Consider the following 54,271-nt stretch of genomic DNA (forward strand, 5'->3'; position numbering starts at 1 on the left):
CGCCCCCGCCGGGGGCGGGGGGGATGGGGGTGGGGGGGGGGCCGCCCCGGCCCACCCCCCACGACCGCCTTCGTCCAATGTGCCGCTGACTGACCGAATGCTGTCCATCTGGCCGGGGCTTTATGGAGTGCTCAGTACACCTTCCCTACCCGGCCCTGGGTAAGATATGGCGATCAGGTTGTGGATCACGGTCTGCCGCCCAGTCGAATTCGTTTCTGTCCCGAACGCTCGGACTGAGCGCCAACCATCATGACGCGGCGACCCGCCTCGCCTGTCACAATCCAACAGGCGAGGCCAAATTTCTAATACTGCGTGCAAACGTCTCGTGATCCGTCGAGCGGTGAAGCACCCTGGCGCACGGGTCAGCCTTCCCGCTAGACCAACCCGACGGGAAGTTGGGTGATCCCTTCAGTCAACGTCCCCTCCATCTCCGCCTGATCACCCCCGACCTCGTCTGATCAATCCATCGGGGTGATGCACGGTGCATCACCCCGATGCGGTCGGCTCCAGGGCTTGAGACCACAAATCCGAGGGCTTGAGCGAGTTCCAGTCGACTCGCCCAGCCGTCGCACATCCAGCGCCGTCAACCGCTAGTCCAGGATCGCAGGATGGCAATCGAACATGACTGAGGCCGTTGATTTTTCTAGCGATTTGACCGGGTACCGGCCGGCTTATGCATCCACTCACCGGTTGAAAGTCCGGCTCGGGAGTGCCAGCCGACGCGTCTCGACGCCACCGCAAAACTCCGGGTAGGTCATGGGACGAAACGTTTACGGGTGCACGTGACTTGGGTCAAGACGGCGGTCTGTGTCCGCCACCGCGCTCGTCGGCCGCAGACCGATCGGTTCCGCGTCTGACCGGCCGGTCGTAGCCAGGTGCATGGGCCCACGATATCGACCTCCAGCAGATCCGGACGGACCAACTCGCCGGCGCAACCCCCGACCTGCTGCACTAGCTACTGACGGTTCATCCACATCCTGATGAGGCCGACGCACGGTGCGGCGCCGACTACGGAACAACGCTCCGACGAGCGCGGCAACAGCGGGAACGGCTACCTGCACCACGGCTTCGACACCCTCGAGTAGCGATCCTCAAGCTGCGATCCGGTTCGTACTTCCCGGAGCATCTGGTTGCTGCGGCGCCGCAAGAGCGCCGAAAGGCACAGGCCACCGTGATTGTCACTTGCTACCTGCTCGGCGTCTCCACCCGGCGGACGGAGCGGCTCGTCGACACGCTGGGCACCACCTCGCTGTCGAAGTCGCAGGTATCGGTCATGGCCGAGGACCTCGACACCCAGGTCGAGGCGTTCCGCAGCCAGCCACTCGATGGCGGGCTTAACACGTTTGTCGCCGCCGACGCACTGGTGCTCACGGTGCGGGAGAACGAGCGGGTGGTCAACGTGCATACCCTGGTCGTGGATGTGACCTAGCCCGAGGACGGGGCCGGGCGGCTGGCGTTCTGCCGGTCCCTGGTCGCCCGCGGCTTGTCCCGGGGTGCGATTGGTGACCTCCGACGCGCACGCCGTCCCGGTGGTTGCGATCGGCGCTACCCTGCCGAGCGCTTTGTGACCGAGGTGCCGCCGCCGAGAAGCTGCCGAAGGTCGCCGATCACCTCGACGCCGGCCGGACCTGTTGGCACGTTCACCGGATTCCCCGAGCAGATCTGGACGAACAATCCGCAGGAGGACCTCCATAAGGAACTCCGCCGGACAACCGATGTGGTTGAAATCTTCCCCGACCGCACCGCCCGGATTCGGCTCGTCGGAGCGGTCCTCGCCGAATAACACGACGAGTGGATCGAAGAGCGCCGCTATCTCAGCCTGAACGCGCTGGCCCGCTCCCGCAGCGACATCCCACCGACAGCACCAGCGAGTTCACGAGGAGGTGACACCGGCCTTGACTGCCTTGCTCACCAACGAGTAGGCACACAACAACCTTCGTACACCACGCCCCGGGACTTGACCCGGTTAGACGAACGATGGACCAAGGACGCAACTAGACACGGCAATACAAACCGGCCACCGGCCCGGCGACGGTTGCGCCCGGCGCCAAGCTCTGACGCGCAGATGCAAGAGTGGGCCCATGCACTTGGACTGCAAAATCACGCTCGGCCACAGCGATCGCCATTCGCTGAGGGACCATGACGCCCTAAACCATCGCCTACGCAGCGCATGTACCTGCACCCAGGACCCTTCGCGAATTGGCTGCCCCAGAACTGGCCATCGGCCTCTGCCTAAGTCGATCATCAGTGTTCAGGTATGCGCATCAGCCTTTCGACGCTCAAACAGCTTCGAATTAAGGGCTTGTTTGCACCGCTCACGGTGCCCAGGAGTCGCCACGACGTGATCACGGCAACCGAGACGCGCGTCGCGGTCAGCGATGCGCTGACGGGCTTCCTGGGCCGCTTTTTGGGCCATCTCAGATGGTGAGGGACGGGACCAATCGATCTGAGTCAACCGCCACCGGAGGTATCCAACAGGCCTCTCGATATGTTGCGGCCAAATCCAGCCCCGCTGTTGGGTATCGCGCGTGAGCTCAGCGGCGATGTCACGCCCGGACCAGCGATTCCCATCAACGCCGGCACTCGCAAGGACTTCGCAGATTGCCCCAATGTGCCCAGCCGATTCGAATGCTGGTGCATGAACGAGCAGCTCTGCGGCTGTGCGCTGCAGGCCGATCGGTCGAGGTTGCTGTGCCAGGGACTTAGCAATCTTAGATTGCTGGCCCGCGCGCGCTTGCGCGCGTTTTGGTGATAACTCTCTAACAAGAGATAACAACTTAAATCCCCTGGAAGGGGATAGGGGGCCACGAGCGAGCAATTGGGGATAACTCGAGCGAGCCGCATTCTTTGAGCGTCGGACCTTCTTGGAGAGCTTTTTCCCCGCGCGTCCAGCGGCTATGACCAGGGATTTCGGTGATGTCAGCGCCCAAACTGACGCCGCACGACGTTGAATCCGCCCGTGATGAGATTCAGCAGCATACGATTCGTCAGCTCTCAGGTACCTCCCTCGTACCATCTCGCGGGCGACAGAAAGTGTCTGAAGTGCCCTTCTCGCGCGTTTTACAACTGACACGCTGACTCCGCTGCGGTGGGCGATCGTGTCCCGCGCGGCGCATACGCGCCGGCCCGTCGACCGCTCTGCGAACGAGGCCATGGTTACGGCCACGGCGAAGACAAACTCTGTGCTCACCTTGAATCGCCGGCAAACGTCACGTCCGGTGGTGGAGTTCAACACATTGCGGACCTGGAGCTGCCAGGCAGTTCGTCCGGTCCATGCTGGTGTTGAGGCTTGTCGGCCGGGATCGACGGGTAACGACCAGGACCGGCCACGCTGCTCGCTCTCTGCGTTGAGTCGCTCGATTTCATTGACCCGCTCGACAGCGGCCGAGACGAGAGCGTCCCATTCTGGGTCGTTGGTCGTAGAAACCTCGCCAACAGGGGTGATCTGAACAGCGTCGACGGAAAATGCGGCCGCTTGAGCCGCAGAATTGGGGTGCATGACGCGCCTTTCACGCGCCCTTAACCAGGTTGTTGCCGTGAGTCGCTGGCATCACCAGCAGGACATGGCTTACCCTGACAAGAGCGCACGGTATCGACACGACTGCTCGCGGGACTGCCAATCACAGGAGCGGTCGTGTTGGAACGGCCAAATATGGGCGGTGGGTCTCATCCGGAAACGGTGGGACCCACCGACGTTTTCGCTAGTGGAATCGACACCCCCTCACGGCATGCGTGAACGCCGGAAGGGCCGGCGACATTAGGTCTGCGTACACGGAATTGTCACGTTGGCGCTGAGATGAGACGTTGCGGACACCGATATCACGTCGTGTCGCGTGCGCACGACGAATCGCGCGTCCTATACTCATAGAAGGCAGACCTCCTCCCTTGCGTGGCGGTTTGTACGACGAGCGGAACCCCCGGAGCTGGCGAGCGAAGGGGGGTTTCGCCTTTTTTGGGCTCTGATCAGCCCGTCATTGGCAACTCTTCCTGTCTGGCTTGCGCCGGAATCGCTGGCTCGTTCTCGAGTGCCAGCTGAACAAGCGCGATCATTCGATCGGTGATTGTCTTCACACGACCATCGTCAACCGGTGCGAGAATCCGGTCGGCGATCTCCGCGGGGAACTCAACCCCGATATGGCGAACGGCGACGTCGCGGGCTGGGCGCCCGCCCCGACTTTTCCGAGTTGTCATGCCTTAAATCCTGCTCTTTGGGTTTAACTAAACCGCGCAGCGACACGCCGAGTTAAATAAAACTCGAAAATGACGCGTCGGAACCTCCTCCAGGCGTGAATCTGGCTCCGAATCGTATGCGATCGCCACCCTGCCTACTGAAGAAATATCTGATCAAATCTTGCGGTGCGGCCGTAGGCAATCACACCACCCAAGAAACGTCACGTGATGAATCAAAATCTGTGTGGTACAGCGATTTACGTACAATTACACTGCTTCGCGACAACAAGAGATCGAGAGCCGCTCACAACACCTTCCCACCACGGATGTCACCGACCCTCCCCATAGACGAATCTCTGACGTCGCAATATCCGCAAATTCGACCTCTTTGCAGGACTTCTGGCCCATCCGTTATCGGCGTGTCAGCGAAATAGAGAGAAAGCAATTTGAGCGAGACGTGGAATCGTTGGGACGAATCACAGCCCGACTGCCAAGGGTTCCTCGCACGAGTTGAATTCTGTGGCGCCATCGAAAAGAGTCACCTCGCCTCGACGACCTTCAATCAGGCGGGTGACACCGACATCCCAATTTGCCTTCTGCCGACGCGCTACACAGACCCACTTGGGACGAAGTAGTGGAAATGCGCACGATGAACGCCGCAACTCACCGAGAATCTTTGCCGGCCTCTCAACCATGTGAGCCGCGGCCATCTCATGGTCATCATGATCGACGCGGGTTCGGCTCTCGACCATCTTGACGTTCAGGTCTACGCGATCCTGACTTATACCGGGACGGCTACTATTTAGACGAGCGAACCATCCGCGATGTCTCGTGCCCAATACTGTTGAGCCCCCAACGCCAGAGACGCGGATTGCACTTCACGCAGCAAGCATTGCCGTCAAGGTGGTTGGGCTCGTCGGGTCCTCGTCGGCCTGGGCCGGGGCAACGAGTATCTGCGAAATGATCACTGGCGACCCGCGCACAAATGCACGACGCAAGTTCGATACCTCACGATTCAGTCGTCCGCCGAATTATCCAGTCAAGAGACGGGGAACTCGCGTGGACAAGAATGTATTCACCCCCCCGACCGACGGCAAATTGTGAGACATGCAATCTGGCGGCACAGGAAGTTGTCGGGATTGTCGGTGACCGGCCGACTATCGCTTCGGGCGGGAGCCCGCTAGCTGACGGAACGATACGCAACAGTAGCTGGGGCGGTGCGGTTGGAGGCGATACGAAGACGTGATCGCGTCGTCAAAGGCGGTTGGGCAGTCCCGGATTCGTTACTCGCGCCACTACTCGCGCAACTTCGTCAACATCCAGATCTCGACGGGTTGCATCTTTGGTCAGTTCAGCATTTAGGCCTGCTGGAGGCCGAAGATAGTGACGCCGACCCCTTCTCTGCGACGAATTGCGCGCCGCAGCGAATGTTGGTGCACCGGTCTTGGTCCCAATGGGGAATAGATGATGATGCACGGTGCATCACCCGGAGGTCAGGTGATGCACCGTGCATCACCGAAGCACCGACAACGAACGGACTGGCGCGCATCGGTCGAGCAGGCGACGAGCCAGCGCGACCGCGACTTCACCGCGGTGATGCACCGTGCATCACCGGTGGGGTGCCCAGCCCACCTCGCCCGGTGCCGAGACCTTTCGCCGTCGCATCCACTTGCGGCTTGGAACCGGTTGTGTCACGCCCTCGGTAATGCACCGTGCATCACCGAGGGCTCGACAACAAACCCGCGCGCGTATCGGTCAAGCAGACGATGAGCTGGCCTGACCGCAACTCCACTGCGGTGATGCACCGTGCATCACGGGTACGTGTGGACTTCGCGTCGATCAGGTGGATCGACCTGACCCGGGCCGGGGTGGTGTACGCCTTAGGTGATGCACGGTGCATCACCTGAGTTGGGTCCATCCTCAGGGCGTCGTAGTGTTGCGACTCCGATGCGATGGATTGGTGAGTTGCCGTGATTTCGCGAGGGGGTGACGACCGTTTCGACGGAGCAGGGACCATGAGGTCACTGAACACGCGTCGTCGGTTGGATACGCCTCAGCGTGTGGTCACGCCTTCCTTATGCTCCAAGCCTGGACATTCCATTGACCGACGGGGTGCTCGACTTCGGCTCGATCAGCGCTGCGAGGCCGGATGCTCGGTAGCTGGCTTAGTTTCAGTCAACGTCGCTCGTGCCTCGCCGTAATGGGCGGCGAAGAATGCTAACCGTTTTCGCCGGAACCGGATGCGGCCCGTGTCATCGTTATGGTGCTCCGAGCGAGCCGGCCGGGTACGGACGTTGGCTGCATGGTGTGGAATTCGTGGGAAATGCCCGAGTTCTGTTGGAGCGGCCGTCAGTGATCCACTACCTGTGTGGCCCGCCTCCGTCGGAAATGAGGCCGGTTGGGGGCGGTGCCCGACCGGCCTGCGCCATCCGGGGCACTCGATGCTGGGTGCAGAACTGCTTCGGTGTGAGGTGAGCCGGATCCGGGTAAGCATCCGCGGTTTTGGAGAATGGTGTCGGGCAGGAAACGCAGCCCGCCTTCCTCGCCAGATTGCAGGATTGACCGGGTGTCGAGCGAACGCCCAAAGATCTTACGGAGGGCACGTAGCGTCGGCATGTATTCCACAAACGTATCGAGTTTCTCGGCGGTGTACCGGAACGGCTCGATGCAGAGCTCTACGCCTACTGCACGGGGACCTTCGCAACTTCCTCGGAACTGCCTTCGGGTGATGCACCGTGCATCACCCGAACGTCACGTGATGCACCGTGCATCACCCGAAGGTGCGGGTGGATGCGCAACGTCGTGAGAAAGCCAGTCTGGTTGAGATGTTCAATACGGGTCCGACACTTCCCGCTTCGTTATGAACGTGCAGATGGTGGACCACGTGTGCGACCAAGTAAGAGACTGTCGGGGACTGAGGCAATTGCCGGGCCTTCGTGAGCAAATTGCATGTCGGGGCGACGACCCTAGCCCTTGCAGACGGAAATCGGGCAGGTCACGAGTCGCGCGAATGAAGATTTACGTGTCCGTCTGGTCGGCGATTATATATGATCGACCAAGTGCGCGCTGAGGTAGTCGCGTTGAGAACGATCCAAAACACTTCTACTGCAATGAAATTCGACGACGAAGAACCCATGCTCCACACCCGCCGATCACCGTGAGGCTGTAGCTTTGGACGTTGCCAGAGTTCATGCATCGGATGCGGATGGGCTCGTTGGCGTCACCGTGTCGCATCGTGGCCGAATCGAGCCGCTTCGAAGTCGAACCACGCGGAACCCCGCCGGAGCTGGCGGACGGCGGGGCCGCGACACCGGCAGTCGAGGATCGGTCAAGCAGCGCGAACCGTACTGGCTGAACAGGATTCAACTCACGGTGTTGCGACACCAGCGGCCTGCACATCGGGTCAGCCGGTGCAATCCAGATCGTATGATGCCGAAACCGCCGATCCCAAGAGTGTGTCGTACGCCACACACGATTTCTTGGGCGCTCACAGACGGCTCGTCGCGCATCCGGAACCCAGCCGAGCATGGTGAACCAATTGACAGCTGACCGCCTGTAGGCCGAGTGGCTTCTGCAGTTCAAAGCCACGTCCACGAACGTTTTTGCAGACCAATCACTTTCGTGCTCTCGCAACTCGATCGCTCTCAGCTACACGCAGAAGGAACGCGCGGTGGTCGCAGCAACGGCATCCTCACGTTCTTCGGCCCAGGCTGACCCTCGGTCGCGCGACGAAGATCAGAATGACCAACCGGGTGAATGCAAAGAATGACGATCTGCAAAGCGCTCTCGGCGTTACGGCCACACACAGCCGACGCCCTTCGCAGGAGGCATACAAGAAGCGGATGGCCTGATCCGCTGACCGAGACTCGGATCTGTCTGTGAGAGCGCAGGAGATCCAGGCCCTGCTACCGGCACGATCGCCGGTGGAGCATCGCCGATCAACCCCACGATGTGGTCGACGATTGAGGCCGCGACAGCCGAGGCGTTAATCGACCGATGTCCACGAGAGCGGCTGGGCCGCTGCATTTTCGGCGACAGATTGGAGCTCGGCCAACACCGCGGCGGTTTCGGTCCGCGAGACCTTTCGGAACGGTGACGGCTATCCGGCGTGCATGGTGACCCGCACGTGAACGTTGTTGACGGTTTGGTCGCCAGATGACGCACGCGGTGAACCGAGGCTCTGACCTCGACCACGCCTTCACCGCCGACGTCCTGGCCGAGTTCACCCGCACCGGATGGCTCGGCGGGCGCACGGGGAGCTGGCACGGCCAGATCGCCACCGCACTTGCCGCCCCCCGCCGGAGGTGGCCCGGTGGTCGATTGGCGGGAGATCGTCGCCTCCCGGCGTGATGAGGCCCTGGAAACCCTGTCTCGCTCCCCGCATGACCCTCCACGCCGCTGCCGGGATGGTGCCGCTCGTCATCCGGGCCAAAATGGCCGCCGGCGTCGCACACGCGGTGCCGTGGGGAACCAGCCTCGACGGCCTCCTCGCCTCGGAGATCCGCGAGAACATGAAGGCTGTTTCCAGGGATGCGGGCACCGACTATCCGCCCTACCGTATCGATACCGTTCCGGAGGATCTGGACTGCCGCTGGCCCGCTGCCCCGACGGCGCCGACCGGTGGCATTGGGCAGCGACATTTGCCTACCCGGAGGACGAGGTGCCAGGCCCGCACGTGCAGTACTGGTCCGCCCGCCCCGACCAACAGGCCCTGAGTCAGATGGCGGTCGAGTTGCCGTCGCAGGTGTCCGAACGGCAGGGACGCTACCGCTCCCGGGTGATGCCGCTCCCGCTCACGGTGTGCCGCACCTTGGTGTGGCGTGCGGTCGGCGACCCGGCTGCAGTCGCCGCACTGCTCGAACCCATCATCTCGATCGGGAAGAAGTGCGGCAGCGGGCACGGCCACGTCTTGTCCTGGGAGCTCATCGAACACCCAGCCGCCGATTCGTGGGCGTTCGCGCACCTGCATCCGGACGGCAGCCTCGGCCGCACTATCCCTGCTGTCTGCCTGCACGACGGGGAAAAGGTCCGTGTGGGTGGGAAAGGGTAGATGGGGTTGCGCCGCCGTACATGCACCCATCCCGTCGCACACCGGTGCTACTACCAGCGACCTGACCTGAATTCAGAAGTGAATCTGGTCCGACCGCCACCTCGCCCGTCACCGATGCGAAATGGCACTGGACTGCCCTCGGGTAACCGCCGACCAACTGCGAAGGGCTGGCTGTCCGCAGTCTGCTTGCACTCTTGCTCGCATGGTTGCGAGCAAGAATGCAAGCACGTAGGTTGATGGCCACGAGCAGTAGTTGCTCGCCGTGGTAACCGAGACCGATGACTCAGTGGCCTGGTCGGTACACCTCAACGCGGAAAGGACAACTCTCGATGCCCAATCCCCGTGGTTCTCAGAGGCCCGAGGGCGCGTACATGCCACCCGTGCTGTCGCCTGCCACCCAAGACTCCCCTCCGGGCGGGAAGGCGACGACACCTCCTGTTGCCGCCACGCTGGAGCCCCTATCGCGAGAGGACAAGGAGGCCCTGAATACTCGCGTGCCGGCGAGCACTGCTCGGCGCCTGAAGTGGTTCACCAAGCACTACGAGTACACGGTCACCAATGTCGTTGATGTCGCGCTGCAGGAACTCTTCGCGCGCCACGGCGTTCCCAACATCGACTCCAACGGCGAGATCGTCGAATAGATGAACCGGGGAGGGCGATCGATGACGGGTGAGGACCAGTACGCGCTGTTCGAATTCGATGACGCCACTTCAGAAGTGGACGAAGATGTTGTTCCCTCCGAATCCATCTCCGACGAACAGTCGGACGGCGCCGAAGAAATCTCAACCGCGCAACCTGCCGAGGATGATCGTGACGCAACCAACCCGCCGCCGTGGGAGAGCCTGCCGGTGGGTGTCGAGGCGGATGAGCATGCTCTGATCGTGACCGCCGCGGGGACGTATACGCCGTCTGGGCGGGAGTTGACCGGTCCGGTCGATTCGGTGGAGAAGCTCGACAAACTGGTTCGCTGGGCTTCCTTGAAGCCGTTGGGTGCGCCACCGCAGGTGTGGATCGTCGGACAGGGCGCGTGCGAGGCACTGGGGTGGGTGATCGACCCGGGCAACGAAGAGGACTTCGACGACATGGAGGCACTGCGCACCCGCGCCGCGTCCGAGCTGACTGCGGTCCTGCAGGCCACCCTCACCCCGATGCTCAGCGCTGGGTGGGAGTTGCGCGGCGATCCGGGACACGTGGTGCACCTGTCCCGCAGCATCGGCAAGTTCACCTCCATGGTCGATGTGGTCATCGAGCCGTACGTGTGGACGTACTGGAACAAGGACTTCGGCTGGAACAACCGGGTCGGTGAGATGGGCATTCTCGGCTCACCCACCGCCGGAACGTATCTCCCCGACGACGACCTGCCCGCCGCCCGCGAGTTGGGTCGACGGTTGGCGTGGTCCGCGAAACACCTCGGCGTACTGCCCGGGCCGACACCGGCCCGAACCGGCGCCGCGATCCTCGACAAGATCAAGCGCGAACGCACCCGATCGGGGAAGGGCATTGTGGTGGCGACCGCCGGCCCGGTACCACCGCTCGATGGTGCTCCCCGCAAGGAGCTCGAACCCGCGGTCGGCTGGGTCCGCGTGCCCGACGCGGAGGATCTCGACGGTGTACGCCGGTTGGTGTCCATCGACCAACGGGCCGCCTACCTGGCGTCGGCCGGGATGCTCGAATTCGGGTACGGGCAACCCACACATCTGACCGGTGCGGCGGCCGCGGCGGCGGTGGGGGACAAGGGTGCCCCGTTCGGGCTGTGGCGGATCACCCTGCCCGCGGGGCAAACGTTGTCGCTGCCCGAGAAGCTGCCACCCCCGCACCCGCACATGCGGGCGGATCAGCCGGTGCAGACGTGGGTGACCTCGGTCAGCCTCGATGGGTTGTGCTCACCGGTCGCGGATGGGGGGATCGGCGCGGATCTCGACGACTTGGACATGACCGAGGCCTGGGTCTATCCGCAGCAGGGCCGCGTACTGGACAAGTGGGCGAAGATCCTCCGCGAGGCCCGCAAGAGCGCTGTTGACACCGAGGACGCCGCAATGAAGAGTTTCATCGGCTCCTGCTACAAGGGCTACATCGGGCGGATGGTCAACCCGGACATGTGGACTGCCAAGCAGATGCAACACCACCACCAACCGCTGTGGCGTGCGGCGATCATCGCGCACTGCCGGTGGCGCGGCCGGCGGGTGGCGATGCGGATCGCCCGCGAGCACGGCCACTGGCCGGTCCGCACCGTCACCGACTCCTGGGTGTACCTGCTCGCTGGCGGTGAGGACATCGCCGACCCGAGCGACGCTTTGGGGAAGATGTCGGTGGAGAAGGACACACTGCTCACCGACACGCTTCTGTTTGACCTGGCGTCGGCGCAGGACGTGCACGATGTGAAACTGGCGATCAAAGCGGCATTCGCCGAGGACGACGAGGACTGATGGCCCTGCATCTTCCCAAGCCCCGCACCACGAAGCCGCCGCAGCAGGCGGTCGGTCTCGATGGCCTCAAGGTTTCCGTCGCCAGCGCCGCGACCAGCGGTGTGGAGAAGTCGAAGCAGGTCAAAAGCGGGGGACTCGCGGGTTTAACCAGCAAGGTCTCGGTGAAACAGTTGCGTAAGGAACTCGGCAACGAGGGCCTGCGGCAGGCCGCGATCGATGCCGGCCGCACACCGCCGTCCGCTCGCACGTTGCGCCGGTGGGCGCAACAAGGCCGCATCCCCCACCCGGATGTTCTCGAGCGTGCGCAACGCCGTGCCGCGATCGAACGCCTCGGCGGCATCGACGCTGTGGCCGCCAAGATCGGCCGATCCCGCTCCGCGGTCTCCCGATACCGGTCCGGTGAAACGAACGAGCTGCGCGCCGACGCCAGCAAGAAACTCCGCAACGTCAAAGCCGAGGACATCATGAAACGTGCCGGCGTGTTGCGGCCGGACGGAACACCCAAAAAGGCGGTCATCCGCGTCAAGGGCGGCGTCATGGTCCGCAACGGCGCCGACGAGGGCTACGACTACCGCATCCGCACCCTGGACTTCGCGAACTCCGACACCCCGTTCACAAGTGAAGAGTCCCGCGAACTCGCCGCCGCACTGGCCAACGACGATCACGCCCGCGTCGTCGCGTTGCTCGAGCGGCACGCCACCCTCGACTACCCCGAAAACAAGGGCTTCGACACGTACAGCGACCAGTTCGGATTCCACTTCGACCACATCGACTCCGTCCACATCGACTGGATCTGATCTGAAGGGGACGTGCCGTTTCCGCAGGTCATACCGCGGGGAAGACACAGGAGTTGCGCGGAGGGTCGGGCGGCAGGCGACGTGCGACTGAGGGTTATCCACATACCCCGTTGAATCTGGCTGCCGAATTCGGTCACCGTATGCACCTCACCTCAGTGGTGTGTGTTCTTCGGAGGCTGCGTGTGGCATCCCGGGGCCGCATCGAGGGGTGAGCTTCAAAGCTCGTCCCTACAGATGAGGTGCCAATGCCCGCAAGACGTTCGAGAGCCCGCAGCGTGGTCGCTCTCGTTGCGTGCGCGACCGTCGCCGGCGGTTGCGCCGCATTGACCGCCCCCGCTATCGCGCACGCTGACCCCACCAGCTGTGCGGCGACGTTCAATTTGCTCATCCCCGGTACCTGGGAGACATCAGAGAACGCCGACCCCGGCCGGCCTGTTGGGATGCTGGCGCCGGTCGCTGAGGCCATCGAACGGGAGAACGGTAAGCAGGCCGAGATTTATGTTCTGCCCTATATGTCGCGAGCGTTCGACAACGGACACACATACGCCGACAGCAAGGTTGACGCCCTCAGCAAGTCCAAGGCCGTACTCACCGACGTCGCGAGCAGGTGCAAAAATACGAAGTTCACGATTACCGGCTACTCCCAGGGCGCCGATGCAGCAGGAGACCTTGCATCTGGGATCGGCAACGACCACGGGCCGGTGCCCGCTGATCGTGTCCTGGCAGTCGGCCTGCTCGCCGACCCCGGCGCCGGCACCAAGGGGTCGGCGATTGTGGGCCCGCGCACCTCCGGCGAAGGGATCGCTGATCCACGCCCCCAGGGAATGGGCAAGCTCGCTGGCCGGGTTGCTTCCATCTGCGATCCCGGGGACCTGTACTGCTCGATCCAGAAGGGCGACAACCCTCTACTAGGCTCGCTCGGATCGATTCTGTCCAAGACCCCCAGCAGGAATGGCGACAGCAACGTCGACGGAAACGCTCGGCTGGCCACCGCGCTGACCTCGGATTTCTCCGGTGCCGACCTGCCCGCGCTGGGCCGGGGTGTCGCCGCCCTCGGGCAGCAGCTCTCCGAGCCGAACGTCGATGTCGGCGGTGTTGCAGCGACGGCATCGTCCATCGCAAAGACGCTCGCCCCGATGGCTGATCTGATCGACTCCGGGGCCGCACACGCCGCCACCGGACCGCTCGCCGCAGCCCCGGCGGGTAGCCCCGAATACAACGCCTCCCAGGTGCTTTCCAACGCCGGGGCATCCGATCTGTCGGCCGCGCTCAGTACCGTGATGACGATCGCCGACACCGCGGGGAAACTGGCCGATTCGGGGGCGTCGACCGTGGCCGCAACTTCGGGGGACGCGGCGCAGCTGTCGGCCGCAGCCACCACCCTCGGCGGCCAGGTCGCCCCGCTGACCTCGGTTCCCGCCGATGCGCTCGCATCGGCCTCGACCGTGCTGGCGGTGCTCAAACCCGCCACGGTGGTGGATCAGGTCCTCAACGTCGCCACCGGGGTGACAGCTCTCGACGTGCCCGGCATTCTCCGCAACCTCACGGTGTTGCCGCAGAAGGTCGCCGCGCTCGACGCCCGAGGATCGCACCAGGTGGCGGGGGAGCTGAACAACCAGTTCGCGCCGTTGGTGAAAATGGCCGCGGCCGTGGATCTGCGCTGGGTGTCACAGATCCTGTCGGTCATCCCGGACCCCACCGGGTACACCCAGATCGCCGCACTGGTGGCGTCGATCCTCGCGAACGTCGACGTCATCCGGCTGGCCACCCTCATCGGGCAGATCCAGGAAATCGCCTGGACCGCGGTGGAGAAACTACTGCCACCTCCCGGGCAGGCACCCGACCCCCTCGGTGCGGGTGCCGCGATGGCCGGCCTGCTGCCCGTTGGCCTCGACCTGGCCTCGGTGGCGGTGAACATGCTCTCCGGCAAGGCATCCAAGACCCCGCCGGAACTACTCGGCACAGCCTCGAACGCGGCCACCAGCATCAGCGCCCAGGCGCAGAATCTCGATCTGCCGGCGCTGACCGGCTCGTTGACGACCATGGCCCAGTCGCAGGGGGCCGAGGACCTGACCGCCCTGGTCGGCGAAGGGCTCAAAGCCGCGAGCTTTTTCACCTCCGGCGCCCACACCAACTACAACGCCCTGGTCGTCGACAACGCCGGCCGCAACGCCATCACCTGGCTGTCCGACTGGCTCAATCTGCAGATCGGACGGTCCGTATGACCTCCCGCGCCCACAACCCGGCCGCCCGCTGGACCTTCTGCAGCCAGTGTCATCACCGCGGCTATCACAGCCGCGCGGATGCCAGAGCCGTTCGCAGGAGACACCCCGGCGAGAAGGGCCTCGCAGTATTCGTCTGCCCGCACACCACCGGACTGTTCCACATCGGGCACCGCCCAGAAGCGCTGACCAGCGGTCAGATCGATCGGCACCGACTGCGAAACCAAGCAGTCCGAACAGCACGAAGTCAGCGACAGTGACCTGCACCAGTATCACATCAGGGGAATCCCACGTCCGCTCGGACGCGCAGCCTCCCAAGCGGTCGCCCCCGTTCTCGGCGCGGGAACTTCACTCCGACAGCAGATTCGAAGGACATCCACCTAGGTGTAGGAACTGCCCGCAACCCTCCGGCACTCGATACATAAGCATGGGACATTGTAAGGTAGGTTGCAATCGGTGAGGGATCCTTCGATATCTCACGCCCGGGCAGGGTCAGCCATGAAACAGGCAGGGGGTGAACTGCCATGAACGACATGACCCACGCCGACGCGCGCTGCAGTGCCCCCGACAACCCAGCAGTGTTTCGTTGTCATCGACTCGCCCGCCCCACTGCCCGAGACCGGCTCGGGCGTGGGGACGTGCCGTCCGCCCAGAAGGATGCCCCCATGTGCCGCTCGAAAGCCCACGGAAGTGGTCGCCGTTGCCCCGGTTGCGGAAGCTACAAGGCCGCTGCAAAAGCCAACGCGAACAGGCGATTGGGCCGTGAAGCTCGGAAGAAGGTGGTCGAGCACCTGAAAGAGCAGGGGCTGGTCGAGACGGCGGCCTCGGTGCAGGCGGCACCGCCGAGCGTGTTGCCGGAGCTGATGTCGGCGTTGGGAATCGGTTCATCGGTGCTGGGGGACACCCCGATGCCGAGCATTCACGCCAACCCGCCGTCGGCGAAACTGCTGATTGCTCACGCTGAGGCAGAACGCGCGAAACTCGCCGGCCCGACGATCACCCCGGCGCAGGCCGCGGTGGAGGAGGCCGAGCAAAACCTAGCCGCAGCAGACGCGGAGACCGACGAAGCCCGGAAGGCCGTCAATGGGCTCCGCGCCCGGCTGCGGAAGGCGAAGAAGGCCGCCGCGGAAGGGACCGGAGCAGAGTCCGACGTCACCGCGAAACAGAAGGACGTCGACGACGCCAAACAGGCATATCTCGACGCCCAGCGCCGGCAGCGCGAGGCCGGAGAAGACCTCGCCGCCGCCAAGTTTGGGCTGCACAAAGACATGGCCACCGCCGCCGAACGCGACACCTACTTCGCATCCCTGTCCGATGACGAGGTCGACACGATCACCCGAGCGCTGAACCGCCGCGCTGCTCCAGCCGCGGAGCAGGCGCTCACCGACGGTGGCCAGCCCGCCCTGGCATCGGCTCCCCGGGACACGAGCATCTACAACGCCGGCACCATCGCGATGGAAACCGGATCCGGTGTCACCGAGGTCGAGGGACGCATCCTCGATGGCGGCACCGCCATCTACCGCCGCGGCTACTCGGACTTCATCATCCTGCAGCGCAGCGGCGACGCCTACCACCCAGTGGGGCAGGCGACCAGCAAGAATGACGCTCTGGCCAAGGCCAACCGAATCCCGGTCCTGAACAAGCCAGATCCGCTGCCGACGGGCGCTACCGACATGCAGAAACAAGCCCACGCAATGAAGGGCGAAGTAGGACTGCATGTGGCCCGTAAGGCGGTCTCCGGCGCCGCGTCCACGCCGGCCGCGCAACAGGCGGTGATCGACGAAGAGATGGCCGAGGCCCGGGACACACTGACCAACGCGCTCGGCGGCGGACCGGCCCGCGCGGACATCCACGACGGCATCAAACGGCACAAGATCGCGCTGCGCGAACAGGCGGCGGACGCGGCCGGGCAGCAGGCGCGAGCGAAAGCCCTCACCGGCGGTGCGAGCAAGGACGAGGCCGACGCCGCGTACGCGAAGGCGCACCGACGCGCCCTGGGGACACCCACGGTCGGTGGTGGGGTGATCCCGCACTTCGACCACGACATCCCACCGCAGAGCCTCGGCGCCGACAAGCACGCCAGCCTCTGGCGCAGCGGAATACGCGCCTACGGCAAGGAAACCGCCGACGACTACAGCGTGATCGCGCAGAAGGCGGGGGACCTGAAGGCATGGGAGTTCCAGGTGGGCCCAGGTGGGCAGGTGCACACCTCGAGCATCGGGTCGCTGACCACCTCGAACGCGCAGTTCGTGCACAAGATGCTCACCTACACCGAACGCACCGCGCTGACCACCTACACCGGCGGGAGCTACCACGCGATCAATGCGGCAATCACCGGCCGCGACCCGAGTCCCTCCGGACACGTCAAGACCGTGGTGTCGCAGCTGGACTCAGCGTTCGGAAAGTTCCGTGAACACAACCCGAACAAGGTGCCGATGACACTCGTACGCGGTACCCGAGTGCCGAGCGGATGGAAGGGCAGCACCGAGGAGTACATCGACGCCGCATTCACGGTCGGTTCCCGCATGCAGATCGGCAAGGTGACCAGCTTTAGCACCAATCACGGCACTGCGAGCGCATTCGCCGGCCACCCGCCGTACATGATGGTCGTCCGTACCCGGGACGGGCTGCCGCTCAAGTCGATCTCGAAGTTCTCCTCGGAGGACGAGGTCGTCCTCCCGATGGGTACCAATCTGCGGTGCGTGAAGGTCGACCACAAGGGCATCGGCGGCCGGCCGACGGTGTACATGGTCGCCGAGGACCTCGTCGCCGAAGCCGACAGCGGCACCGGCAGTGGCGCGACCAAGGCCGCGTAACCCATTCTCTACCAGCTAAAATGACATGTCCCCTCCTTCAGAGGGGCGAGACGGAAGGACCACCGACGATGGCCGCACTCAACGACGAGCAGCTCGACGAGATCCGCCGGCAGCTCAATCAGGGGATGACCCCCGACGCGATCGCCGACTACCTCGGGCGCGTCGCCGACCTCGACCTCATGGACATCGAAACCGTCCGCACCGCCGCCTACGCCATCTCGCGAGGAGAGACCCCATGACCGTGACTCCGTCGATGAGCCACCCCACCGCGCCGGCCGACACTCAGATCCGGTACGCCAACGCGTTGACCGGACTGGCCGCCGGTGACGCCTGGGGCTACCAGGTCGAATTCACCAGCTACGCACAGATGCCGGCCTACCCGGTCGCCCCACCCGCCGGCCGGTGGTGGACGATCTCAGATGACACCCAGATGACCATTGCCCTTCACTGGGCTCTGGCCGAGGTCACCGACTTCGCCGACATCGAAACGGTCACCGACGCCATCACCCGGCAGTTCCTGCTGTGGCAGGTCGACCCCGACAACACCCGGGCCCCGGGCCGCACCTGCATGACGTCGCTGCGCAACCTGCGCGCTGGCGCCCGCTGGTACGACACCGACGGCGCCGTCGAATCCGCCGGCTGCGGGGCCGTGATGCGTTTGGTCCCCACCGCGTTCGCACCGCAGCCGTATTGGTTGGGTCTGACCGCTCTTCAGGCGGTGATCACCCACGAGCACCCCCGGGCCGTGGTGCCCGCGTTGCTGCTCGCCGACGCCATCCGCCACGCGCCTGAGCGCCGCGGCCGGTTCCTCGAGCACGCCCTCACGACTGCCGCGCAGATCTACAACGGCACCAGTACCTGGACCACGGACCCGTACCTGCGGGAGGTCCTCGCCCCGATCACCGGGGACGTGCCGTCGTACCTGGTAGACGGGCTTAACGACGGGACAGCGGACATCCTCACCGCCGCCGCGGCCCGGCTCGAACAGCTGCGCCCTCTGCCGCCGACCGAATTCGGGGACCCCTGTGTCGGGATCGGTGAAGGGTGGGAGTCGGCCAGCGCGGTCGCCCTGGCCCTGCTGGTCGCCGACCTCGCCACCACCGACAATGACAGTCCGGCAGCACTGACGGGGCCGGAGGGGCTCGCCTGGGCCTCGACGAGCAACGGCGACTCGGACTCCATCGCCTGCATCGCCGGCGGCCTCATCGGCTCCGCCCACCCCGAGAATGGTTACTGGGCCGCAGCAGGCCTGACACCTACCTTCGAGCCCCGCTACGCCGACGAGATCTTGGCCGCGGCGAGCCGGCTCCCGGTCGGCTGACACTCCTGGCGCGTCTTCGTTCTGCGACGTACGGTCCCGCCATGGAGCGGGTGTCAGGTCATCCCTGAAAGGGCGGGGTCCTGTCAACCCCTGCTCGACCTGCTGTTTTGCTCGTTTCCGGCCTCCAAGCGGGCAGCGCTGGGTGAGGGCCCCGTCGGTCAGGACGGAGCGCCCGCAGCGCAGTGAGGACGAACGGTCTTGACCGTGGCCCGGCCCGGCGCAGACTGGTCATCGGAAGCGATGAATTCGGTTGTGGGAGTGAACGGTCTCCAATGTAATGCGGGTTGGTTGGGGCAGGCCGGGTTTCCTCGGCTGTCGGTCATCCCTTCGCCCGGGGGTTGCGGGCATGGAGCGGTGCGCTGGCAATACGCGGGGTCAATCAGATCCGCGACCACGCCGATGACACGGGGGTCAGACCTGACAACGGCCGCGCGCGTGTTGCGTCCGGGGTGCTCACGCCGCCGCCTTGTGGTGGGCCAGCGCGCGGATCTCTCCGTCGCGCAGCCCGTAGTAGACGAGGGTGAGCAGTTTGCGGGCCGCGGCGACCTTGGCGATGTTCCTGCCGCGGCGGGCCTCGATGCGTTTGCGGTCGACCGAGATCTTCGTGCCGGCCGGTTGCCGCTGGATGGCCTCCACCGCCGCCCAGCGCACCAGCTTGGAACCCTGTTTCGTGATGTGCCCGCGGTGGACGACGGTGTCGGACTCGCGGTGCTTGGGCGTCAGGCCGGCCCACGAACACAGGTGACTGGGGTCGGCGAAGCGGTGCACGTCCCCGATCTCCGCGACGAACACGGCACCGAAGGTGGGACCGACCCCGGGCAGCTCCTGAATCGCCCGATAACCAGGATGGTCACGCAACTCGGCGGCAATCTGGTCGAAGAATCGTCTCTCGTGCGCGTCGAGGACGTCGATCAGCTCGAGCAGCGAAATCACCCGCTGCGCGTACGCGACGCCGAGCGGGACCTGCGTCAGACGCTCACGTCCCTCGACGCCGAACAGGTCCGATACCGGGATCAACACCCCGGCCTTGGCGAGCACCGAGTGCACCTGGGCCTTGAGGCTCGACCGCATCGCGACGAGCTTGGCTCTGTAGCGAACCAGTTCCCGCAGTTCCCGCGTCGGCGGCGGGGCGATCCACGCCTCGGGCAACCGGTTCATCCGCAACAGATCCGCTAGATCCCTGGCGTCACGAACGTCGTTCTTCACCCGCCTGTACCGGAATCCCTTGACACCCAGAGGATGTGCAAGGTGCACCGTGGCACCGGCTCCCTGCAGGGTGTCGACCGCCCAGTACCAGCCATAGGTTGCTTCCAGTACCACCTCCGGATGCTCTCCGGCCTTCTCGAGCTGCAGGGCCAGTGAGGCGGGGTCGTTGACGATTCGCGCCACCGCGAGTTGCTCACCGGAATCGGTTTGCCGGACGATCACCGAGCGTTGCCGGTGCAGATCGATCCCGACAAACTGTTTTCCGTCATACTCACTCATAGGGGCCTCCTCCGACACGTGTGGATATGACACCCCCATCCCTGAAAGGGCGGGGTCCTGTCAACCCCTGCTCGACCTGCTGTTTTGCTCGTTTCCGGCCTCCAAGCGGGCAGCGCTGGGTGAGGGCCCCGTCGGTCAGGACGGAGCGCCCGCAGCGCAGTGAGGACGAACGGTCTTGACCGTGGCCCGGCCCGGCGCAGACTGGTCATCGGAAGCGATGAATTCGGTTGTGGGAGTGAACGGTCTCCAATGTAATGCGGGTTGGTTGGGGCAGGCCGGGTTTCCTCGGCTGTCGGTCATCCCTTCGCCCGGGGGTTGCGGGCATGGAGCGGTGCGCTGGCAATACGCGGGGTCAATCAGATCCGCGACCACGCCGATGACACGGGGGTCAGACCTGACAACGGCCGCGCGCGTGTTGCGTCCGGGGTGCTCACGCCGCCGCCTTGTGGTGGGCCAGCGCGCGGATCTCTCCGTCGCGCAGCCCGTAGTAGACGAGGGTGAGCAGTTTGCGGGCCGCGGCGACCTTGGCGATGTTCCTGCCGCGGCGGGCCTCGATGCGTTTGCGGTCGACCGAGATCTTCGTGCCGGCCGGTTGCCGCTGGATGGCCTCCACCGCCGCCCAGCGCACCAGCTTGGAACCCTGTTTCGTGATGTGCCCGCGGTGGACGACGGTGTCGGACTCGCGGTGCTTGGGCGTCAGGCCGGCCCACGAACACAGGTGACTGGGGTCGGCGAAGCGGTGCACGTCCCCGATCTCCGCGACGAACACGGCACCGAAGGTGGGACCGACCCCGGGCAGCTCCTGAATCGCCCGATAACCAGGATGGTCACGCAACTCGGCGGCAATCTGGTCGAAGAATCGTCTCTCGTGCGCGTCGAGGACGTCGATCAGCTCGAGCAGCGAAATCACCCGCTGCGCGTACGCGACGCCGAGCGGGACCTGCGTCAGACGCTCACGTCCCTCGACGCCGAACAGGTCCGATACCGGGATCAACACCCCGGCCTTGGCGAGCACCGAGTGCACCTGGGCCTTGAGGCTCGACCGCATCGCGACGAGCTTGGCTCTGTAGCGAACCAGTTCCCGCAGTTCCCGCGTCGGCGGCGGGGCGATCCACGCCTCGGGCAACCGGTTCATCCGCAACAGATCCGCTAGATCCCTGGCGTCACGAACGTCGTTCTTCACCCGCCTGTACCGGAATCCCTTGACACCCAGAGGATGTGCAAGGTGCACCGTGGCACCGGCTCCCTGCAGGGTGTCGACCGCCCAGTACCAGCCATAGGTTGCTTCCAGTACCACCTCCGGATGCTCTCCGGCCTTCTCGAGCTGCAGGGCCAGTGAGGCGGGGTCGTTGACGATTCGCGCCACCGCGAGTTGCTCACCGGAATCGGTTTGCCGGACGATCACCGAGCGTTGCCGGTGCAGATCGATCCCGACAAACTGTTTTCCGTCATACTCACTCATAGGGGCCTCCTCCGACACGTGTGGATATGACACCCCCAGCATTCGCCGGGAACCACGAGGAGCGGGAGGCCCCGCCCCTTTCATCGCATCAGGTCGTCGGTCGGGGCGGTTGCCGCATTGGATTTGATCGACTCGATCCCGTTCTGGGCCGCCGCCTTCGATGTGTAACCCTGACTGGCCGCGATGATTTCGCCGTTCGCAGCCTTCAGGTGAAACCGAAACCGGCCGGCGGTGTCCTTGAACAGCTCGAACTTCGCAGTCATCGCTCCTCCTCCGGTGAGTCCACGAGTGTCGCGGACCCCGTGGGACTTCACGGTAGGTCGACCGAGAGCCCACAGGCGGCAGAACACTGTTTTCTTCCGGTGCTGCCAGTAGTGTCGTCGGTCCGTACCGAAGAACTCGAGGGGTGGATCTGTGGCACGCAAGGTCGTAGTAGAGCTGGCCGACGACATTGACGGCACCGTCTTCGGCGACGATGGTGAGAGCATCAGCTACGCCGTCGACGGTGTCGAGTACGTGATCGACCTGAAGGACGAGCACGCGAAGGAACTCCGTGAGACCTTCGAGTACTACATCGCCCACTCCACCCGGGTCGGCGGCCGCAAACACCGGACGGACCGGCAGGTCAACCCCACTACCGCGACGCGGTCGTCGGGTAAGACCCAGAAGATCCGAGCGTGGGCGATCGAGCAGGGCTACGAGCTCTCCTCCCGCGGTCGTATCCCCGCCGAGATCGAGCAGTGGTTCCGCGACGCCCATTGACGCACGTTTCCGATCGTCAATGTGAGCGCCGGGGCCAGTCGGAATACCACCAACTCGTCCGCTGTTGAAAAGGCTGACGGTGGCGCGCATACCCCGGGTACCACACCAGAAGAGTCGCTGCGAGCGACCACTTGCCGAGAGGCGATATGGCGTCACCGTCTCCCGCGGCCGGGAAGACCTGCACTGCGTAGCGTTCCCGGGCGAAGGGGATGAGGAGCCGCTGTCACCGGGCAAGGTGCCGGCGGCTTCCCCATTTATCGGATAAGCTCCGTCACAGGGCATCCCGGGTGATCGACCCCGGATCCAGATCTCCGCGTTGTCCCTTGAAACTGGGATGCCGAAGCCCGCCCGGAAGGTATTCGCGATACGCGACGTCCACCACGATCACCGGTTCGACCCAGCGCACCATCCCGTGCTCGGCCGCGGCCGCGACCTCGGGCTCTGTCCCGAGTGGACTGGTACGGCGTTCGAGGAGGGCCAGCTTCTCCTTCAACTGGCGACGCACCGCCATGGTGAATCCGGTCCCCACCGCACCCACATAGCGGAGAACCGCGTCGTCGTCGTATGCGCCGAGAACGAGGGCGCCGACCATGTTGCGCTGAACACCGCCACCCGGGACCCAGCCGACCACAAGGGCAGAACTCCTGGTGCGTAACAACACTTTCCGCCACGACCGTGCGCGCTGACCGGGCAGATAGGGCGAGGACACTTTTTTGAAAACCGCGCCTTCCATCATGGAAGTGCGGGCAGCCTCCAGAATGACCGCGCCGTCCACGGATACCCAGTGCGGGAGGATCTGGATGGGCAGGCCGGGCCCGTGCAACTCGTGGCCGAGGTCGCTCAGGGCGGCACGGCGCTCCAGATACGGGGCCGCCGTCAGATCACCGCCGTCGGCAGCGAGAACGTCGAACGGCAGGTACGTGACCGGTACCTGCCGGCGCAGGGCCGTGGTCGGGCGCAGGGTGTTCGCCCGCTTCTGCAACCGGGCGAACGACGGCCGGCCCTGGGCAAGGGCCACGATCTCACCGTCGAACACGATGCGGCCACGCCGGTCGAACGTCTCGGACAGCGCCGCGGCCACCTCCGGGTACGAGGAGGTGACGACGTTGAGATTGCGGGTCCACAACACCGGCGGCTCGCCGCCGCCGACCGCAGCCAGTAGGCGGAAGCCGTCGTACTTCATTTCCGCCGCCCAGTCGCCGGTGTCCTCCGGTGGGTCACCCGGGGTGGCCAGCATCGGCGCAATCAGCCGCATAGGGCCGATTGTGCGCCCATCTGACCAGCTCCGGCGACCTTTTCCGGGTCACGGCGCCGAGGGTGCGGCGCGATCCCGGCCCACCCGGGACCGGCTGGACTGCTCGACCGCCGGTGGCATGACACCCTGTCAGTCGACACGTCACGCCCGCCGAACGCCGGAAGGACCCCGCACCACCCATGACCACCTGGACCCTCTGGATCGGCGCCCTGTTGGTCGTCGGCGGCTCGGCCGCCCAGCTCACACATCACACCGCGGCGGCCCGCGCCCTCTGGGTGCTCGCCGTGCTCGCCTTCATCGCCACGACCGTCGGGGCGGTGACCGCTGCCGAGTTCTCGCTGCCGTTGGTGCTGATCCTCGTGGCCGCGATCGCGGCGACCGTCGCCCTGATCGCGGTCACCCGTGAACCGGCCAAGGCCAAGGCCAAGGCCAAGGCCGCGGCGGGGCGAGGGGGCGCGCAGTGATCACCGCGGTCCGCGCCATGGTCCTCGGCGTCCTGCTCGCCGGATCGGACCTGGCCGGCCGGTGGCGCACCCGCCAGTCGGAGCGGGCGCGGATCGCCGAGATCGCCGCACGTCTCGACCGCTTCCAGTGGTGGGCACTCGAGGACCTCGCCGAGGCACGCCAGGCATTCCTGTACCGCGACCGCGCAACAGGGGAAGAGAAGGTCCGGGCGTTCCTCGCGGCCCGCCAGGCCGCCATCAACGTCGGAATCCCCGACGAGGTGGCGGTGTACCGGCTGGCCGACCAGATGATCCGGGAACGGGACCAGCAACGGCTGGGATAAACCCCATGCAGCGGTTCGAACTTGGAAGAGACCGACGGGCCCGGCCGTACCCGTCAGGTCCGTCGGGGCGCGCACCGCGTAGGTGCCGGAGACAGCAGGCCGATCGTCGGCTCCGCCCCACCGCCGCTTCATGCACAGAGCAACAGGCCGCCACACACCGATCTGCGGAACCCCGCAGATCAGGACCGGGAACGGGTCACCGGTCTGGGCAGTGAGTGGCGACCTGTTGCTCGTCGCGATTGTCACCGTAGATCGTCCCTCTGACACAAATCGGTCGGAGCACCGGCGTCCGCCCTCGACGAGATGCGCCAGCTCCTCGACTCCCTGCAGATGCTGGCCGCGGACCAGCCTGCCGAGGACAAGGCGGCAGCACGCATTTCTGTCCGAACGCCAGGCCGCGCCGAGGGAAGCTGCCGCACACTGCGCAAACAGGTCGCCTACGCCGAAGAGATGACCGCACTTCTCGCCGGGCGCTCACCCGCGATCCCTGCGCTGCGGCCGGACGAGGTGCGGGCCGATGCTTCCCGGGCGAACGCCCCACCGACCCGCACCACGCCTTGCGCCCCGATATTCGAACGGGGAACCTGCTGGACAGAACCCTCTGAGTGGGTCAGTGCCGAGGCTACCATGCGCTCGAACAGGTGTGCGAAAATTGCGTCATGCGGTACTCAGAATCGGCCCCCGATCTCTGCCCCAGTGGCCACCCGCTGGGGCCAGATCAGTGCTTGGTGGGGTGGGAGGTCTGCGGGTGCCCGGCAGCGGCCGCCGAGAACTCCGGGCACCGCACGTTCTTCTGTCGCTCCTGCGGGCTGACGGTGCGAATCCCGCCCTGCTCGGGCGCGCAACCGCAGGCGGACCGGTGGTCCACTCCGCCCAAGTCCGTCTGAGGCGATTCGCGGTCGCGTAATCGTCTGTCAGTGGTGATCCGTAAACTCGGGTTCGTTCTGCTGAGCATCCCCCCAGATTTTGTTCGCAGAACACCCCCCGTGGCCCGGTATCACCCCCCGATGCCGGGCCACACCCCTGCGGGCAGGGCAAACTCATCGAGAAGGCGCCGTCGCCGCCTGCACCCGGAACGGGTCGTGAACTGGAAAGATGACACGTCCCCATCAACTCGGGTTCGAGGGGATCTGCCCCACCACCCCGGCATACAGTTACGCAGGGTTACATCTACCTCTTCTGTCTGATCCGCGTCGCTTGTAGGCTTCCGCGCATGACTGACAGCGGACGTGAACTCGATCTCGTCATCTACGGTGCCACCGGGTTCGTCGGGCGGCTGCTCGCCGACTATCTCGCACGCACCGCCCCGGAGGGTGTGCGGATCGCTCTCGCCGGACGGTCACAGGCGAAACTCGAGGCCACCCGGGCGGCGCTCGGGCCCCGCGCCGGCGACTGGCCGATCGTCATCGCCGATGCCGACGACCCTGTCGCGCTCGCCGAGCTGGCCTCCCGCACACGGGTTGTCGCCACCACGGTGGGACCGTACGCGAAGTACGGCGCCGAAATGGTCGCAGCCTGCGTCGCGGCCGGCACCGACTATGTGGACCTGACCGGGGAGGTGCTGTTCGTCCGCGAGAGCATCGACGCCCACCACGAGAAGGCCCGGGCTAACGGCGTGAAGATCGTGCACTCCTGCGGCTATGACTCCATCCCTTCCGACCTGGGTGTTCATGTGCTGCACCAGAGAGTCCAAGCCGACGGTGCCGGCGATCTCGGCGACACCACATTGGTGGCGACGCTGCGTGGCGGAGTCTCGGGTGGAACCATCGATACGCTGCGCACGCAGATCGACGTGTCGAAGAAGGATCGGGCGCTGCGTCGGCTCGCCGCCTCTCCGTACTCACTCAGCCCTGACCGAGCGAAGGAACCCGATCTCGGTCGTCAGTCTGACGTCGCAGTGGTCAACGGCGCGGAGATCGCCCCGGAGGCCACCGGTTGGAAGGCGCCTTTCGTCATGGGGTCCTACAACACCCGCATCGTGCGACGTAGCAATGCGCTGCGCGACTGGGCGTACGGCCGCACCTTCAAATACCGAGAGGTGATGGGCGTGGGGGACTCGCGACTCTCCCGTCTCTACGCAGGTGGTGTCGCGGCCGTACTCGGTGGACTCGTGCTCGGCTTGAGCCTGCCGCCGACCCGGTTCGTGCTCGACCGCATCCTGCCGGCACCGGGCGAGGGCCCCAGCGAGAAGACCCAGCGCAATGGGTTTTTCGCGATGGGCATCTACACCACCACAACGACCGGCGCCCGGTACGCTGCCCGGGTGAAGGCGCAGGGTGATCCCGGATACCGGGCCACCGCGGTCCTACTGGGGGAGGCGGCCCTGAGCCTGGTGCGCGACCGCGACCGACTCCCCGACGAGGCCGGCGTCCTCACCCCGGCCACTGCGCTCGGCGACGTGCTCGCCGAACGACTGCGCGGTGCAGGTGTGGAGATTTCCACCCGCAAGCTCTGATGCGCCTCCGCTGACGAGGGACCACACGCTCAGAACTCGCCCACCCAACACCTCCCGATTGCACGCACTGCCAGCCTTGCGTGCAATTAGGGCAATCAGGCCCGACGTGTAGCCGTTCGTCGGGCCGGGGGTTGCGTGCGCGAAAGGCTGTGTGGGAACGGAGTTCTCGCGTCAGTGCGATCCGATCCTCACCGCGCGGCGTCGACGCGTTCTCGTGCTATTGCGGCCGCTTCGGCGACGGAGCCGCGATGGATCGGCCCGTGTCCGGGCAGAAGAATGTCGGCGTCCAACTCTCCGATGATGCGCAGTGACTCCGCGGCCATACCGCGGTCGTGGTCGAACCACTGCGGCAGCAGCTGGGGCCCGGAGATCGGTGAGGTCAGGTGCCCGGTGATCAGGGCGTCGCCGGAGATCACGACACCGCGAGCGGGAAGATGGTAGACGGTGTGACCGGAGGTGTGGCCGGGTACGAGAACCGGGACCGGGCTGCCCGGGCAGGTCAGGGCGCCGAGTACAGGTATCGCGGTGGGGGAGTCGACGCCGTACTTGGCCGTGCCACCCAACTGAATCAGCTTGATCGCCCACTGCAGGACCCCGGGTCGCCAGATATTGCTGAGCACATCCCAGGGTGTCGCGACCTCGTGGCATTCCCGGCGGGCGTGAGCGGCCTCCTCGGGGTGCACCAGTACCGGCGCCCCGTAGGTGTCAGCGAGATACTGTGCGCTGCCGACGTGGTCGACATGCGCGTGGGTGATGAGCACGGCCTCGATGCCGTGCGGATCCCGCCCGATCGCCCGGATCGAGTCCTCGACATCACTCCGCTGCCCCGGGTACCCGGTGTCGATCACCGTCACCGCGTCACCGTCGGTGAGCAGCACCCAGTTGACCATCTCGGAGTGCACAAAGAACACGCCGTCAGCGATTTCGACGGGCTTCATCGCGTGACCACCGCCGACATGCCGAAGTGTCGCGCATCTGCCTCCTGTACGCCCGACGCCCGGCGGTAGGCCATTCCGTCGTAGTCGACGAGCGTTTCGTGCACCGATCCGACCCCCATACAATCTCTCCTCCTGTGTGCTTGCTCCAGCGGGCAGGGTACGTGGTCAACCGTGTCGAGGTGAATTGACACGGGTGGCGTAGCGGTCGAACCGTCGCTGCTCCCCGGCGACGCAGGGTCGTTCTCACTGCGGCCGCTGCACTCGGAGACGTCCTGACCGACTGGCTGCGGACCGTGACGTGGAATTTTCCGCGCGCAAGCTCGGCAATGAGTGTGCGCGAGATCCGCCGTCAGGGCAGTGGTATTCGACATTGTTGTCGCAAGCGAGCGGGTCCTTGCGGTTCGAGGAGGGACACATGATGTTCGGGGACGTGTCGTGTCCCCAGCTAGAGGGATCCTCTGCAAGTACTCCAACCTTGCAACTCATCGCTGTAGTGTTGGAACGTATGGACCGCTTCCAGAACCCCGGACGCGTGTGCGGGCATTACAGCACGCCGTTGTAGGGTCCCTCCGAGGACAGTCCCGCACCGTCTGGCGTCGTATCGCGGCCGGTCTGCCGGGTCGACCGCTGGGCTGCAACCGAACTGCCACTTCCATCGCCGAGAAGGTGATGAACTGGAAGGACTCTCACCAGATGGCTAACCCACATCGGCTGACCACCGACCAGGTCGTCGACCTGATCAAAGAGGAGACCGGTACCGAGCTGTCGGCCTCGACGTTCCGCGGGTACGTCTCCCGTGGGCAGGCGCCGGCGCCGGTGGAGAAGATCGGCCGTACTCCGCTGTGGAAGCGCTCGGAGATCGTCGCGTGGGCGAACAACAGGCCGGGCCAGGGCGCGCGCACCGACATCCGCAAACCGCGCCGGCGCCGCGCCGAGTGAGCACCTTTCATTGTTGCGACACCGAAGACCTGTAGGCCGGTCCGCGGGAGTTCGCCCACCTGCACCTGGGTGGGGCTGGGCCGCACCACGCCAGTGGAGCCCCTGCGCGGGGGAGTGGTGGTGTGACCAGGCGGAGGTGGGCGCATGCTCTACGTGCATCCGGCCCGACAGCTGCCGTTGCTGCCGCACCTGTGGGCCCGAGAGTGCTTCTGCGGCTTCATGGGTCGGTTGTCGGACGGGGCGATCGGAGGGGCGGTTCGGCGCCCGGCGCTCGAATTGCATCACAGTGACGAAAATGGCATGGGGTCGCGTGGGTCGGGATTGTCTGGTGGAAAGCCGGTTGGCGCTGGTGATGAGGATCCTCGAAGGATTGCGGCCGTGGGCACTCGCACACGATGGCAGGGTGCTGTGCGACGACGAGACTGATCGCCGGCATTTGGTGCGATGCAATCCTAGCTAGCGTAGCTAGCGGTGATGCGGTGTCCGGCGCGAGTACTGTTGTTTCGTTCGTATCGATGAAGGTGGGAGTGGAATCCGTGGCGCGTAGGGCTGTGGTGGAGTGGGTGGACGATATCGACGGGACCGTGTTCAGTGACGAGGGGGAGAGCATCAACTACGCGGTTGATGGCGTCGAGTACGAGATCGACCTGAAGGGCGAGCACGCCAAGGAGTTCCGCGACGCTCTCGACTACTGGATTGCGCATTCCAGGAGGGTCGGAGGAAGGAAGCGCCGCGCGAATCGGGTGACGGATCCGATCGGATCGACTGCGAGGACGGGCGAGGTCAAGAAGATTCGGGAGTGGGCGGTAGAAGAGGGCTACGAGATGCCCTCTCGGGGCCGGATCCGTGCCGAGATCGTGCAAGCCTTCCACGACGCCCACTGACACCGCATCGCCCGTCCGAGGGCGGTGCCGAATACGGGGAGTAGGACCCCAGGTGGCCGGTCTGCGTCGACGACCTGAATCTGTCGTCGGCCGGTCGATGGCGGCACAGCCCGACGTGCTGCCGGCCTGTTTAGGGAATTGATCGGGTATGTATCGGCTGGGTGGCCCAGGTGTTCGAGTCGGTCGAGTTCGGCGAGGAGGGTGTCTCGGCTGGTGTAGGTCTCGGCAGGGGCGCGAAAATCGTCGTCCGGGGAGGGATGGTGGATCTCCCACCGGGGTCCATCGGCAGCGGTAAAGCCGACCGCGATGTGTAGTGGTTGGGCGAACTCACCCCAGGCTGTCGCGACGTGTTCCTGGTTGGGAACGTGATCCCACGTTCCGTCTTCGTAGCTCTCCCACTCGCGCCGACGGGTGAGCATGCGCGTGAGGGTGGGATCGACAAGGTCGTACTCATCAGGCTTCGGGTTGTGCCCGGTGTCCCGGAGTGTGTGGTATTCCTCGACGGTCAGCTTCGGTGCGAGTTCGATGAGCGCCCGCTGTGTGGTCGCGTCGAATGGGTTGCTGAGGACCATTGCCCTGGAGTCGGGGAAACTCGCGTTCGCGATCGGGTTTGTGCCGCGGGTCTGTCGTTTAGCCTTGTTCCGCCTCTTCTTCGCGGCCTGTGTGGCCTGCGTTGCTTTCTTCGAGCGTCCCATGGATATCCTTTGTTAGGTGGTCTGTCATGGTCTCGTCGATAGCCTGGGAACAACACTGTACTGACGGTTGGCTTTTCATGGGCTAATCTCCCACCCCACGCCGGTGACGGACAGTCGGAGACCGACGAAGACGCTCAGATGACGGTTGCGTTGTATGTCGCGAGATGGGATCTGACCAGCTCCACCCCGGCCCGGTCATCGAGCACGATCGGGCCCCGGGACACCGTCATCAGATCATGCAGCCCCACACCGGCATTGGGCTTGATCGTCACGACGACGGAGAACCTGTCCTCGTCGTTGCGTGCCCGGTACTTGATACCGAGAACCCCGTCGGTCCCGTGCAGGATGGATGCCGCCCAGTCCCGGGTGATCCGGTAGTCGACGGGGTCGCATTTCGTCAGCCAGGTGTCCTGACCGATCGCCGCCAAATGTGAGCCGTGCACCAGTGCGACCGGGACATCGTCGGTGACCGTGACCTGAGACAGGACTCGACCGGCCAGCTTGGCCTTCCTCAAAATTCGCGGAACGTGGTCATCGAGCGGCAGCGACCGACAGTAGGTCTCCGCGATGCAGGTGGAGATGTCCTCCCCGAAATAGCTGTAGTGGTACGACCCGTCGGAGGAGTCGAACCGTCCACCTCCCGCTCCCGCCGGGGTCGGATTCAGGGTCAGGACACCGCGGTTCGGGTCGCCGGAGTGGATACGCCAGAGCTTGGTTCCCGCGGTGAGCGACCCGATATGCGCAGTCACCGATACCGGTGGTGGGCGCTTAGGCAAGGTCGTCGGCGATCTCGGCTCGCACCAACGCGCGCACGGCGTCGAACGATCCCTCGCCGAGCAGTTGGACCGGAGACTTGCGGTCTTCGATCGACGGGTTGGGCGAGAGCCACCACGACGCGACACCCCACGGATCATCCCGGGCACCGAGAGCCACGTTGCCCTCCCTCACTACCTGGTTCGCCTCGTCGGACAGGGAGAACTGAAACTGCGGATACCGGAACTTCCCGGCCCGCTTGAGCCCGATGACCTCCCCTTTGGCGCTGAGTTTGCGCAGCGCATCGCTGGGATTGGCCCAGTTCTTGTCGTAGTTGTCCGCGACCTCCTTGGCGGACAGGTGCGGGAACGACAGGATGCGTTCGACGGCGTCGCTCAGCACCGTCTTCTCGTCGAGGATGTCGTCCGACTCGATGAGCTCAAGGATCGGGTCGTCCCGGTCGATCCGTCCGGCCAGCATGATGTGGGTGACCCTGTCGGCGACCAGCCGCATGCTCGGCCTCTTGTACAGCTCGGCGCGCATCCGGGCGATGAACTCGTGGTCGCTCACACCGCCGCGCTGTGGTTGCGGATCGGACTCGTAGCCCGAGCCTGCGGTCTGGTGCGCCACGTCTCCTCCTCGATGGGCAGGTACACCCTTGACTCCGTCTATATAGAATTCTACCGTAGATTTCCGCTCACGGGCAGAGTCCGGAAAGTGGCCCGGAATGTAAAGCCCGCCGAACTGGCCCGCATCGGGGCCGCGGCCCGGCGACAGGTATTTGACCAGGGGAAACGATGCGCCACGATGAGAGGAGAATTATCGGACAGGAGCGTCGACGAGGGCATCGATTATGGGGTGGACCCTACAAACTGGGGTCGACGCCTCACGGACGATGTCTCGGCGATCTCAACAGGGCAACGCCCGCATGAACCTGCGAGCGACGGCGGGTGCCCGCCGCTGACAATCCGTGGGGCCCGGATTCTCCGGAGGACCCGGGCGCACCAGTGCGGCCCCGGTAACACGTCCGAGCTCCCATGCATACTCACACCACAACAACCCCCAACCACACACCGGGAGACGGCACCGCCATGATCAGTTGGACCCTCACCATCGCCGCCGAAGAGGGCACGACCGCCCAGACCGGTGCCGCCCTCGACCTCCGCACCGCCGCCACCGAACTCATCGACGCCACCAGAGCATCCATCATCGAGTCCGACGCCGCACACCGGCCCGTCTACACGCTCTCCCTCGACGGCGACTTGGTCACCTTGATCGCCACCGGCGAAACCCCCACCGGCGCACCCGACCGCGACCTCGCCCTCGACCGGCTCGCCGACATCGAAAACGAACTCGTCGGCCGCGACTGCGTCACCGACCCGAACTAACCGGCACCACGAGCCGCAAAAGCGCGGGCGCGGCACGGCGGTGACGGACTCGGGCGCGCGCCGGCGATCCGGGCGACGAGGACATGGTGTTGGTCACCGTGAAGGCGCTGGGCCGACTTCGCGCGGCCGACGTGGGTCCCTGCTCGCGGGCGAGGGATGATCGTGGGGAAGCCACAGAAGGGCGGTCGGTCGGGGCCCAGCCCGTGAGACGGGCCGGGCACGGTGCCGGTTCACCGCCGGACGCGGCACCGCACCGGGATTACGAGATGCTACGGATCAGCCGGGGTGTCGGGCTCGGGCAGGATTCCCAGGATGGAGAGCAGGGTTCGGCAGTCGTCGGCGTCATGGGCGCGTGCGGCAACAGCGAGCCGCGCCCGGCGGATGGAGTTCGTGCTCTGCGCTACCTTGAACTTCGCCATGATCTCACCGAGTATCGCGGCGTTGCGCCCCCGTCCGACACCATCACACCGGGTGCCCGATAATCGGCCGAACAACCTAGTGGGTGCTCCGACCGGCAGATCAGGACGTATCACCGGCGCCCCCGTGACACGACGCACAACCGCGGTTGCCGGTTCGCCCCACACGGATGGGCAGGGCGGCGATGCGCGCACGCAAGCTGACGCGACAGGATGCGCACGATCATGCGTGAGACCGACTGTTCGAACGACACCACCGGAACCGCATCGAGCCAACCGGGCGAGAGCCCGTCGCCGGTCGCCGACAACACGATCGTGTGGCCCGAACCCAGCCCGCTCGATTCCTGGTGGGAGCACGTGGTCCACGACCACCCGGCCCCGCCCACCGCCGAGTCCGCACTCGGCACCGACACGTAGCTGCCCGGCGACCGGGCCGAGGTCACGATTCCGGCCGAAACCGATTGCCGCGACACGTATCCCGTCGCAACTGTCGGCCATCGCCGGGATGGTCTCCGTCAGAATCGACGAAGCAAGCGTCCTCACGCTGGGTGCTCCGCCAGTGTGACCACGACCAGGCGTGCTCGTCGGGGCGGGCGTATCGCAGGATCAGATGCACGAGCAGCCGCCGGATCTCGGGTACCGTGTAGCCGATCATGCCCTGATCGTTGATCCCGATTCCCCCTTTACTGCTTGGGTTTCGTCCCAGCCAGCCAGCCAGGCGAGGGCGAGCATCGACAGGGTGGTGTGGGCGTACCAGGCGCGGTAGGTCCGCACCTGATACTGATCGAGGCCGGCCTCGATCTTGGCCTGCTGGAAGCATTCCTCGACCCGCCACCGTGATCCGGCGACGGTGGCGAGTTCGGTGAGCGTGGTCCGCCGGGGTCCGGCGCAGATGTAGTACGCGATCTCGGTCGGGTCCGACAGTGATCGGTGGGCGAGGAGTCAGTGCCCGCGCCCGGTGCACGGGGCGGCACCAATCGGGAGGTTGCCGCCCAGCTGTTCCTGAGCGTCAAGACCATCGAAATGCACCTCGGGCGGGTCTACCGCAAGCTCGGAGTCCGCTCTCGTACCCAACTCGCAAACCTGCTCCGCGATAAGGAAGTTGCCTGAGCAAGCCACTTCGCGACGACGACTACTTCCACTCCTCCCGATTGTGCTGCCGGTGGGTACGAACTGGAAGCGCCATTGGCGAATCGGTTCTGCCATGTGGAGTTCACTCCGTCTGTTGACGAGTGGTTGGACGGTATGGCGACTGGGTGGGCCACGCCGCCCGCCTCGCGTGCGGTGGCGACGGACGAACAGCGCGTGGCGCTGGTCCGTCACGGCAGTCACCAAATCAGGTCCAACGCGACCGCGAGCATCGCCGCCTGCACCGCAAGCGGACTCGTCGTCAACTCGTCCAGAAACAGATAGCCGCCACCCTCGGCGTGAATGCGCTAGCCACTAGGCCTGGCGTTCACACTTACAGGCGGTTCAATTCGACTGGGACCGCACCCGCGTCGACGGCACCGAAGGCGCCAAGATCGGGGTCGGCCACGGGGTCCTGGCGCACAATCTGGTCAAGATCAGCACCCTGGCAGCGTGAAAGGCGCCGATCGGGGGCGTCTGTGGCCAACCCCCGACCGGCCGAGAACGGCCGAATCATGCTCACCGAGGCACTTCGTTTTTCAGGTCGAAGTAGTTAACGGTGGACCTAACCCGGTTGGGTCCTGTTACGCGTGACGCGCGCCGGTGTGTTACCGGACGCGACTGCTGCACCGCGGCGCCCCCGCGAGTTTTGCATACCTACGGTACGATTTGAGGCGATATCCTGAACCTGCGGAAGGAGGCCGCGGCGCTAAGTAGGGGTCGTCGGCTTCCTGAAACGAACCCTGAGGACAGTCGCGACAGGCGGGACTCCCGGCTTCCCGTCCGCCGTAACCTGAGAATTGCGGTAGCTATGGCTGACTCTGCGTCAGACGACACACAGAGGCCCCTTGTAGGAGCGTTGATCACCGAACTCGGTGCAATGGGTCTGGACGAGGTGCAGGAGATCGCGCGTGGTGGCTTCGGAGTCGTCTATCGGTGTCGTCAATCCGCGCTCGACCGCATTGTTGCGGTGAAGGTTCTCACCACCGGGCTCGACGAGGTAAGTGTTCAACGATTCCTCCGTGAACAACGCGCCATGGGTCGGCTGACGGGGCATCCGAACATCGTCAACGTCCTCGAGGCGGGTGTCACGGACGAGGGCCGGCCTTTCATCGTGATGCCGTACCTGCCGCAGGGTTCACTCCACAGCCGGATCCGGCGTCATGGGCCGTTGCCCTGGCGAGAGGCGTTGCGGCTCGGCGTAGAGATGGCCTCGGCTCTGGAGACGGCGCATCAGCTCGGCATTCTGCACGGCGATGTGAAACCCGGGAACATCCTGATCACCGACTACGGTGATCTGCAGTTGGCTGACTTCGGGATCGCTCATCTCGTGGGTGGGTTCGAAACGGGTGCCGGTGCCACCGCTGGGTCGCCCGCATTCACCGCCCCGGAGATACTCCGGGGCGAAGCGCCGTCCGCGGCAGCTGACATCTACGGTCTCGGCGCCACACTGTTCTATGCGATCACCGGGCATGCGCCGTTCGAGCGGCGTGACGGTGAGAACGTGGTGGCGCAGTTCGTTCGGGTAGCGACGGATCCGATTCCGCAGAGCGATCGCGGCGCATTCCCGGACGACGTGTGTACGGCAATTGAACACGCCATGAGTACCGACCCGAAGAATCGTCCCGAAACCGCGGCTGATTTCGGGGCACAGTTGCAGCAGATTCAACGCCGACACGGCTGCGCAGTCACGGAGATGGCTCTCCACACCCGATATCCGAACCACGATGCCGACCCCGATGGTCCTGCCGCAGGCCTTGATGAGCAGGGCGGAGGACAGTCTCCGCTGCCACCGGGTCCCGGCAATCTACTTATCGAACTCACCAGTTTCGTGGGTCGCCGCCGCGAGATCACCGAAGCCCGCAGACTGTTGAGCAGCGCTCGGCTTCTGACGTTGACAGGTATGGGGGGAGTGGGCAAATCACGCCTCGCGAGACGAGTCGCGGCCGATCTACGCAGGACCTACGAGGACTCCGTGTGGTTGGTCGAGCTGGGCCAACTCAAAGATCCTGCGCTCCTGGCTGATGTGGTGGCCTCTTCGCTGCGCCTGGGGAACGAATCGCATGTGTCCGTCTTAGATCTGCTGGTGCACCACCTGTCCTTTCGGCGGCTCCTGCTGGTCCTCGACAACTGTGAACAGATCGTCGATGCGGCCGCGGCGCTGACGGAAACACTGCTGCGGACCTGTCCGCAACTGCGGGTGATTGCGACCAGTCGCGAACCGCTGAGGATACCCGGTGAGTCCGTACTCAGGGTTCCTCCTCTTGCAGTTCCTGACCTACGGAACGATGAGCCATCGGTGCGCGGAATGCCCCAGTACGACGCCGTACGACTGTTTGCTGATCGCGCATCCACCGCAGTGCCGACTTTCGAGATAACCGACGACAACCGCATGACGGTCGCACGCATCTGCAAACGACTCGACGGGTTGCCCCTTCCTATCGAGCTCGCCGCCGTGCGGCTGCGAGCACTGTCCGCCGAGCAGATCCTCGACAGGCTGACCGATCGATTTCAGCTGTTGACCTCGGGAGGACGCAACGCCCCCTCCCGGCAGCAAACGCTCCGACTCAGCATCGGCTGGAGCTATGACCTGTGCGCACCGGCTGAGCAACGGCTGTGGGCGCGACTGTCGGTCTTCGCAGGCAGCTTCGAACTCGACGCTGCGGAGTCGGTCTGCGTCGAGGATGGCGAGAACGGGTGGTTGTTGGACCTGCTGGCCTCGCTGGTCGACAAGTCGATCCTGATCAGAGAGGAAGCCGGGAGCGTCGTACGGTACCGGTTGTTGGACACGTGCGCGAGTACGGCCGAGAGAAGATCGCAGACTCCCAGTACGAAGTGCTCAGGCGACGGCACCGTGACTTCTACGCGGAACTGGCTGCAACGGCAGAAAGGGAATGGATCAGCGCGAAGCAGGCGGACTGGATCAGCAGGCTCGATCGCGAACAGTCCAACATTCGTGACGCGCTCGAGCACTGTCTCACAGATCCGAGTGATGTAACTGGCTTGTCGACGGTCAACGCGTTGTCCGAGTTCTGGTTGACGCGCGGTCAATACAGCGAAGGGGGGCGATGGGTGGACCGAATGTTGGCCTCCACCAATCGCCGACGGGAGCCTGTGTGGGCGGGCGCGCTGTACTCGTCGAGCATGTTCGCCGCCGCACAAGGTCAGATTCCCACGGCCATGCGGCGATATAACGAGATGCGCTCTGCTGCTGTAGAACTCGATGATGGCGAGATCGACACGCTCGTCAGGCATGCAGCGGGGTTTCTGGCGCTCTACGGTGGTCAGCCTGACAAGGCTATCCCTGACTTCGAAGCTGCGGAAGGATCATTCGAGGCGAACGGGAATTTGCTCCGGCAGGTGGGAAGCCTGTTCGGCCTAGCCCTCGCCTGCGGGCTGACCGGGGACGAGCCACAGGCGACGCGATGTCACGAGAAGATCCTGTCCATTACCGAGCCCCGCGGAGAAGCGGTGTACCGATCCTATTCGCGGTGGGCGTCAGGGCTGTCGGTGTGGCAACAAGGAGAATCCGAGAGAGCGACTCAGCTCATCCGGGAAGGTCTTCGTTTGACCCGACTCGTCGACGACCCTCGATTATCGGCGTGGTGCCTGCAAGCTCTGGCGTGGATCGCTGCGGAGAATCGAGACGCGCACAGAGCTGCGCTCCTTCTGGGGGCCGCTGGGGGCCTATGGCAATCCATGGGGATGAGTCCTCCGTTCGACTTCTCGCACCTGTCCCGCTACCAGCAGGATTGTAAGCGGCGAACACGCGCGGTCCTGGGTGACCGAGGATTCGAGGCGAAGGTGAAGCGCGGACGAAACATGAAGTTCGCGGACGCCGTCACGTTCGCTCTCGGTGAGCACCTGCGCATCGGTGCTTCTTCTGCACCCGATGTTGTCACTCTGACCGGGCGCGAGCGGCAGGTGGCCGACCTGGTGGCCGAAGGTTTGACGAACCGCGCTATCGCAGAGAGGCTGGTCATTTCGCCACGCACCGCGCAAGGCCACGTCGAACATATCCTTGTCAAGCTCGGGTTCACCTCGCGGGCTCAGATTGCGGCGTGGGTCGCTGAACAGGAACGCCGTTCGCGACCGCGATGAAGTCCCGCGCGCATCGCCGTGCAGCAGATGCCTGGGGCAGTCCCGCGCAGCAAAAGGCCCCCGATCAGCTCCTGGGTGCCGGCGCTGTCGCCTTGGGCTTTGCGGCACCCGCCAAGAACGCCTCGTACGCTGCAGTGAAGTTCCCGCAGGCGCCCGCCGGGCGGAGCGCCGTCGCCCAGGGCAGGGCCCCGGGCTTGATCTTGAGGACCTCAGGTCGAGGTCGAGGACCTGCGCACCACGGGTGGGTGGACCGGACACGGCGGGCAATGACAGTTCTGCCGTCGAGCACGATCACCTCGTTCGAGCGCACCAACACCCACACCCGTAGACCGATCAGACGGGCCGACACCGAGTACTGGCTGTTGCGGAGAATGGTCCTCGCGTGCCGGGGCGGATTCAATCTGTTGTCGCAACAACGTGTCGTGAGGACGAGTGTGCCTGTTCGGCAAAGACTTCTGCTGGGATTCTCCAACCGCGGTGGCGGATGTTGAGTGCATCGGCGACCGCATCAAGTTCACGGCAGTCTGCGGGACAGTTCCCTCCGGAAAATTCTGCCGCAGAAGCACATTAATGTTCTCGTGCGTTCCGCGCTGCCATGGACTGTACGGATCGAAGACGAAGACGCGGATACCCGTAGATGCGGTCAGCTCCACGCCAGTTCCCTTCCCTGATCCCCTATCACGGATCTGCGTAGGTGCTCGACTAATGGTGTAAACGCGCAGCCAGAGTGTCACAGAGGGCTCCGAACCATATCCGGACAGTGTCGGCCCGTTCTTCACCATCGCCGCTGTCCCATAACCCAGTAGTCGGCTGGTGCGTTCGACGAGCGTGCCGATCGAGGACCTACTTTACCTTCGTGAGGGCCTTCGCCATGATCGAAACGAAAGCAACACTTTCTTCGACGGCTTATGTCGAGGAACACTTCCGTCTGTCCAAGGCCCGTGGTCGCGGTCTCCACCAGCAAAAAATGTTGTGCCTACCTCAGGTTCGGTGGATGGGATCGGGCAGAAGCCTTTCCATGAATGTTCTTGATGATCAGGGACTACCTGGAGTTGTACGGTGGCGGGGTGCCGTCTCACGTGCTGCTGGCTGACCAGGCACGGGAAAAAGCGACTCTGAGGCGACCCGAAACAGCGCGTTCACGCGTAGGCGGGCTGTTCGGATTGATCGCGTACCTGTCGTCTTTCTTTCACTGCGAGAATGGTATAGATGACAGCGACCACCGAAAGGATAATGGCGGGAACGGACATAGCAGCGACCAACCCGATCTTCAGCAGGAGCGCACCGCTGATAGCGCCGAGCAACATCGAGAGCACTGCTGCCAGCCGCCGTCCGGTTGCTTGATTGGTGGCGCCTCCTCGGAAGGTTCCTGCTTCCGCAAACAGCAGGGAGAGCGTAGACGTCACCACGACCGTCGATATGTCAGGTACCCCCACTCTGCGGGCAGCGATCGCTTGGCAACCCATCAGAGCCCCGATGATAAATGTGGTCGTGTGCAACACGCTGCCTTGCAATGGAAGCCAGAAGAGAACCGCCGCAACGACGATCATTCCTGCGGCGCACAAGGTGAAAACGGGAGCGACGACGGGATCGGGCCGTACTGACTTCGAGTATCTTCGCGTGATCAGTCCAAGAAGCCACGATCCGGTAATGAAGCCAACCAGAGACAGGAGTGGACCGAGGTAGGAGTGCGTCCCTTCGCCGGCAATGGACAACGCGGTCAGGATGACATTTCCCGTCATGTTTGCACCGAAGACTCCGTCCATCCCGAGGTAGGTGGCCGCATCCAGCGCGCCGGTGCCGAAAGAGACCGCTGTCATGGTCCATAGAGCGATGTTGCCGGTGCGCATCGGTGAGCCTTTCTGGCCGGCAGAACAGTGCCGGCAGACGAACAGGGCGTGGTACATCCACCCCCCTCCTGTGAAACGGGTGCTGCGTCGTTAGACCTCACACGTTTGGCGATCGGCGACTCGATAAACGACGAGCAGCGTCTGACGCGAACCGTCGATGACCCCGCGCATGTTAATTGGAAGATCCAGTCTGTGTTCAGGCTCGACAATCGTCCGCAAGATCTCGACTGATTAAGTCCTCGTAACTGCAACTTACGCAACGACTCTTCTTCCACCGTTCTCATCGATTCGGTGTCAAAGCCAATCTTCATCTGGATTAACGCTGGAGCGTGATTGCCGCACCGGAGGGGAAGCCGATCGCCTGGCGAGCGAAGTGTCGTGGTCGCCAGGCGATCGCCAAAGAGAATGATTTGGCGGTCCTGTTGTGTGTGTCCGCGGGACGCTTCCAACGACCCGCGCTACATCAGGAGCGTCAAATCGGTCGAGCGGTGGTTCCTGCGCGCCTATACGGGGTCCGCGTTAGCAGGAGTACGCGACTCTAACAGCGCTTAGCGCAAGTCGATCCGCGGCGACCGCCGAGGTTATGGTTTTCAGCTCTCGCCAATGAGCCTGATCGGCGAGTTGCTCGTCCGGCAGAACCACCATGCCACGTCGTACAGAACCCTGGCCTGTAGCGGGTGGTCGTGCCCGGGGCAGACGGGGCGCGCATCGGTAGGCGAGACGGTCGAATCGGGGAAGAGCTGGTTCTGGAGCCAGTCGGCTACTCTCACGACCAGGGTAGCTGGAACGAGCTCGTCCTCCTCGAACCGCTGCGACGCGTTGACAGGCTCGCCCGCGGCGAGAATTCCGGCGTTGTCCCCCTCCGGATGCCATTTCAAGGCGAGTTCGTTTGCACCCGGCTCCTGTAGGTCGCCCAGAGCGAGCAATACCGGTTCCTTGATCCAAGCTGGCAGCTCCACAGTATCTTGTTCCATATCGTCAGACTACGAACCGTGCGTGACTCTTGACAGGTCCAATTTCCGGGTCGTCCGCAGTCCATTCGACACTTACGAGTGATTCGGGGGACACAGTGACGAAATCTCTTCGGCCCGACTGAGAGGGTTGTGGGCAGTTTCTTGAAGCAGGTGAGTGCGGCGGTGAGGTGGAGGAATCCGGCGAAGTGTTCGCCGTGGCGTTCGTAGCGGATGGTCAGGCGTCGGTAACCGGTGAGCGAGGCGACGGTGCGTTCGATCTTCCACCTGTATCTGCCGAGTCGCTCGTTCCTGTTGATGCCGCGTTGGGCGATGCGGGGGGACGGTGCCCTGTCCGCGCAGTAACCGGCGGTGTTTGTCGTAGTCGTAGCCCTTGTCGGCCCGGAGTTTGCCGGGTTTGCGGCGGCGCGGACCACGCCCGGACGTCACCGCCGGAATCGTGCACACCACAAGCCACTTCATCCACTTGAGACACGCTCTAACTAGTCGGGCGGAAGAGATTTCGTCACTGTGTCCTCTGAATCACTCCTAAGTGTCGAGTGGACTGCAGACGACCCGGAAATTGGACCTGTCAATGGTCACGCACGGTTCGTAGTCTGACTCAAAGCGCGAGCGCCGCACCCAACCTGACTGCGGCCTTGCGGTGATGCCCAACCGCGAACCTGAGCGCGGTCGCTTGGGAAATAGACGTACAAATCAGACCGGCCTTCGACGCGGAACATCGTCGGAACCATCGGATGCTTGGCCACGAGTTGCGTTCGCAATCGTGTATCAGAGATAGGTGTAGGCGTGGCGGAGGTTGCGATGAACATCAAGCAATTGTCGGCGGTAGCGACACGTGCCCGTAAGCAGATGTGTCGGAAGGCGTCCTTGCGAGGGCTCTCGATTGTCCTTGCAATAGCCGCGGTGTTGGTCGCTGCGACAGGTTGCGGCGGGAGTGGTTCTTTGCCGAGTGGATCAAGGGACACTACGACGCTGAGGATCGCCGTCAGCAGTTCGACGCCGATGAATCCGGCCAAGTCGACGTACGCGGTGTACTGGGGGGCCATGGGCACCAACCCAGCGTATGCGGCGCTGTTTCACGTCACGACTGACGGCGAAATCAAGCCGCAGCTCGCGACTGAATGGGGGTACGTGAACACCGCGGAGCGTAAGAACGAGGTGTTCGAATTCACGCTGCGCGACGATGCGGAATTCTCCGACGGAACGCCGGTCAACGCGCAGGCCGTCGTTGGGTGGCTCGAATACTTCGTCCAAGCCAAGGGTCTTTACGCAAATGTCCTCGGGTCGGAGCCGAAGTTCACGGCGACCGGACCCCACACAGTGAGGATCGAGCTGTCTGCACCAAACCCGCGCCTTCCCGAGATCCTATCCGACCAGGGGAGCGCCATCGGCTTGATCGGAAGTCCGGCGGCGGTCGCCGATCCTGAGTTGATGGAGTCTGGAACATACGGCGCGGGCCCCTACAAGCTGCTTCCGTCGGAAACGGTCAACAATGACCACTACACCTACGTCCCGAACACCTCTTACTGGGACCAGGACGCGATCCACTTCGAGAAGATCAACGTGAAGGTCATAGCCAACGCCAGTACGCGTCTGCAGGCGCAGCAGTCCGGTGAGTACGATGTCACGATCGGGGATCCGTCGACCGCCTCACAGGCAGCAGGCCTGCAGGTCGCCTCGGCGCCTCAGGGCGTATTTTACCTCTCGTTTGACACGAAGCACGACGTCGGGGCACCCGCGCTGCGGGACGTCAGAGTGCGCCAGGCGATGAACTACGCTATCGACCGCGAAGGAATCGCCAAGGCCCTGTTCGGCGAGACGGCCGACCCAGCGTACGGGTACGTCACCCAGGACCTCGACACCGCATCGCACAACTTCCGCTACGAGTACGATCCGGCCAAGGCTAAACAGCTGTTGGCAGAGGCGGGATACGCAGACGGCCTCACGCTGAACGGGATCGATACAGGTACGTTTTTGGGGCAGTTCGGTACGCCGCTCGTGAGTGCCGTCGCTGAGAACCTGAAGGCGGTCGGCATCAAGCTCGACAGCCAAAGTTCCCCGAACCAGGCGGACTACGCAAAGAAAGTGTTCGAGTACAAGGCAGCGGTCGTTCAGACCTTGGGCGTCATCTCCACTACTCCGCCGATCTACACCCAGAACCTGGCGCCGGACGGCACGACCAACTTCTTCGGGGAGGACAAGGAGATCACCCGGCTCTACGAGGCGGGTGTCTCCTCGGACGATCCGGACGCGGCCTGGGGCGAGATGTGGCAGCGGTACACCAACCAGGCGTACACGATACCGCTGGTTACCTACCCGGCCCTCTACTACGTATCGAAGGGGATCAGTGGTGTGGACGTGAGCGCCGCGGCCCCCTCCTCGCTGCCGACCGCGTGGTATCCGGCCGACAAACAGCAGTAGGCATCGGGCGCAGCCCTTCTGGTGGTGGACCCCATGACCGTGAGATCGTTGCGCCGTCACGGGGTCCACCACGGTGTTGAAGAGCACTAGGTTCGCGTTGGGGACAAAATCCTGACTGACCCCGCTAGGCCGCGAAGCTCGTCGAGATCCAAGCGCCGCATCGACCGTTGTTTCTGGCGGTCGGCAGCAAGACCCAGCTGTTATCGAGGCCGCGACGAAAATCCGCACAGGAGACCACTCGTCGATGGCGCGAGGTCGTCCCGTTTGACCACAAGTGTGGTCAAACGGGACGTTCCGGCGAGTAGTCCAGTTCGTTCGCGTCGGCGTTGGACCACCGCACAGTCTCGGATTCGGCTCGCGATTTGAACATTTCGGCCGACGAGCAGATATCTGCGCCGCACGCTCAACAGCGTGTGCGTCGTTTTTCCTGAGATAGGCTGTGCTGCTCAAGTTATTATCTGATTGTCGACACTATTCAGTCCTGCGTTCTGACGATCTCGACCCCACTCGGCTGTAGTCGGCGATGAATCCATCCTCGTTCTGCGACAACAGGTAGCTTCGCGGCGGTTCCCGCGCAAGCGCGCACACCGCCGCGATCGTGCACCCACTTCCAACCGGTGCCTTCGCGGATCCCCACAGCACGCTCGAGGCCGAGGCGCGGGAGTGGGGCGAACGGCGGGCCGCAGACGCGGCGACGACGATGACACCGCTGCGGGGGGCCGGGGCGTCCACGGCCGGTAGCGCGACGCCGAAACCGAAGGCGCAAAGTACCTTCACCGACCCGGACTGAAGGTCATGCTGTCCGACGACGCAGCCTTCCAGCAGTGCTACAACGCGCAGGCCGTGGTCGACGAGAAACATCAGGTGATCGTGGCCACCGACGTAAACACCAACGCCGCCGATGTCGGCAATCTGATACCGATGACCGAACAGGTCGTGACTAACACCGGGCAGGTCCCGGACCAGGTCCTCGCGGACGCCGGCTACTGCTCAGCTGACAATCTCGACCGCACCGCCGAGTCCGCCGCCGAACACGGCACCGAGTTCTATCTCGCGACCGGACGCCGGCGCCGTGACAGCCCACCACCGGTGTCCTCGCGCGGTCGAATCCCCAAGTCCGCGAACGGCAAGCAGCGAGCGGCCCGCAAGCTTGGAAGGGCCGCAAGGCATACGCCCGCCGCATAGCCATCGTAGAACGATCATCGGGCTGGCGCGCTCGGACACCGCCGCCACTCGGCTGGCGTCGCTGGTCGCCACCCCGCACCGCGGCTCCCTGGACGACCTCGAGAGCCTGCGCACGGGCTGCGAAGCTGCTGACGGCGTCCTGTACACGGCCTACAGCGGGGCGACTACGCCGATCCGAAAGACCTCATTCTCCGTGACTGCGCTACGACCGAGACGCTCGGCCGAGCGCTGGTCGGGTCCGACCAGCCGTTCGCCAGCATGTCGGGCACGTTGGTGACGAGAACCTGGCCGGGTCGCCACAGAGCAGGACGCGCCGGATCCCGATTCGGTCGCTGCTTTTCGCATCACGGGCGAGCAGACCTGTCTAAGTTTCGGTGATCGAGGAGTGCGAGCACCCACCGTGCACGGACCTGGCGACTGCGGGTTCATTCCGGCCTCATCGCAGCCGCACGCAGAGCGGGCGTCTCGGCTTACATCGGTGACGGCGCAATCGCGGGCCGGCAGTCCACCGCCTCGACGCCGCTAAGCGTGCTACACGGAGTCGGCAAACCCGCCGTCACGATCAGGAGCATCGCAGAACAGATCGCGCGGATCACCCTCGAGCGGGTCGCCGAACAGCTCGGAAACCCGTTCCTCGCCAAATTCTTCTCCCTCGACGTGCCCGTGGCCAGCGATCACACCCGGGCGCTCGTGGGCTTGGTCGCCCAAGCTCGTGAGGTTGCTCGAGGACCTCGAGAGCGGCGACTACTTCACTCCCCAGGCCAGCATCCGTGCCGACGAGATCTGGCTGCCGCACCACAACCCACGCAAGTACGGCCAAAGCTGACCCCCGTGCACCCGAACGACGCGACAACGGGATCCTGCTCATCACCATCGCCGAGCCCAAGGGATTCCCAGCCGCCACTCTCACACGCGGCCCCACCGAATTTAGTTGCACCTGGCTTGATTTCGCTGATAGCCCGACTGTCGCCCAATGCGGGACAAACGTGTCAGCACCCCGAGTGCGTTTCCGGGGTGCCGACGCCTAGCTGCGGAACCGGTGCGGCTTAAAGTCGGGGTTCAAATATGGAATGGACGCAAAGGTTGAGAAAGTCCGCGACCAGAAACAGCCTAACAGAAAGCGCTATTCGTCGGCTATGCGATCAATCAGCAAAGGCAGCGAGAGGTCGTCTGGTTGGATGCCGGCGAGAAGCTCATGCTGATCTGGCACGGGCTCATGGTCCACCGATCCCGAGAGATGACCGGATGGCTGCCACCCGGGGCAACTGGCTCCACGTCGAACGCCCCTCTGTCAATGCCCCTGAGCTCAACCCGATCGAACAAGTCTGGGGCAATGTGAAATCCACCGAACTGGCCACCCCTGTGCCCCGATATCCTCGACCAGGTCCGCATCGCGACCGAGACCCGGCTGACCCTAGTCGGCGCCAACTACGACCTGTGCCACAGCTTCCTCAACCACACCGGCTTTCCCTATGATCAGTTCTCATTCAACTACCGAAACATCTTTAGGAGGGGCTACCTTCGGCGCGATAACTGCGCTGCTCGGCGCATTTCGCCAGGGAAATATCCGGGCCACGCTAGGACGTTCAAGCCAGCTGCGGGGCGCTATTCGACAGATCTTGACCGCTATCAGCGGTAAGACTGGCGCGGCTCGGCGAGGTCGTGCCGCGCCTTCAAGGATCCGCTCTCGCTCTCAACCGTGTGCGCGAAAGCGAACGGTCACACTACGCGAAGACTCGCAAAGCGTCGCTTGTGTGACCGTTCGCTTTCGCGCTCCTGGGAGCTGGCGTTGCTCTCACCAACGTGCGGTGGGCGCTCCCTGCCCTACACCTCTTGGGAGCTACGAGTCCTGGAGCCGCGCTTCGAGCTCTGCGATTCGCGTTGCTGCGACAGCCGGGATTCCCGACGGCGTCGCGAGAGACCCGGCATCGATCGGCAGTGCGATACCCGTCACGTACTTGCCGGCGTCTGAAGCGAGGTAGACGACGGCCTCGGAGACCGCTTCAGGCTCCATCCACGTGAGCGGGAGGACCTGCACGGCACGGACCGGTAAGTCCATCGACTCGCGCGAGCCGCCGGGTCCGCCATTGAATAGGTCGTACATGTGCTGATTGTTAACCATCGGTGTGTCAATGCTACCTGGGCAGATCGCGTTGACGCGGACGCTTTGTGGGCCAAGTTCAACCGCGAGCGTACGAGCAAGTCCGATGACGCCGTGCTTCGCAGTCCCGTAGCTCAACAGGCCATAGGCGGGCCTTAGGCCCGCTGCGGAGGAGGTTAACACCAGCGATCCACCGCCGCGCCGCACGAGATGCGGGATAACAGCGCGCGCCGAGCGCCAAACTGCACTGAGGTTGGTTTCGATCATCGTGTCCCACAGTTCGTCGGTTGTCGCCGCCCACGAGCCGACCATGAAGATGCCATGGTTCACGACGCCAATGTCGACCCCGCCGAATTCCACGGCCGTGCACTCAGCGGCCGCGCTCATGGCCGCGCTGTCACGCGCGTCGACCTCGAAGGTGAGGCACGGTTGGCCGAGCGCTTCGACCTGCCGCGCCGTCTCCGCAAGATCCGCAGGGGTCGCCAGCGGGTACTCGACGCCTTCGATCTGCGCGCAGATGTCGACCGCCGCGATCCTTGCGCCTTCGCGCGCGAGAGCCACGGCGTGAGCACGTCCCTGTCCGCGTGCCGCACCAGTAATCAGCGCGACCTTGCCGTCCAATCGGCCCATACGGCTACACGCCCCGATCGTTCTTGATCAGGCGTCGCCCCGCCGAGACACCCCGGTGGCCGTTGCCGTTCGCACCGCCGCCCGTGTGCGAGGCGAGAAGCGACGCTGGCGTCGTTCCGGCAGACAGAACCAACATCATGCGTCCTCCCTAGACCACCGAGAAACCAGCTCGTAGTACGCCGACTGATGCTGCGGGTTCAAAGCCCAGATGCCCTCGGCAGGGCCGGGGATCGACAGGCCCGGCTCGTAGACACCAGATTTCATCCCTTGTAGATGGGCCGCGAACAGTCCATCAATTGCCCCCGCAAGGTCATCGGTCTCGTACTCGTACAGCCCCAGAACCTCGGGTAGCTTGACCGTCGTATCAGCAAGCTGCGCAATGCTCGGCCGAAAGAACTGACCTGACACTATCCCGGGCAAACTGCAGATCTCATCGAGATGCACATCGATGTACCACCGCATGACCTCTTCCTCGAGCGCGGGCTTCGTCGGCCCACCGAAGACCATAAAGATCGTCTTTGATGTGAGATCCCACCGCTCCCGCGAGTCCCGCGGGAACCGGGAAACCAGGTTGTAGTACGCCGACTGGTACTGCGAATCTACAGTGAAGGAACTATCCGGGGGCCCAGGAATAGACACGCCCGCCTCGTAGGCCCCCCGCTTTGCCCCCTCCGAATGGGCGGCCGCCAGCGCCTCGGCCGCCCCAGCATGATCGACGGTGTCGTACTCGTAGATCCCTAGGGTCTGCGGCAGCTTGGCTTTGGTACGAGGAAGCTGGTCACCGCTCGGGCGGTACAGGTGAGCTGCGGTAATTCCGGGGAGGCTACACATCTGCTCCAGATGCTGTTCGTACCAGCGATTGAGCTCTTCCTCATGCACGGGCGTGGTCGGCCCTCCGAACACCACATAAATTGATTTAGCCACGTCGTTCCTATCTCTCATGCACGATTGCGAACGCAACCGTGGGCACGGCATCCGATAGTTCCGCGTCTAATGCCGGCCTGATTGCAAGGTCTATTTCCCAAGCGTCCGTGCTCAGGTTCGCGGTTGGGTATCACCGCAAGGCCGCAGCCAGGTTGAATGTGGTGGCCCAAGCGCTTCGAGTCAGACTACGAACCGTGCGTGGCCATTGACAGGTCCAATTTTGGGGTCGCCTGCAGTCCACTCGACATCCGCGAGTGATTCAGAGGACACATTGACGAAAATCCCTTCCGGCAGTGAGACCGATCCGAGTTGTCGCGAACGCGAGGTGCGCGATGGCTGTTGCGGGTGGCATCACATGTCTCGTCGATCGCTTCCTGACCGCGAAGCCGCAGTGCCGATGTCCAATTCGGATCTTGCGACGAAGCTGAGCCAGGCCAAGATACTCATCGTTGGTCGCGTGACACCGCGACCAACAGCACCAATTTGAGTTTGATCAATACGGAGAATGGGAGCCGGCGATTGCCGCGCGTGACATCGCTCGCCTGCCGATCATCATCGGCGTTGCGTGACAAACAATTCAGGACTTGCGATGTAGTTTGGTCAGGCGCGGTCGATCGCGCTGTCACCGAACCGAACGCGTGGGGTTAAGCAGTGGCTTGACTTCTCCATCGGCTGTGCCGGAGTAGGCGGCGATGTGGGAGCCGATCCGCTGCGTCCATAGCAAGTACGTTGATCGTCGTACCGGGTGCGAACAGGACGATCCAGTGATTGAGATCTGCGTTCGTCCACTACGCGGTCTGTTCATGCCGCTCCTTGGGATCGCCCGTACTACCGAGGGTGTGACCACGAGCGCGGCATCGGACTGGACTTACTCAATACGCAGCGGCAAAATGGTCCGGTGACAGCACCGTCATCACGGGCACGACGATGTGCAGCATCGGTTGATGGCTGAAAACCTGTGTGGCTTTGCGGCGATCCAGGCGCTGTGACCTTCTTGGTCAGCTCGCGCGCCGGTTACGCCAAGGCGCGCGAGCAGAGTCAAATGGCGGGCCCGGTCCCGCAGGCACCACTCCGGCCGGCGAATGATCGTGGGTTGCAGAAGAGGCTCCAAATGCCGTCCAGCGACAGCGTCAACCCCATGTTGTTTTTCGCAGGTCTGGCGCTCGGAGGCCTGTTATGAGATGGATATCGGCGCCGACGCGATGTCCTTGAACACCGCGGTGCTGTTGGCGGTCTCAGACATTACCGGGAAGTGGAATCCGCACTGGGGGCACGGCTCGGCGAGAACTGCTTGCTCCTGCCGCAAGTCGAACTCCTTGTCTTGGACAAGGCCGCACGTGGGACAGATTCGAAGCAGGCGCGTGCCCTCCAAGTCGAAGTTAGTGATGATGTCCTCCATGATGGCGCCGTTCGCCGCCCAAGTCTTGGCGTACTTGTGATAAGTGTCCATGTGCCAGGCCATCGTGGCCTCTTTCGATGCCCAGAAGCTGACCTCGTTGTACCACGTGGGGTCATCCGGATGCACCCACCATGTGAGGTGAATGAATCCCGGCTTGGTAAGGAGATGGTGCCGGACGTCGCCGAAGACCACCGCGAACTTCTGGTAGGCATCGGGGCTGGAGAATCTGACCCTTTGCATGCTCAAGTAAACAGACATTTAGCGCTCCTTGGGATAATTCGAAGATTTACCACGGTGTTTGGACGGTTCTCAGTGTCCACCTCGCTCCGTTGCGTGGCTGGGCATCACCGCGAGGCCGCAGTCAGTTTGGACGCGACGCATGTGCCTGTTCGAGCTACTCTACGAACACGGCGTAGCCATTGACAGATCCAATTTCGGGGTCGTTTGCAGTCCACTCGACCCTTGCAAGTTACCTAGAGGACACATTGACGAAATCTCTTCCACCTGGCTATGTGCTAACCAGATCGGTGGTGGTTACCGGGTCGACGGTCTGGGGTTTCGGTGGCTGTTTTGGTTGCCGATGATCATGGCGTTCGCCGCCGCGGCGGCTGCGTTTTGGGTGATCCCCGAGTCGGATCACACCGCGCCCGGACGGATCAATGTGTCTGCGGCCGTGCTGTTGTCGGGGTGGTTGGTGGCCCTGCTGGTCGCGGTGAGCCAGGCAATTCCTGGGGCTGGACGTCGGGTGGGGTGCTCGGTTTGCTGTGGTTGAGCGTTGCGCTCTGCGTGATGTGGATTGCCGTGGAGCTGCGGTCGGAGGTGCCGTTGATCGTCATGTCGATGATGCGGCGGCGGACGGTCGCGGCGGCGTATGTGTCGTCGTTCTTGTTGGGGTAGGTATGTTTGCCGCCTTCGGGGGGTTGCCGCAGTTCTTGCAGATGCCGGCGTCGAGTGGCTACGGGTTCGGCGCGTCGATTACCGGGTCGGGGTTGGTGTTGGCGCCGATCCCGGTGGGCATGTTCGTGTTGGGGTTGTGTGCCGGTCGGTTGACGGCGAGATTCGGTGCTCGAGCGCTGTTGGCGGGCGGTGCGGGGGTGGCCGCCATGGGATACTTCGCATTCGCGGTGGCGCACGGCACGGTGGCGAGTGTGATGGTGGCGACGACGATCGTCGGTGTTGGCCTGGGGCTGGCGTTCTCGGCGGTGGCGATTGTGGTGATCGAGGCGATCCCGCATTCTCAGACGGGTGTGGCGAGTGGGATGAACATCAACATACGCGCGATCGGCGGGTCGGTAGGTTCGGCGGCAATGGCGAGCATTGTCAGCGCAGGAGTGCCCCCGGCAGTGTGCCGTCGGAGCGTCGGTACATGTCGGGGTTCGTGATGATCGGCGTGGCCGTGCTGTTGGCCGGTGGGGTTGCGATGTTCGCTCGGAAGTCGCGTGATCAACGTGGGGACTGCCCCGGTCTTGGTTGACATCTGATGCGATGGAGGGGCGGAGCTTCCGCTCCTCAAGGGTTCCCGGCGAATGCTGGGAGTACTCACTTCCGAACGAAAAGGGAGGCCCCTGCAGCCTGCGCCCGACGTTGAACCATTCTGACCTCGATCGGCATTAACTGGGCTGCGATTAGCCGGTCAATTTGGCGATGGAGTCGTTCTTCACACTCCATGCAACGCAACGTCCTCGCCCGCCAACGCTGGCGAAGCCCGCGAGCAAACTCCGCCTGGCAATCGTGCACTGAATCGGACGCATCTATCATCGCAAACGCCGTCGACGCTGACTCACACCGATCGAGTTTGAGACAATCAACCAGGCCACTACCGCGGCTTGAAAGACCCGACCCCTGCGTCAACTGAACCGAGGGCAGTCCCTGGGTGGTGTTCGATCGGTCCGGTGGAAGTTCTCAAATTGGACCTGTTGTGAGTTGGTTGTGGTTCGTACTGTGACTCCAGGAGATGCGGCACCTTCTCGCTGCCCACTGCGTAGCGCCCGACCATAGATCAGTAAAGAAAATGCAGGTCTCGAATGCGACACTGTTGGGTGCATGTCAGACCAGCAGTCCACCGGGTAGCCGCATCCCATTGCTCTAGGACAGAGCGCACCTCGATCCATTCGAGGATCACGTCAGTCGGTGCAGTTCAGTTAATGGAGGTCACGCATGAATGGGATCAAGCACTCAAAAGTCTGCATCTTTTCACTATCCGTAGCGATGACATCACTAACGGTCGCTTTCATTCTCTGCGGCATCTTACCGCCACAGTCCCCGGCGAACAGTGCGCAGACCGTCGCGGAATGGTATGCGTCGCACAATACCCGCATTCAGATAGGTGCCATCATCGGTTCCATTGGTGCAATTTTTTATGCACCCTTCGCGGCGGCGATGGCTTGGGAAGTGAAGCGCATCTCGGGCAATTCCGAAGCCGCCTACCTGCAGGTCATTCTCGGCGTAATCGCGACGTGGGGGTTCGTTTCGCCGTGGACGACCTTCATGTCAACCTCGTTCCGACCCGACCGGCCGGCTGAAATCACCCACGCCCTTTATGACAGTGCGTGGCTGCCGCTGTACACGGTCTCGGCTAGCTTCGGACTGCAGTTTGCATTCTTGGCCTGGGCAATGCTGAACGACAAGAACCGGACGATGACGTACCCTCGGTGGTTCGCGTACTACACGGTCTTCACGGGACTCTCCCAGATGCTTGGCATCTTCGTGGTGCTGACTAAGACCGGTCCGTTCGCATGGAATGGCCTGATTGCGTTCTGGATTCCGCTTGTCATCTTCGGGGTCTGGACCAACTTCATGATGAAGTACATGACCGCTCGTCTTAAGTCCCCGGCTGCGGAGGAAGAAGACCCGTCTGTTGACGGCGTCGCCAACTCGATGTATGGGAGCACGAGCTAGGTCGGCAGATCTAGAACCCTTTGTCAACGGACCTCTCTTATCCAGATCACACCGGACAGGGCCCCGAGTACTGAACCGTCTGTAAGTGTTTGTGGTGGCTGGCCCGGGGCTGGCTGGCAGGATCGGTGCCGTCGTCGCGATTGGGTGTGACCCCTGAACCGCATGGCCCCTTTGGGGTGCACTTTCCAGGATCTGTCCACTCGGCCGAGACGGCGACGCTGACCCGGTCTCGCTTCGGTGGCTTGATCAGAAGCCTGCCCGACCCGTGTGCGCGGGTCGCGGCCCGTTACAGGCCTGCCCTCGAAGTGTTCTTCCCCGGGCCGACGCCGACACGCCGTCACCTCTTGGGAAGGAGTCCGCCGCAATGCCTATCGTTGCAGATCAGTACGAGTTCGTCATCGGGGTCGATACCCACGCCGCTACCCACTCACTGTCGGTTGGCACCGCCGCGACCGGAGCAATTGTCGACCAATCAATGTTTCCGACGAACCCATCCGGCCTCGAGCGAGCGGTGACTTGGATCAGCCGTCGCGTGGGCGAGCACGCGACTCTGGTGGTCATCGAAGGCGTCGGCTCCTACGGAGCCGGTCTCGCCGAGCGCGTCCTCGGTTCCGGATTGGCGGTCGTCGAACCCGCCGCGATGTCGGCGGCGCGTCGCCGCGGTGTCGGCAAGACCGACTCACTCGACGCCGTCCGGATCGCCCGGTCGGTGCTCGCGGTCGACATCTCCCAGCTCCGCTGGCCGCGCGCCGAGGGGGCCCGCGCCGCGCTTCGGGTCCTGGTCGTGGCGAGAGAACAAATGGCCGGCGAGCGGACCCGGGCAGTCAATGCGCCCACCGCCCTGCTGCGGATCACCGACCTTGGTGTCGATTCGCGCAAAGCGCTGACGCGCAAACAGATTGATGCGATGTCTACCTGGCGTTCCCGGTCGGAGGACGTCACCATGCAAACGTGCCGGCAGGAGGCGGTACGACTGGCGAGACGAATCCGCGCCCTCGATACCGAGTTGATCGACAACAGGAAGGCACTCGACTCTGCCGTGAACGCCGTCGCACCGGAACTGCTGGAATTACCCGGCGTCGGATCGGTGGTCGCGGCTTCGGTGCTCATCGCCTGGTCTCATCCGGGCCGAGTCCGTTCCGAAGCCGCGTTCGCAGCCCTCGCCGGGACCTGCCCGGTACCGGCGTCGTCGGGGAACACGTTGCGTCACAGACTCAATCGTGGCGGGGATCGACGATTGAACCGGGCGCTGACCACTATCGTCCTCGTCCGGATGCGCACCCACCCCGACACCCGCGCGTATGTCGCCCGCCGCCGCCGCGAGGGTCGCACGACCAAGGAGATCATGCGATGCCTGAGAGGTACATCACTCGGAAACTGTTCCGTACACTGACCGCTGCATACCTCGGCCCCAGCTTGACTTGACGGATATGGAAGCATCCTGGACGAGGTGGAGGCTCCTGATCTAACAGGGAGGATGTTGATCATGCCTGCACCGAAAAAGTACGACACCGAGACCCGGGAGCGCGCCGTCCGTATGTATCGGGACCGAATCACCAAGCACGGCGTCAGCATCGCCCCGTACACCTAATGGGTGGGTCGGCTTGTCCCGACACGGAAGAGGCAACCGGCAGGAGAT

The 54,271-nt window shown here is 64.0% G+C and carries 44 protein-coding genes and 5 pseudogenes; 29 read left to right on the forward strand and 20 right to left on the reverse strand.

Translation table 11 applies throughout. From position 1 onward, the window contains the following. Positions 1 to 892: 892 nt before the first annotated feature. Positions 893 to 1,922 (forward strand): annotated as a pseudogene (locus QM841_RS37910) (transposase). Between the two features lie 335 nt (positions 1,923 to 2,257). Continuing rightward, positions 2,258 to 2,428 (forward strand): hypothetical protein, encoded by a 171-nt coding sequence (locus QM841_RS37915; RefSeq protein ID WP_166680784.1) that lies wholly within the window; start codon positions 2,258 to 2,260, stop codon positions 2,426 to 2,428. A 1,535-nt stretch (positions 2,429 to 3,963) separates the two neighbouring features. On the opposite strand, the gene QM841_RS37920 is transcribed toward QM841_RS37915, so the two are convergent. After that, the gene (locus QM841_RS37920) at positions 3,964 to 4,191 is read right to left on the reverse strand and encodes a hypothetical protein (protein ID WP_005262432.1); all 228 of its coding nucleotides are present in this window, start codon (positions 4,189 to 4,191) and stop codon (positions 3,964 to 3,966) included. Positions 4,192 to 8,337: 4,146 nt separating this feature from the next. Here QM841_RS37920 and QM841_RS37925 point away from each other — a divergent pair. The 10 genes from QM841_RS37925 to QM841_RS37965 all read left to right on the forward strand — a co-directional run bounded on the left by QM841_RS37925 (position 8,338) and on the right by QM841_RS37965 (position 18,802). After that, positions 8,338 to 8,520 carry a hypothetical protein gene (locus QM841_RS37925; protein ID WP_283335963.1) on the forward strand — a complete coding sequence of 61 codons (183 nt, stop codon included), beginning with the start codon at positions 8,338 to 8,340 and terminating at the stop codon, positions 8,518 to 8,520. A 32-nt stretch (positions 8,521 to 8,552) separates the two neighbouring features. Continuing rightward, entirely contained in the window at positions 8,553 to 8,885 is a 333-nt protein-coding gene (locus QM841_RS43625; RefSeq protein WP_502943313.1) for a hypothetical protein, read from the forward strand. Continuing rightward, complete coding sequence (locus tag QM841_RS43630) at positions 8,846 to 9,220, forward strand: hypothetical protein (protein ID WP_502943314.1); 375 nt, start codon at positions 8,846 to 8,848, stop codon at positions 9,218 to 9,220. Before QM841_RS43625 ends, QM841_RS43630 begins: the two co-directional genes overlap by 40 nt. A 371-nt stretch (positions 9,221 to 9,591) precedes the next feature. After that, entirely contained in the window at positions 9,592 to 9,861 is a 270-nt protein-coding gene (locus QM841_RS37935) for a hypothetical protein (RefSeq protein ID WP_283335964.1), read from the forward strand. Between the two features lie 21 nt (positions 9,862 to 9,882). Next, positions 9,883 to 11,646: a hypothetical protein gene (locus tag QM841_RS37940; RefSeq protein ID WP_283335965.1), complete on the forward strand. Its 1,764-nt coding sequence runs from the start codon at positions 9,883 to 9,885 to the stop codon at positions 11,644 to 11,646. Continuing rightward, positions 11,646 to 12,443 carry a hypothetical protein gene (locus QM841_RS37945; protein WP_005245085.1) on the forward strand — a complete coding sequence of 266 codons (798 nt, stop codon included), beginning with the start codon at positions 11,646 to 11,648 and terminating at the stop codon, positions 12,441 to 12,443. Before QM841_RS37940 ends, QM841_RS37945 begins: the two co-directional genes overlap by 1 nt. 245 nt (positions 12,444 to 12,688) lie before the next feature. Further along, on the forward strand, positions 12,689 to 14,668 hold the full coding sequence (locus QM841_RS37950; RefSeq protein WP_283335967.1) for a cutinase family protein: 1,980 nt from the start codon (positions 12,689 to 12,691) through the stop codon (positions 14,666 to 14,668). Between the two features lie 803 nt (positions 14,669 to 15,471). Beyond that, entirely contained in the window at positions 15,472 to 17,481 is a 2,010-nt protein-coding gene (locus QM841_RS37955; protein WP_502943318.1) for an ADP-ribosyltransferase, read from the forward strand. A gap of 68 nt (positions 17,482 to 17,549) precedes the next feature. After that, on the forward strand, positions 17,550 to 17,720 hold the full coding sequence (locus QM841_RS37960; protein WP_283335969.1) for a helix-turn-helix domain-containing protein: 171 nt from the start codon (positions 17,550 to 17,552) through the stop codon (positions 17,718 to 17,720). Positions 17,721 to 17,734: 14 nt separating this feature from the next. Next, a complete protein-coding gene (locus QM841_RS37965) occupies positions 17,735 to 18,802 on the forward strand; it encodes an ADP-ribosylglycohydrolase family protein (protein ID WP_283335993.1) in 1,068 nt (355 codons plus the stop codon). Positions 18,803 to 19,255: 453 nt separating this feature from the next. Here QM841_RS37965 and QM841_RS37970 read toward each other — a convergent pair whose 3' ends face one another. The 3 genes from QM841_RS37970 to QM841_RS37980 all read right to left on the reverse strand — a co-directional run bounded on the left by QM841_RS37970 (position 19,256) and on the right by QM841_RS37980 (position 22,012). Then, positions 19,256 to 20,287 (reverse strand): IS110 family RNA-guided transposase, encoded by a 1,032-nt coding sequence (locus QM841_RS37970; protein WP_283335970.1) that lies wholly within the window; start codon positions 20,285 to 20,287, stop codon positions 19,256 to 19,258. A 430-nt stretch (positions 20,288 to 20,717) separates the two neighbouring features. Continuing rightward, positions 20,718 to 21,749: an IS110 family RNA-guided transposase gene (locus tag QM841_RS37975; RefSeq protein WP_283335970.1), complete on the reverse strand. Its 1,032-nt coding sequence runs from the start codon at positions 21,747 to 21,749 to the stop codon at positions 20,718 to 20,720. Between the two features lie 80 nt (positions 21,750 to 21,829). Continuing rightward, positions 21,830 to 22,012 carry a YegP family protein gene (locus tag QM841_RS37980; protein WP_283335971.1) on the reverse strand — a complete coding sequence of 61 codons (183 nt, stop codon included), beginning with the start codon at positions 22,010 to 22,012 and terminating at the stop codon, positions 21,830 to 21,832. Positions 22,013 to 22,163: 151 nt separating this feature from the next. Between QM841_RS37980 and QM841_RS37985 the strand changes: the two genes are divergently transcribed. Further along, the gene (locus QM841_RS37985; protein WP_283335972.1) at positions 22,164 to 22,511 is read left to right on the forward strand and encodes a histone-like nucleoid-structuring protein Lsr2; all 348 of its coding nucleotides are present in this window, start codon (positions 22,164 to 22,166) and stop codon (positions 22,509 to 22,511) included. A gap of 271 nt (positions 22,512 to 22,782) precedes the next feature. Here QM841_RS37985 and QM841_RS37990 read toward each other — a convergent pair whose 3' ends face one another. After that, positions 22,783 to 23,766 carry an ATP-dependent DNA ligase gene (locus QM841_RS37990; protein ID WP_283335973.1) on the reverse strand — a complete coding sequence of 328 codons (984 nt, stop codon included), beginning with the start codon at positions 23,764 to 23,766 and terminating at the stop codon, positions 22,783 to 22,785. Between the two features lie 179 nt (positions 23,767 to 23,945). Here QM841_RS37990 and QM841_RS37995 point away from each other — a divergent pair, with 179 nt between their 5' ends. The 3 genes from QM841_RS37995 (at position 23,946) to QM841_RS38005 (ending at position 27,008) form a co-directional block, all read left to right on the forward strand. After that, entirely contained in the window at positions 23,946 to 24,230 is a 285-nt protein-coding gene (locus QM841_RS37995) for a hypothetical protein (protein WP_283335974.1), read from the forward strand. Further along, positions 24,227 to 24,553 carry a hypothetical protein gene (locus QM841_RS38000; RefSeq protein ID WP_283335975.1) on the forward strand — a complete coding sequence of 109 codons (327 nt, stop codon included), beginning with the start codon at positions 24,227 to 24,229 and terminating at the stop codon, positions 24,551 to 24,553. The genes QM841_RS37995 and QM841_RS38000 overlap by 4 nt, the downstream gene beginning before the upstream one ends. 1,213 nt (positions 24,554 to 25,766) lie before the next feature. Continuing rightward, complete coding sequence (locus tag QM841_RS38005; protein ID WP_283335976.1) at positions 25,767 to 27,008, forward strand: saccharopine dehydrogenase family protein; 1,242 nt, start codon at positions 25,767 to 25,769, stop codon at positions 27,006 to 27,008. A gap of 188 nt (positions 27,009 to 27,196) precedes the next feature. Here the strand turns inward: QM841_RS38005 and QM841_RS38010 are convergent, their stop codons facing one another. Further along, a complete protein-coding gene (locus QM841_RS38010) occupies positions 27,197 to 27,946 on the reverse strand; it encodes an MBL fold metallo-hydrolase (protein WP_283335977.1) in 750 nt (249 codons plus the stop codon). Continuing rightward, positions 27,943 to 28,065 (reverse strand): hypothetical protein, encoded by a 123-nt coding sequence (locus QM841_RS38015; protein ID WP_283335978.1) that lies wholly within the window; start codon positions 28,063 to 28,065, stop codon positions 27,943 to 27,945. Before QM841_RS38015 ends, QM841_RS38010 begins: the two co-directional genes overlap by 4 nt. A 574-nt stretch (positions 28,066 to 28,639) precedes the next feature. Here QM841_RS38015 and QM841_RS38020 point away from each other — a divergent pair. Continuing rightward, a complete protein-coding gene (locus QM841_RS38020; protein WP_283335979.1) occupies positions 28,640 to 28,885 on the forward strand; it encodes a helix-turn-helix transcriptional regulator in 246 nt (81 codons plus the stop codon). 536 nt (positions 28,886 to 29,421) lie between these two features. Then, positions 29,422 to 29,769 carry a histone-like nucleoid-structuring protein Lsr2 gene (locus tag QM841_RS38025; protein WP_283335995.1) on the forward strand — a complete coding sequence of 116 codons (348 nt, stop codon included), beginning with the start codon at positions 29,422 to 29,424 and terminating at the stop codon, positions 29,767 to 29,769. Here the strand turns inward: QM841_RS38025 and QM841_RS38030 are convergent. From QM841_RS38030 to QM841_RS38040, 3 genes are all read right to left on the reverse strand, one after another. Further along, positions 29,703 to 30,464, reverse strand: coding sequence for a hypothetical protein (locus QM841_RS38030; RefSeq protein WP_283335980.1), 762 nt, complete (start codon positions 30,462 to 30,464; stop codon positions 29,703 to 29,705). The genes QM841_RS38025 and QM841_RS38030 overlap by 67 nt on opposite strands. Before the next feature lie 134 nt (positions 30,465 to 30,598). After that, on the reverse strand, positions 30,599 to 31,213 hold the full coding sequence (locus QM841_RS38035; RefSeq protein WP_283335981.1) for an RES family NAD+ phosphorylase: 615 nt from the start codon (positions 31,211 to 31,213) through the stop codon (positions 30,599 to 30,601). 19 nt (positions 31,214 to 31,232) lie between these two features. Then, a complete protein-coding gene (locus QM841_RS38040) occupies positions 31,233 to 31,847 on the reverse strand; it encodes a hypothetical protein (protein WP_283335982.1) in 615 nt (204 codons plus the stop codon). A 461-nt stretch (positions 31,848 to 32,308) separates the two neighbouring features. Between QM841_RS38040 and QM841_RS38045 the strand changes: the two genes are divergently transcribed. Beyond that, the gene (locus tag QM841_RS38045; protein WP_283335983.1) at positions 32,309 to 32,605 is read left to right on the forward strand and encodes a hypothetical protein; all 297 of its coding nucleotides are present in this window, start codon (positions 32,309 to 32,311) and stop codon (positions 32,603 to 32,605) included. A 269-nt stretch (positions 32,606 to 32,874) separates the two neighbouring features. Here the strand turns inward: QM841_RS38045 and QM841_RS38050 are convergent, their stop codons facing one another. Then, positions 32,875 to 33,024, reverse strand: coding sequence for a hypothetical protein (locus QM841_RS38050; protein WP_198602264.1), 150 nt, complete (start codon positions 33,022 to 33,024; stop codon positions 32,875 to 32,877). Positions 33,025 to 33,246: 222 nt separating this feature from the next. Here QM841_RS38050 and QM841_RS38055 point away from each other — a divergent pair, with 222 nt between their 5' ends. Further along, on the forward strand, positions 33,247 to 33,438 hold the full coding sequence (locus QM841_RS38055) for a hypothetical protein (RefSeq protein ID WP_105422158.1): 192 nt from the start codon (positions 33,247 to 33,249) through the stop codon (positions 33,436 to 33,438). A gap of 234 nt (positions 33,439 to 33,672) precedes the next feature. Here the strand turns inward: QM841_RS38055 and QM841_RS38060 are convergent. Continuing rightward, positions 33,673 to 33,984: pseudogene (locus tag QM841_RS38060) on the reverse strand (IS701 family transposase); the annotation flags it as partial. Here QM841_RS38060 and QM841_RS38065 point away from each other — a divergent pair. The 3 genes and pseudogenes from QM841_RS38065 to QM841_RS43635 form a co-directional block, all read left to right on the forward strand. Then, a pseudogene (locus QM841_RS38065) lies at positions 33,982 to 34,131 on the forward strand (helix-turn-helix domain-containing protein); the annotation flags it as partial. The pseudogenes QM841_RS38060 and QM841_RS38065 overlap by 3 nt on opposite strands. 877 nt (positions 34,132 to 35,008) lie before the next feature. Beyond that, positions 35,009 to 37,147, forward strand: coding sequence for a protein kinase domain-containing protein (locus QM841_RS38070; protein ID WP_502943315.1), 2,139 nt, complete (start codon positions 35,009 to 35,011; stop codon positions 37,145 to 37,147). A gap of 146 nt (positions 37,148 to 37,293) precedes the next feature. Next, the gene (locus QM841_RS43635; RefSeq protein WP_502943316.1) at positions 37,294 to 38,250 is read left to right on the forward strand and encodes a helix-turn-helix transcriptional regulator; all 957 of its coding nucleotides are present in this window, start codon (positions 37,294 to 37,296) and stop codon (positions 38,248 to 38,250) included. A 64-nt stretch (positions 38,251 to 38,314) separates the two neighbouring features. Here QM841_RS43635 and QM841_RS43640 read toward each other — a convergent pair whose 3' ends face one another. The 4 genes and pseudogenes from QM841_RS43640 to QM841_RS38085 form a co-directional block, all read right to left on the reverse strand. After that, positions 38,315 to 38,722, reverse strand: a complete 408-nt coding sequence (locus QM841_RS43640) for a Mu transposase domain-containing protein (RefSeq protein WP_502943317.1) — start codon at positions 38,720 to 38,722, stop codon at positions 38,315 to 38,317. 667 nt (positions 38,723 to 39,389) lie between these two features. Further along, complete coding sequence (locus QM841_RS38075) at positions 39,390 to 40,157, reverse strand: YoaK family protein (protein WP_283335984.1); 768 nt, start codon at positions 40,155 to 40,157, stop codon at positions 39,390 to 39,392. A 533-nt stretch (positions 40,158 to 40,690) separates the two neighbouring features. Next, entirely contained in the window at positions 40,691 to 41,026 is a 336-nt protein-coding gene (locus QM841_RS38080) for a hypothetical protein (RefSeq protein WP_157951469.1), read from the reverse strand. Positions 41,027 to 41,310: 284 nt separating this feature from the next. Further along, positions 41,311 to 41,521 (reverse strand): annotated as a pseudogene (locus QM841_RS38085) (IS5/IS1182 family transposase); the annotation flags it as partial. A gap of 555 nt (positions 41,522 to 42,076) precedes the next feature. Between QM841_RS38085 and QM841_RS38090 the strand changes: the two are divergent. From QM841_RS38090 to QM841_RS38100, 3 genes are all read left to right on the forward strand, one after another. Beyond that, positions 42,077 to 43,495, forward strand: coding sequence for an ABC transporter substrate-binding protein (locus tag QM841_RS38090; protein ID WP_157951468.1), 1,419 nt, complete (start codon positions 42,077 to 42,079; stop codon positions 43,493 to 43,495). Positions 43,496 to 44,093: 598 nt separating this feature from the next. After that, positions 44,094 to 44,285, forward strand: coding sequence for a hypothetical protein (locus QM841_RS38095; RefSeq protein ID WP_133169411.1), 192 nt, complete (start codon positions 44,094 to 44,096; stop codon positions 44,283 to 44,285). Positions 44,286 to 44,290: 5 nt separating this feature from the next. Continuing rightward, positions 44,291 to 44,680, forward strand: a complete 390-nt coding sequence (locus QM841_RS38100; protein ID WP_283335985.1) for a transposase — start codon at positions 44,291 to 44,293, stop codon at positions 44,678 to 44,680. 531 nt (positions 44,681 to 45,211) lie between these two features. Here the strand turns inward: QM841_RS38100 and QM841_RS38105 are convergent. The 4 genes from QM841_RS38105 to QM841_RS38120 form a co-directional block, all read right to left on the reverse strand. Further along, positions 45,212 to 45,388, reverse strand: a complete 177-nt coding sequence (locus QM841_RS38105; protein ID WP_283335986.1) for a hypothetical protein — start codon at positions 45,386 to 45,388, stop codon at positions 45,212 to 45,214. Between the two features lie 1,132 nt (positions 45,389 to 46,520). Continuing rightward, a complete protein-coding gene (locus QM841_RS38110) occupies positions 46,521 to 47,411 on the reverse strand; it encodes a mycofactocin-coupled SDR family oxidoreductase (protein WP_105422088.1) in 891 nt (296 codons plus the stop codon). Positions 47,412 to 47,546: 135 nt separating this feature from the next. Further along, positions 47,547 to 48,335 (reverse strand): hypothetical protein, encoded by a 789-nt coding sequence (locus tag QM841_RS38115; protein ID WP_283335987.1) that lies wholly within the window; start codon positions 48,333 to 48,335, stop codon positions 47,547 to 47,549. A gap of 1,174 nt (positions 48,336 to 49,509) precedes the next feature. Further along, positions 49,510 to 49,992: an antibiotic biosynthesis monooxygenase family protein gene (locus QM841_RS38120; protein WP_105422082.1), complete on the reverse strand. Its 483-nt coding sequence runs from the start codon at positions 49,990 to 49,992 to the stop codon at positions 49,510 to 49,512. A gap of 533 nt (positions 49,993 to 50,525) precedes the next feature. Here QM841_RS38120 and QM841_RS38125 point away from each other — a divergent pair. The 3 genes and pseudogenes from QM841_RS38125 to QM841_RS38135 all read left to right on the forward strand — a co-directional run bounded on the left by QM841_RS38125 (position 50,526) and on the right by QM841_RS38135 (position 54,057). Next, complete coding sequence (locus QM841_RS38125; RefSeq protein ID WP_283335989.1) at positions 50,526 to 51,116, forward strand: MFS transporter; 591 nt, start codon at positions 50,526 to 50,528, stop codon at positions 51,114 to 51,116. Positions 51,117 to 51,891: 775 nt separating this feature from the next. After that, the gene (locus QM841_RS38130; protein WP_105422078.1) at positions 51,892 to 52,632 is read left to right on the forward strand and encodes a hypothetical protein; all 741 of its coding nucleotides are present in this window, start codon (positions 51,892 to 51,894) and stop codon (positions 52,630 to 52,632) included. Positions 52,633 to 52,996: 364 nt separating this feature from the next. Beyond that, positions 52,997 to 54,057 (forward strand): annotated as a pseudogene (locus tag QM841_RS38135) (IS110 family RNA-guided transposase). Positions 54,058 to 54,271 lie beyond the last annotated feature (214 nt).

Origin of the sequence: Rhodococcus sp. IEGM 1307 (assembly GCF_030056915.1) — a bacterium.
Classification (GTDB): Bacteria; Actinomycetota; Actinomycetes; order Mycobacteriales; family Mycobacteriaceae; genus Rhodococcus_F; species Rhodococcus_F opacus_D.

What these genes read in the sequence shown, in the direction of transcription:
- QM841_RS37915 (WP_166680784.1), top strand. Translation starts at nt 2,258, where the DNA reads ATGCGCATCAGCCTTTCGACGCTCAAACAGCTTCGAATTAAGGGCTTG.
- QM841_RS37920 (WP_005262432.1), bottom strand. Translation starts at nt 4,191, where the DNA reads ATGACAACTCGGAAAAGTCGGGGCGGGCGCCCAGCCCGCGACGTCGCC.
- QM841_RS43625 (WP_502943313.1), top strand. Translation starts at nt 8,553, where the DNA reads ATGACCCTCCACGCCGCTGCCGGGATGGTGCCGCTCGTCATCCGGGCC.
- QM841_RS37935 (WP_283335964.1), top strand. Translation starts at nt 9,592, where the DNA reads ATGCCACCCGTGCTGTCGCCTGCCACCCAAGACTCCCCTCCGGGCGGG.
- QM841_RS37940 (WP_283335965.1), top strand. Translation starts at nt 9,883, where the DNA reads ATGACGGGTGAGGACCAGTACGCGCTGTTCGAATTCGATGACGCCACT.
- QM841_RS37945 (WP_005245085.1), top strand. Translation starts at nt 11,646, where the DNA reads ATGGCCCTGCATCTTCCCAAGCCCCGCACCACGAAGCCGCCGCAGCAG.
- QM841_RS37950 (WP_283335967.1), top strand. Translation starts at nt 12,689, where the DNA reads ATGCCCGCAAGACGTTCGAGAGCCCGCAGCGTGGTCGCTCTCGTTGCG.
- QM841_RS37960 (WP_283335969.1), top strand. Translation starts at nt 17,550, where the DNA reads ATGGCCGCACTCAACGACGAGCAGCTCGACGAGATCCGCCGGCAGCTC.
- QM841_RS37965 (WP_283335993.1), top strand. Translation starts at nt 17,735, where the DNA reads ATGAGCCACCCCACCGCGCCGGCCGACACTCAGATCCGGTACGCCAAC.
- QM841_RS37970 (WP_283335970.1), bottom strand. Translation starts at nt 20,287, where the DNA reads ATGAGTGAGTATGACGGAAAACAGTTTGTCGGGATCGATCTGCACCGG.
- QM841_RS37975 (WP_283335970.1), bottom strand. Translation starts at nt 21,749, where the DNA reads ATGAGTGAGTATGACGGAAAACAGTTTGTCGGGATCGATCTGCACCGG.
- QM841_RS37980 (WP_283335971.1), bottom strand. Translation starts at nt 22,012, where the DNA reads ATGACTGCGAAGTTCGAGCTGTTCAAGGACACCGCCGGCCGGTTTCGG.
- QM841_RS37990 (WP_283335973.1), bottom strand. Translation starts at nt 23,766, where the DNA reads ATGCGGCTGATTGCGCCGATGCTGGCCACCCCGGGTGACCCACCGGAG.
- QM841_RS37995 (WP_283335974.1), top strand. Translation starts at nt 23,946, where the DNA reads ATGACCACCTGGACCCTCTGGATCGGCGCCCTGTTGGTCGTCGGCGGC.
- QM841_RS38005 (WP_283335976.1), top strand. Translation starts at nt 25,767, where the DNA reads ATGACTGACAGCGGACGTGAACTCGATCTCGTCATCTACGGTGCCACC.
- QM841_RS38010 (WP_283335977.1), bottom strand. Translation starts at nt 27,946, where the DNA reads ATGAAGCCCGTCGAAATCGCTGACGGCGTGTTCTTTGTGCACTCCGAG.
- QM841_RS38015 (WP_283335978.1), bottom strand. Translation starts at nt 28,065, where the DNA reads ATGGGGGTCGGATCGGTGCACGAAACGCTCGTCGACTACGACGGAATG.
- QM841_RS38020 (WP_283335979.1), top strand. Translation starts at nt 28,640, where the DNA reads ATGGCTAACCCACATCGGCTGACCACCGACCAGGTCGTCGACCTGATC.
- QM841_RS38030 (WP_283335980.1), bottom strand. Translation starts at nt 30,464, where the DNA reads ATGGGACGCTCGAAGAAAGCAACGCAGGCCACACAGGCCGCGAAGAAG.
- QM841_RS38045 (WP_283335983.1), top strand. Translation starts at nt 32,309, where the DNA reads ATGATCAGTTGGACCCTCACCATCGCCGCCGAAGAGGGCACGACCGCC.
- QM841_RS38050 (WP_198602264.1), bottom strand. Translation starts at nt 33,024, where the DNA reads ATGGCGAAGTTCAAGGTAGCGCAGAGCACGAACTCCATCCGCCGGGCG.
- QM841_RS38055 (WP_105422158.1), top strand. Translation starts at nt 33,247, where the DNA reads ATGCGTGAGACCGACTGTTCGAACGACACCACCGGAACCGCATCGAGC.
- QM841_RS43635 (WP_502943316.1), top strand. Translation starts at nt 37,294, where the DNA reads ATGTTCGCCGCCGCACAAGGTCAGATTCCCACGGCCATGCGGCGATAT.
- QM841_RS38075 (WP_283335984.1), bottom strand. Translation starts at nt 40,157, where the DNA reads ATGTACCACGCCCTGTTCGTCTGCCGGCACTGTTCTGCCGGCCAGAAA.
- QM841_RS38090 (WP_157951468.1), top strand. Translation starts at nt 42,077, where the DNA reads ATGAATCCGGCCAAGTCGACGTACGCGGTGTACTGGGGGGCCATGGGC.
- QM841_RS38100 (WP_283335985.1), top strand. Translation starts at nt 44,291, where the DNA reads ATGCTGTCCGACGACGCAGCCTTCCAGCAGTGCTACAACGCGCAGGCC.
- QM841_RS38110 (WP_105422088.1), bottom strand. Translation starts at nt 47,411, where the DNA reads ATGGGCCGATTGGACGGCAAGGTCGCGCTGATTACTGGTGCGGCACGC.
- QM841_RS38120 (WP_105422082.1), bottom strand. Translation starts at nt 49,992, where the DNA reads ATGTCTGTTTACTTGAGCATGCAAAGGGTCAGATTCTCCAGCCCCGAT.
- QM841_RS38130 (WP_105422078.1), top strand. Translation starts at nt 51,892, where the DNA reads ATGAATGGGATCAAGCACTCAAAAGTCTGCATCTTTTCACTATCCGTA.